This is a genomic window from Psychrobacter sp. Marseille-P5312 (assembly GCF_900291405.1).
Classification (GTDB): Bacteria; Pseudomonadota; Gammaproteobacteria; order Pseudomonadales; family Moraxellaceae; genus Psychrobacter; species Psychrobacter celer.
The window spans coordinates 1,153,430-1,211,100 of the sequence record NZ_OLML01000001.1; the positions used below are offsets into that span (position 1 = coordinate 1,153,430).

Here is a 57,671-nt window from a genome sequence, read left to right on the forward strand (position 1 = left end):
GCCATGTTGATGCGAGATGGTGGCTTTACCATGGGCAAGGCTCATACTGGCCGCGTGTTTGATTTTTTGCCAGCGCTTTAGTGTTGCTGTATGGTCTTTGGCGGCTCGGAAAAAGTAAGTGGTATATAGACTCGCGCCTTGCTTATAGACGTGTGAGATATGGGTAAAGGCCATCACTTCCTCGCCTTCATCAGCGAGCGAGGTTTTTACCGCGTCTTGCATCTGTGCCATTTGCTCATCGATACGATTCCAATTGGTCGCAGTCTCAAAGGTATCGACCATGATGCCGCGCTCCCACAGCGTACCGCGCAAATATGGGAATTTAAAACGCCCGTGCGCCCAAACACTACCCATAATATTGGTGATTTTACCCGTGACACTACCGTGCTGTTTTAATAACTTATTAAATTGCATCAGCGCCAGTTTATTTTGCGCTTTATCGCCTGAGACGCCGTAGGTGAGCATGACTTTGTCTGAATTAAGCCCGCGCGCTTTTAGATAAGTGCTAATCGCTAAAAACTGGCTTGGCGATGTGCCTAGATGCAGATGCGCATCAGTCTCGACGGCATTGCTGAGACGCAGCATAGACAGGCGAATATTGCTTTGTACCGCTTGTTTGAGTACCGCTTTGCCTGCTGCCCAGTTGGGCAAGAAAGCCACTTTAAATAGCTCTTCTTCAGGTTGTGATTGTACGCGCATCTTGACTTCGGTAAAGATACCTACGCGGCCTTCAGTACCCATCATCATCTCGCGCAGATCTGGCCCTGCTGAGGATGCAGGAATGTCAGCAATCTCTAGCACGCCTTGCGGGGTCACTAAAGTGCCGCCAGCAAACATATGCTCGATGCGCCCGTAGCCCAAGGACTGCTGACCACTAGAGCGCGCGGCAATCCAGCCGCCAAGCGTCGATAGCTCCCACGACTGCGGGTAATGACCTAGACGGTAACCGTGCTCGCCCAATTGCGCCTCGACCGCTGGCCCTTGCGTACCGGCACCAAAAGTAGCAATCTGGCTCTCGGTATCTAAGTCAATCAGTTGATCCATTTTACTCATGGCGACGGTCAAAACAGGCCGCGCGCCCTGTTGCGGATTGATATGTCCGACTACGGAAGTACCACCGCCAAAAGGAATAACAATCAGATCGTGCTCTTGGGCAAGTTTTAATAACTGCTCGACATCACTAGTCGATTCGGGGAAAGCCACGCCATCAGGGAAGGTCTCAAAGTCGCCGCTATGCATCGCAATCCAATCAGGGAAGCTCTGCCCACGAGCGTGTCTGAGTCTGATCTCTCGGTCAGTAGAGATGATATCAAGGTCAATAATAGCTGCTGGCAGGCGCGATTTGGGTACGGTTTTTAGCACTTTTTGTAGACTAACCGAAGGAAGTTTTTTGGTTTTGCCGATATGCGATTTGATCAGCTTTGCGCCGTGCGGAGAGACTTTTTTATTGATATTGACATTGCCCCAGCCATTCCAGCGTGTTTGCTCGATGGGGGTGTTAAGAGAGGTATTGGTTTTTGCAGTTATGTCTAGATTGGCGTTATCGTTGTTGTCGCTATCAGAGATTTGCAGAGTAGAGGAGGGTTTAGCGTGTTTACGGGTAGGGAGTTTGAGTTTGCGCATAGAGACATACCTGTCGATTGTAATCACTGTACTTGTGGTTAGAGTGTAGCGGCTAGTTGGGTTAAATAGCTCAGCATAAATAGCGTTTATTAATCACCATACTAATGTTTTTGAATGATAGCAACAAAAAAACTATTGTTTATAAGTTATAACTAGACGAGCCCTTTTTGTGTTTGGATAACCCTTTAAACTTTACCCAAATCTTCTAAATCGACAAATTCCTTTTCTCCATGGATCTTGTACATTCTACGTTTGATGTCTGGATAGTTGGTGATATCAATCGGCGGTCTGCTTCCGCCCATAAGGTAGGTGGCGTCGCTATCGCTATCATTACGCATCGAATGCGCTGCACCGTACGCTGGAAAACCAACAAAATCGCCAGCACTTAAAGGATAAGTCTTATCGCCATAGCGCAGTGATAGCTCGCCTGATAATACGTAAATAAACTCATCTGACTCTTCATGATAGTGGTGCTGGGTGGTTTCATCGCCCGGCTCAACGCGTACTAGGTGTAAGCCAAAGGCGTTTAGTCCAACAATATCGCTTAGAGATACCGTATGACGAATGGCGTTGTCGTTAAACTGATGCACGTGCTTGGTTTCAGGAATCGCGGCGATATCGGACTTAGTTAGGATATAGTCTTTTGGATCGTCGAATTTGGGCTTGGGTAGGCTAGTCATGGTTTATCTCCGTTATTTTTTCAGACTTAAGCTTATATAGTCAATATGAAATAAAATCGATACGTTAATAATACCGTGCTACTGGTACAAATTTTCCTTACTTGTGGTGCGCTTCGCACTTTTCGATGCTACGCAACTGTTATTCAAAACAAGTATTCCATTAGCACGGTATCGGTTTTAAAGTGAATTAACTATAGTAGCGAATATTTTTTGACTTTATGTAGCGAATTAGGTAGGTACGCTTATGATTTATTTGTAGATGAAACGCTTTTGTTTATTTACCTAATCCACGTTATCTAGTCGCCCATGATTGGCTTAAACTTGTTAAAATAGGCTGATAATTTTACTTATTGATGGACATCGATTTATGACCACTGCCGCTGCTATCCCTACTATCAAAGAAGATCGTATTCTTATTCTTGATTTTGGCTCGCAATATAGCCAGCTCATCGCTCGCCGTGTGCGCGATTCTGGCGTTTTTTGTGAGATGTTCCCTTATGATATCGACACTCAGCGTATCCATGACTTTGGTGCCAAAGGTATCATCCTATCGGGCGGCCCTGAGAGTGTGCATGCGGAAAACAGCCCACGTATCAATGACGCTGTGTTTGAGCTTGGTGTACCAGTACTTGGCATTTGCTATGGTATGCAGGCGATGGCAGATCGCTTCGGCGGTAAGGTACATGCCAGTGATATCCATGAATTTGGCGCGGCGACCATCAATGTCAATGGCCACTCAAAGCTTACTGATGGCATCGAAGATAGCGTCAATGAAGACAACGCGACCACGCTAAACGTTTGGATGAGTCATGGTGATAAAGTGATCGAAGCGCCGCAAGGCTTTGATATTATCGCCAGTACGCCGAGCTGTCCGATTGCCATTATGGCCAATGACGACAAGCAGTACTATGGTCTACAGTTCCACCCTGAAGTGACGCATACTTTACAAGGTCAAGCGTTATTGGGTCGTTTTGTCCATCAGATTTGCGACTGCGCCGGCGATTGGACGCCTGACAATATTATCGATATGCGCGTGGCGCAGCTCAAAGAGCAAATCGGTGACAAACAAGTATTGCTCGGTTTATCCGGCGGTGTCGATAGCTCAGTGGTTGCCGCGCTATTGCATAAAGCCATTGGCGATCAGCTCACCTGTGTGTTTGTCGATAATGGCCTCTTGCGTCTGCACGAAGGCGATCAGGTGATGCAAGTGTTCGCTGAAAACATGGGTGTCAAAGTCATCCGTGTCGATGCCGAAGATTTATTCTTAAACGCCTTAGCAGGCGAGTCTGATCCCGAAGCCAAACGTAAAATCATCGGCAAAACCTTTATCGATGTGTTCGCCAATAGCGCCCGTGAAATCAGCGCGCAAAGCGATGGCAAAACCATTGAGTTCTTAGCACAAGGGACGATTTACCCTGACGTGATTGAGTCCGCCAAATCGCACCAAGGTAAGGCGCACGTGATTAAGAGCCACCATAACGTTGGTGGTCTACCTGATGACTTGGCGTTTGAACTCGTTGAGCCATTACGCGATCTATTTAAAGATGAAGTGCGTAAACTTGGTATCACGCTTGGCCTACCAGAGAAAATGATCTACCGTCATCCGTTCCCAGGTCCAGGTTTGGGCGTGCGTATCCTTGGCGAAGTCAAAAAGGAATACGCCGATATCTTACGCCTTGCCGATGCGATCTTTATGCAAGAGCTGGAGCGTTCAGGGTGGTATGATAAGACCGCGCAAGCGTTTGCGGTATTTCAACCGATTAAATCGGTCGGCGTGGTCGGTGATGGCCGCCGCTATGCGTGGGTGATTGCGCTACGTGCCGTTGAAACCGTCGACTTTATGACTGCGCGCTTTGCCCATCTGCCATATGATTTGATTGAGACGGTATCAAACCGTATTATGAATGAAATCAAAGATGTCTCACGCGTCACTTATGATGTGTCAAGCAAACCACCGGCGACGATTGAGTGGGAATAGCTCTACTTAGTCTTTAGCTGAAATAAAAAAACACTCAACTTGGATGGGTGTTTTTTATTTTAGTATCTTTAAGTCTATATCAACGAAGGTATCTCAATAATCTATTTGAAAAAACTTTTTTGAATTTTAGTAGATTATTTATGTGCCATTCATTTATTGACGGTAATTCATTTTCCATGAATATAGAACCAGGTCTATATACAGCGATTCGAGCCGCTCTTTTTCCGTCAATAGGCTCCCAAGATAGTGCATCTCCGTATTCTTCTTCAATCTGTTGTCTACTTTCTAATAAATAGCTTAAACATGCTTCATTTTCTTCGGCATCGCCAAAATCAATGTAGAGTTCGGTACGAACTTTATCACCTTGACAAAAATTAGCTCCGTAATTTATTCCAGTTATTCCAGATGCAAATGCATACCAGTTTTGAGGCTGTCCTGCACGTGCAGAAGTGAATCGATGGTTTTCTCTCAACTTATCGATTAGATTTTGGAAATAAGACCTATATCTTTCGCCTTTTGCACTTACTTGCTGTGATACTTTGCTTTTAGATTTACTTTTATACCATTCATTTGGAAAAACTACAGGTTTTAGGTTAAATGCTGGTTTAGAATCATCAATTCGAATTACTTCAACTACTACGGCAAAAAACTGAGTTTCGGTATCTGTTCTATTATTTAGCCACTCTAGAGCTTGACGATGTTCCTCTCTTATACTTTCAGCAACCCATATTACAGATGAAGCTTCGAATCCAGCAGCGTAGGTCAGCAACTTCCCTAAATGATCGTGATCTGTTTGAGAAAATTGATTTTCTATAATCACATGTTCAGCAGAACCCAAATCTTTAGCTAATATATCTAGTGAAAAGTCACCAACACTTGCTTCTTCTTGGGTTAATTCTAACTCTAAACCTATAGTATCTCCTAAGACGTTAATATTTCTGGCTAACCAAGGCGTGAAGTCTAATGCTTCGTGTGGCCAAATATCTCTTAGAGGCACTTTTTTTATTTGTCCGAACATTATTCTCTCTAGTTATTTAGAATCTATTTGATAACGCTGAATCACTATTTTTACTAAGTTAATATTATTAATGTTTATGTACTAATGAAAACTATTTTATAAGTATCACAGATGTGCTCAATAGTATAGATTAATGTCTATTACCTCAACTCCTATTCTAGTGGTTATATTTTTATTTATAACGATAATTGTAATGCTTATAACATATCAAAAAAAGCAGCACCCCGAAAGAGCACTGCCATCACCTAAAAAACTATTTTTCAATTCAAAACCCTAACCCCGCACATTCACCACATAACGTCCCACAGCCTTACCATCAATAAAGCGATCTAAATACTCAGGCGTTTGTTCAAGGGTGATTTCTTCCGCGTATTGCTCCAGATTGGGTAGTTTCATGTCCGTTGCCACGCGCTGCCAAATCGCTTTTTTGTCCTCAAGTGGGATAAATACCGAATCGATACCGAGCAGCGACACCGCGCGGGTGATAAACGGTAATACCGTCATCGTAAACTCAGCGCCGCCCGCCAAGCCGCAAGAGGTGACCGCGCCGCCCGCTTTAGTTTGTTTTAGTAAGTTGGCCAAATAATCGCCGCCGATGGTGTCAATGGCGTTGGCCCATAGTTCGCGACCGACAGGTTTATCACCGATGTCATTAATACTATCGCGATGACGGACTTCGCTTGCGCCAAGCGCTTTTAAATAGTCGCTTTGCTCAGGCTTACCTGAGAAGGCGATGACCTCATAGCCAAGCTGACTTAATATGGCGATACTGATACTACCGACCCCGCCGGTTGCACCCGTGACCGCGACTGGACCGTCTTCAGGTTTTGCGCCCATTTTCTCAAGCTTTTGCACACTTAACGCTGCGGTTAAACCGCCCGTACCATAGATCATCGCTTCTTTTAGTGTGAGCGATGACGGGCATTCGACTGCCCAATCGGCAGGGATAGATATCATCTGAGCGAGACCACCATCGGTATCCATGCCCAAATCATAGCCAAAGACCACGACTTCTTGGCCTTCGGAAAATGTGCCAGACTTATCGCTTACCACCACGCCTGCGGCATCAATACCGGGTGTGTGCGGGTATTGTTTGGTAATTCTTTTATTGCCGGATGCTGACATCGCGTCTTTGAAATTTAATGATGAATAATGGACTTCGATTAATAAATCATTGTCAGGCAAGTCGCTGGCACTGCGCTGCTCAATACTTTTTTTAAATTCACCGTTGCTGGTTTCGTGAACCACTAAGGCTTTAAAGGTCGCATTATTAGAGACAAGAGAGTTATTAGCCATAACAGTGTTCCTTGTTAAAATGGTATTGCCTGCTTATGGTTTAATATGGGCAGGCAGGAATTTATAAAAAACGTCTTATGGCTTTAACAATATTTTGCCTTTTTTGCTCGATTGCACCTTGCCCGAGACCGCTTCTTTAATATTATCTAAGCCATAAATGCCGCCTGTCGGTAGCTTTAATTTACCGCTAGCCGCGCGCTCAACAAGCTCTTGCATCAAACGGTTTTTATTGGCGGCGTCCATCTTTTGCATCAGCGCGCCGCCCCAAAACCCTTTGATAGCTGCTTGCTTAAAGATCAGATGCGTTGGATTGAGCGCGAGCGGTTGACCCGACATCCCGCCTACGGCTGCCATCGTACCGCCATGGCCAAGTAATGATAATAAATCACCGCCAGATTGACCGCCAACAGAGTCGACGGCGCCGCTTATTTTGCCATCGCCGACGATACGGCGAACTTGTTCTTTCCAGTCGTCATCATCGCTCACCACGTTGTTTTCGGTGATACCAATCTCGGACAGCTCGTCGGCAGAGTCTTTACTACGCACGACGTTGATGGTATGGATACCGCGCTCGGCGGCTAGCATTGCCAGTGACTCGCCAACCGCGCCATTGGCGGCGTTATGAATGAGCCATTGACCAGCATCAAGCTCTAAAAACTCAATGAGCATCAAGGCGCTCATCGGCATGGCGATAAGCTGCGATGCCATTTCATCATCAATAGCATCAGGTATCGGGAGGACACTGCTGGCAGGCGCGGTAAAGTACTCAGCCCACGTGCCTTCGACGCCAGTTGCCACCACGCGCTGACCGACTTCTAAATTATCGACCTCTTCGCCAATGGCATCGATCGTACCAACCGCTTCGCTACCAGCGAGCGCAGGCAGTTTGGGTTTGGTGCCATATTGGCCTTGGATGGTAATGAGGTCGTGATTATGGATAGAAGATAGAATGGTTTTGATACGGACTTCGCCTGCCTTTGTCTCTGGGGTAGGGCGGTCCTCGATACGAAGTACGTCAGAGGGTTTGCCAAATTCGTTATAAGTTACGCTACGCATGATGAAATCCTTTCTTGTTTTTAGTGAAATGTTTTTAGTTAACGTCGTCTAAGCTTAGTGCTAGATAACTTAAGGTTTTAGCAATACCTTACCATTTTTACCTGACTGCAAGTTGCCATCGACCGCTTTTTTGATATCCGCCAAATCAAACACCGCCTCCACAGGCAGATGGAGCTTGCCACTGGTCGCCCGTTCAATCAGCTCGTCTATCAAACGCTGTTTGTTTTCGACACTCATTTCCTGACTGGTTTTACTGCCCCAAAAGCCTTTTACGGTGGCTTGTTTAAAAATCAAGTGCGTCGGATTTAGCATCATAGGTTTGCCCGACATCGCGCCAAACGCGGCAAATGTGCCACCATGACCGAGCAGTGATAATAACTCACCGCTATTTTTACCTCCGACAGAATCGACCGCCGCGCTGATTTTATCGTCGCCAATGATGGATTTTACTTGCGCTTTCCAGTCGTCATCTTCGGTATTGACATTGTTTTTGATATCAAGCGCTTCAAGCTCTTTGATGGCCTCGCTACTGCGAACGACGTTGATGGTTTTTACGCCGCGTGCCGCCGCTAGCATAGCAAGCGATTTGCCGACCGCACCGTTGGCGGCATTATGGATAACCCATTGATCGCTTTCTACTTCTAAGAACTCTAATAGCATCAACGCACTCAGCGGCATGGCAATCAGCTGCGCGGCCATCTCATCATCCAAACTCTCAGGGATGGCAAACACCATATCCTCATCAGCGACGAAGTACTCCGCCCATGTCGCTTGCACGCTAGCGGCAGCAACGCGCTGACCGACTTTGAGATTTTTAACCTCGCTACCCACAGCATCGACTACGCCGACCGCCTCGGAACCTGCGATAGCAGGCATCTCTGGCTTAAAGCCATACTGACCGCGAATGGTTAACAGATCATGGTTGTGGATAGAGGCGAGCACGGTTTTTACACGCACCTCGGTGGGCTTAGGTTCTGGGATAGGGCTATCGCCGAGGCTCAATACTTCGGTGGGTTTGCCAAATTCGTTATAAGTTGCGCTGCGCATAAGCATTCCTTTATTGTCGTTTTAACGGTTTTTAAACGAGCGAATATCTGTGCAGGCATCAACACTAACAACTCTAGCAGCGTTTTATCAGTACTTTTTTGGTTAAGGAGTGTTGTCGTCGCCTCATTGTGCTCATGGTTTTAGAGCATGTCCTCATTTTAAAAATGGTGATAAAAATGAGATAAATCGCAGTCAAATAAGGATAATATCGAGATATTAGTCAGCTATTTGACACCGTTTGGCCAGATTTAGCCATTTTTAGCCCATTTAGATGGCTATCGATTGAATTGAGGACACGCCCTAATAAAACTCAATGCGGCTTAGGACATGCTCTTGGATAAGGTAAGCGCAGATATACGCACTTGGCCATGCAAAAACAAAGGCCAACCCCCAAGAGTGTAGCAGCTCGCCAAAAAAGCCATCGACCAAGCCGACTTTTACCAGTAATAGGGCAGTTGAGATAATAAGCGACATCATCATTGCCATTAGTCCAGTAAATATCAGACGGTAGTATTTGCGCCGTGTGCGTATTCTGATGATAGGAAAGTTTGCCATAGTGTTGGGTGTCCTACGCGATGTCGATAACAGTCAAAAACGCGATGACGCTACGACACTGAGTTTTTAGCAGATTATATCGCGTGCTCAAATGTGGGTAAAATCGTTGTTACTATTGACCAAGCTCGTTATATCGTAATGAGTGTGCGCCATAAAAAACATCATTTGTAATAAGTCCGTTCGAAATAAAATCGATGTGCTCATATGAGTGGGCAACTGGTATAAATTTTCCTCGCTTGCTGTGTCTACGCTGACAGATGTGGCGCAAAATTCATACCAGCTGCACTGTATCGGCTTTAAAGTGAATTAACTATCAGTGCGATTCACGACAAAGCCCAGCGGCACTGATGACACTTATCCTACTGCTATGAGGCGCTCTAATAATGCAATTGTGTTTTCTTGTCTGACCTGCGCCACTCCTTGACCTGCCCATAAAGACTGGTGCTCGGCATCGTCGTTTTTCTTTGCATGCGCGCGCAGCGCTTTGGTCATGGCGTTTAATTGTGGATAAGGCGGTAGCGTATCAGCGCTTTCAAACGGCGCAAAGTCGCGCAGATAGTCATTTAATAAACCGCGTGCCTGCTTGCCTGAAAACAGACGGGTTAAGCGGGTTTCGCTACTGCGCTTGCCCGTACTGGCATCCAGTAAGGCTTGCTTATAAATATCATTGATACCGCATTTATCTGTCGTCAAAAATGCCGTGCCAATTTGCGCCATCTCAGCACCTGCCGTCTGTACTGCCTTGATATCCTGTCCCGTCATAATGCCACCTGCGGCAATCAACGGAATATCTGTACAGGCGCGCGTTTGACTAATCAGCGTCAATAATCCCAATGGATCGGTTTCGCTTTGTGGCAGCCAGCCACCGCGATGGCCGCCCGCTTCGACGCCTTGTACGCAGACGGCGTCCGCGCCAATATCCGCCCATGCTTTTGCCTCGTGAGGATGATTGGCCGTACCGACGACACGTGTGCCTAGACTCTGTAAGTGCTGCACTTGCTCGGCACTGATAATACCAAAGGTAAAGCTAGCGACAGGCACGGGGTTGTCATAGAGCACTTGTAACTGGTCTGCAAACCTCAGCGCTGGTCGCTCAGGCAATGAGATGTCTATCTGGTTTTTTTGATAATATTCGTCTAACCAAGCAGGAATGTCGCTAGTAAAGGTATTAGACTCATGCTCAGACAACACCATTAAATTAATCATAAAAGGACGGTCGGTGCGCGATTTGATGGTATTGATTTGCTCGTTTAACACCTCAGGCGATGTGGTGCCAGCACCCAATGAGCCAAGCCCACCAAAATCACTCACTGTCAGCGCCAGCTCAGGCGTAGTCGCTCCTGCCATTGGTGCTTGGATGATTGGATGGGTCAACTGCAGAGTATCTAGTAAGGACATGACGGGTCTCCTGTTGATTTTATACTAAACCAAAAAAGCACGATAAATGGCGGCAAATCGTCCAGCTACCTAGCCAGCCACCTAATAAAGTAACTGCGCTCGTTTGCTCGGCCATTTCGGCTTTTTTGGTGGTGTGGTTATGAGATAGCATGACTTACTGTAGCAAAGCTGGGTGCTCGGTGGGTGAGATAGTGCTTATTTAGTTGCTAAATAAGGATAGCAGAGGCACCGTAAATCGTCGTCAAACAAGCTCAAGAAAAAACGATATAAAACATAAAGCTTAATGCAAAAAAAGGTCAGATTTTAAACCTCGGTTGGACTCTGCGTTATCAAATAACGTGCCCACGTAGTCCGTGCGATAGTCCGTATTATTTGCCATGTTATTCTTCTTATGGACGATGTTGAGTAGTAACCTATGATTAGATATCACTATAGCACTTACTATACTTATTTATATAATGTTGTGTTGGCAAATAGTAGTCATAAGGTTACTCTATGGTGGCTTACGCTACCGCTTAGATATAGTTAAGAAGGTGTTGAATATTCACAAACAGTTATCGCGCGATTGGTGTTTCTTTGTCTTGCGTGCTGTGCTGACGCCGACAGATGCTACGCAACATAAACACCAGTAGCAGGTGGCACCACGTAACACCATGTCATACAGAGTATCTTGCATGCCCATTTTATTTTATTGAGGATTGTCTATCTGGGCGCTATGCTTGCGGTGGCCATGGACGATCGGCATCACTGATGATCCACTCTGCCACGTAGCCTGTCGGCGGTAGCTGCCAGTCTGATTGCCCCATCACCTCTAGGATGCGCACGGTTTTTATTACTTTGCCGCCTTCGGTGACGCCAGTACGCAGTAGGGCGGAGGAGCAGGGTTTGCCCTTGACCCACATTGACTGCTCGATATAGATCCAGCGCTCATCAAACCCCACCACTCTGGTCTTGAGCGTGACTTTATCAAAGGCGCGAATACGCTTGCGGTATTGGATGGTACTGCCAGCGACCACCAAGCCCCAACGCTGCTTGAGCAGCTGACGACCCAGCCCGCTTCGTACTGCAAAGTCCGTACGACCCAAGTCATACAGAGTGAGGACGCGGCCATTATTCATCTCAAGGAAGTTGTCGATATCTGACAGACGACAGCGAAAATGGATTTCGCTGGTATCTTTAAACGTTAAGGTATGGCCTCTTTTTGCTTGTAGCGCAGCATGCGCGATGGTGCTGGCATAACGAATGAATGGATACATAGGACAGTCTCAAAGGGTCAGTAGTCTTAAAAGACCAGTAGTCTCAAAAGACAGGGAGTCAGGTAAAAGGTAACGCTGGCGGGATACGATAAAATGCCGCCCGCTCGATTATCACGCCGCAGAGGGCACGCCAATGTGTTTAAAGTACGCACAGACGGTTTCGGGTAACCAATTGATATCAAATCGGGACTGTGTATACAGAGGCGTCGATTTGTCTTTGCTCGTGTGATAACGAATAAAACCCACGTGCCCGCCGTGCTCGGTGTCCAAGATAGTGACAGTGTCTGATACGTCATTTTCTGTGGCGGTAAAGCCCAAGAAAGGATCGTCTTTGGCGCTGATGAGCAATAGTGGGCGGGTGACATTGATAAGGTGCGGCAGAGCAGAGGCACTATAGTAATAGTGATTGTTTGAGCGGTAGCCGTGGCGCGGTGCGGTGAAGATATCATCAAAATCGCTGATACGATTGACCGCTTTGATCGATGCCATCTCCTCTGGGCTGATGTCGTTGGCGAGGGCTTTTTTGATAATGGGGTTGAGTAGATATGGCGTATAAATGCGATGGCTCAAAAAACTGTGCATACTAAGCGCCGCTGACGACATATCGACTGGTGCTGAGATCACAGCAGCGCCTTTACATAGCGCTTGATCGCCATATTCTCCTAGGTATTTTGCCAAGGCATTACCGCCAAGTGAGACGCCGACGGCATAGATATTGGCATACTGCTCGCGCAGCGTTTGTAGCATATGATGCACCTCGTCTGTATCACCAGCGTTATAAAACACGCGGCCTTTTGCTGGAATGCCGCCGCAGCTACGAAAATGGGCGACGACGAAATGCCAGCCCTGCGCGTGTACCTGATACGCCAGCGCACGCGCATAGTGACTGTCACTACTGCCCTCCATGCCATGAAACAGGACAATCAGTGGGGTCTGGTGAGACGTCTGATCCGCTGACTCTGTGAGCGCATGCGCATCGTAAAAGTCATAAGCGATGTCTGTCTCGCCTAGAGAGTCTGGTTTGATGACGCGGCGATAAGTAGGGGGCTTGGGCGCAAAAAACTTCGGCAAAATGCTTTGTAAGTGTGGGTTGCTTAGCCAAAATGGCGGCTTAAACGGGGCAGGGGAAAACGCGGTATCAGGGCTAGATGTGGGCATAAAGGCTTCTTATTTAATAGTTATTAAAATTATCGTTAAAATCATCTTTAACAATCAATGCCTTATCATACCGACGGCCGTGGCCAAAACCAATACTTTTCAGTGAACGCTCAGTGAACGTATGATTACTCAAAATTTATGATGACTCTAAGACGCGCCCATCCATCGCTAGCCGCTCTTTTAAGTCGGCAATATCTGCTTGGGGGAGCGTCGCGGTCAGCATGACTTGCTGACTATAAGCGACATCTTCAACCTGCCCGCCCAAATCCTCAATCACGTAGCGGCACTGGGCTTCGGTAGCAAACGTCGCGACTATCTGCACCTTTGCCATCGGTATATAAGGGCTTAGTGTCATTTGGTCGACGGCCGCTTGTGCTGAGCCAGCATAGGCGCGAGTCAGGCCGCCTGCTCCGAGCTTGATACCCCCAAAATAACGCACCACCACGATGATGACGTTGCCGATAGATTTGTGCTGCAGTACGCCTAATATCGGACGGCCCGCCGTGCCATTTGGCTCGCCATCGTCATCAAAGCCTGCGCTGGTGGTGTTGTCAGGGTCGCCGATGATATAGGCCCAGCACCAATGACGCGCATCAGGATACTGCTCGCGCAGCTGTTCCACGTGAAACATCGCTTGCTCACGCGAGCTGACAGGATAGGCATGAGCGATAAACTCAGATTTTTTGATCTCAAGCCGCGCGGTCACGGGGTTTTTTAAGGTTTGATAGCTCATATTGCATCGATGGTACACTTAGGGTTAGATGGGATATGTTAAACTGACACCACTATAACAAAACCCTATATGACTAAAGGTAGTAAAAAGTATGCGTCTCGATAAATTTATCAGTAAAGCCACTGAGCTGTCACGCAAAGAGTCCAAAAAAATCCTCCACGCCTCTGAGATCACCGTCAATGATGAGGTGGTCAAAGACCCTGGCCTACATGTCGATATTATCAATGATGAAGTGCTGTGGGCAGGCGAGCCGCTCTCGGTAGCGACGGGTAATCGTTATATCTTGCTGCATAAGCCTGAAGGCTTTGAGTGTACGCTAAAAGCCAAAGAGCATCCGATTGTCACCGAGCTGATCGCTGTGCCTGAGCTTGCCAGCTTGCGTATTGCAGGCCGCCTCGATGTCGATACCACAGGCGCACTCCTACTGAGTGATGATGGCAGCTGGCTACACCGCGTGACCAGTCCCAAGCACGAGCACGCCAAAGTCTATGAGCTAACGCTTGCTGATCCTATGAATGAGGAGGAGCAAGCCCACGCAATCAAAAAGGTGGGCGAAGGTATCTTGTTAGAGGGCGATTACGAGCCGACCAAACCTGCTACGCTAGCGTTCATTGATGAAACTCATGCGCGTCTGACGCTTGAGCAAGGCAAATATCATCAGGTCAAACGTATGATGGGGTATTTTGGCAATAAAGTCGTTGAGCTACACCGTGCCAGTATCGGCCATATCACGCTTGATGGGTTAGAAAAAGGCGACAGCCGCTTTTTGAGCGCAGAAGAAGTGGCCAAATTCTAACATTGAGTTTGAGTGCCGACTGGTCAAAGCGATAACACGTCACTAAAGACACCTCATCAGCAGCCACGCTATGTGTGCTGCTTTTTTTATGAAAAAATCATCTATGGCAGCTTGTGCGTTGCCTATCTCTTAAAGCTGGGTAGCAATTTTGCAAACTTGCGCCCTGAGCGCTTTGCAAATACCCTTCTTGTGCTAAAGTCTTGTTATTCTTTTTACTTCGTTTTTTTACATAATATCGTTGTCTTTATTGATAGCGCCTGTGGCAGCACACGTAAGTAATACGTGCCTATGCCTTATTAGCAGCGATTTGATAGTAATGCCTATCGCCGTTTGTTTGATAAACACTTGCTATCAATCCACCAAATAGGATGGTCTTTGTGAAACTCCCTGTATTAAAATTTACCAGCTTGATGGCGGCCATGTTACTTACTGCTACCGCCTGTGCGCAGCCGAGCGCCACCGACGTCAGCAAAAAAACGCTCAATCAAATACAATCAGCAGGCAGTGTGAGCCAAACGCTCGATAGTCAGTTGCGTGAGCGCTTGACCCAAGCGGGTATCAAAGCTCAGATTACGGCGATTGTGCCATCGCAGCTGCCCAATATGTATCAGGTCAGTCTCGCCGGCCAGCCGCCACTACATATCACCGAAGATGGCAAGTACGTCATCCAAGGCGAGCTACAAAAAAACCCCAGTAAGCAGGTGGTGACCAAAACCCCTGCCCGCAGCCGTAGTGAGCAAGCAGGGCAGCCGGTGAGTGCCGAGACCAAGTCGGCCATCCTCGCCAATATGAGTGCGCTCAAACACATGAGTGCCAAGACCCCGTTTTTTTATACCGCGGTGCCAGGGGTGATCTGGGGCGCGACGCTAGAGGGTATGCCGTTTTTGTTGTCTGATGATGCGCAGTACATCACCGATGGCGAGATATCTGTCATCGAAAACGGTCGATTTATGGGGTTAGATGAAACTTTTGAGCAGCGCAAAAACCAGTCAGTCTTTCAGGGGTTAGACCGTCAGCAGCTCATCACCTATCCTGCCACTACCACCGAAAAAGCGGTGATTTATGTGGCGGACGATGTCAACTGTCCTTATTGCCGCCGCTTTCATCAACAGCTACCGATGCTCAATGACAAAGGCGTCACGGTGCATATTATTGGTTATCCGATATATGAAGCATCGCCTGAGCAGATGCGTGCTATCTGGTGTCAAGGCAGTGAAGATAGCCGCCGTCAAGCGTTTGACAAAGCCATGCTGCAAGGAGAGATGACGCCTGCCCCAGCAAGCTGCCAGGCCGACCATCTGACCCCCAATCGCGAAAAAGCAGCAGGGCTGGCCGTGATGGCGACGCCAGCTATCTACCGCGAAGACGGCGTGCTGTATCAAGCAAGTTTTGATAGTCCGGAGTTTTTAGAGTTTTTGGGCGTGGAGTAAGATGAGCGGTCGCACGCCATAAATGCTGCGCGGTGTTTATTGTATATGCTGGATTTGGCGCAAACGTGTCGTAGCGCTAGTGCTCTAAACCAATAATGACACGGCGCTTATCGCAACATACTGATAAACAGAGACTTATGGCAACACAATATCGACGATTTTCCATTCAATCAGACCTTGTCGCTGCATCTCGATGGTCAGCGGATATCCTTTGATCTGTCCGCTGATAGTAAAGCAGTTGATGCCACAATAGCTCAGCGCTGGCTTGTCACTATCATTGCCTTGCATGGCTTGTTTTTCTAGCTCAGCCGCTTGTTTTTGCATGACCTGTTGCATTTGATCTTTGACCACCGCATCGATATCACCGCGATGAATGATGAGGTTTTGAATCAAGTTTTTTAGATTGACCTGATTGCTGGCGATGGCCCACGCCGCCGCCAGCTCTTTGGTCGCGGTATTGGCTTGACCTTGGGTGTTGATGACGGTTTCGATGTTTTGTGCGGTGATGGCACCATTGACGGCCTTTATGATAAAGGTGTTGGCCGCTTGTATTAATGGCTCGCCGCCGAGCTCGGCCACCAACGGATAGCTGCGTATGGTGGTCGCAAATTGATTGGTGAGCTGGGTTTGTACGCTTGGCCTGACTTGCTCGTAGTCGATGGCGGCCGCAATCGCCGCACCGTCGTTGGCATCATAGGCGTTTTTGAGCTGATAGGCACTGTAGTAAGGCGAGCCTGCATAAACTGTCACCGCAATGACGATCAATAAAACCAACAGCTTTTTCATAAAAAATACTACCTTATCGCCAATCTAAAAGCTAAATTTAAATGCGTACGAATATGGCGATAAATACTAGCATGAAGCCCTGCCAAAAAGGTATAAAAACCTTTGTGCTATTCTTAACGAACTCTGTTTTGGGCGCCCATCATCTTCTGTCCGACAATTTCGCCTCTAATGCGCTTGATAAATCACCTTGCCATCTCCATAAATAGCGCAAACTTTTAATAATTGATTTGGCTAAGCAGCACCCCGCCGCATTCGCTTGTACGATTCAGATGATTCTCTTCTTTGCTTTTTATTGTCTCGCCATGTTTCATGTGAAACAGCATTGCGAGTCTGAATAGCAACAGACGATAATTGCTATGGGTTGATGAATCGATCGATCGGCGGCCCTGCGAAGACGATAGGAGAGCCCATGAGTAAGCGCGATTTTTATGAAGTATTAGGTGTCAGTAAAACCGCTGACAGCAAAGAAATTAAGCGAGCCTACCGCAAGCTGGCCATGAAATACCATCCAGATCGCAACTCTGATGACCCTGATGCCGAAGACAAATTCAAAGAAGCATCGATGGCGTATGAGGTGTTGAGCGATGAAGAAAAGCGCTCAGCCTATGATCGTATGGGTCATGCGGCGTTTGAAAACGGCATGGGCGGCGGCGGTTTTGGTGGCGGCGGCAACTTCCAAGACATCTTCGGTGATATCTTTGGCAATTTTGGCGATATCTTTGGTCAGTCGCGCGGCGGCGGTGGTCGCTCACGTCGCGGCTCGGACTTGCGTTATGTGATCGAGCTCACCCTCGAAGAAGCGGTACGCGGTACTAAAAAAGAAATCAGCTTTACCGCGCCTGCGCCTTGCGACACTTGTGACGGTAAAGGCGCAAAAGACGCCTCTGACGTGGTGACGTGCCAGATGTGTCATGGTCAAGGCCAAGTACGTATGCAGCAAGGCTTTTTTGCTGTACAGCAGTCCTGCCCGCAGTGTGGCGGCTCAGGTAAGCAAATCAAAAACCCATGCCCTGACTGTCATGGTAACGGCGTCAAGGACAAGTCACGCACGCTTGAAGTCTCTATCCCAGCCGGCGTCGATGATGGCGACCGAGTTCGTCTCGCAGGCGAAGGCGAAGCGGGTGGCGCTGGCGTACAAAATGGCGACCTGTATGTCGAGGTACGCGTCAAACCTCATGACGTCTTTACTCGCCAAGGCGCGGATCTGTATATGGATGTGCCCGTCAGCATCACTGATGCCGCTTTGGGTAAAGAAGTGGAAATCCCAACCTTGGATGGTAAAGTCAAAATCAAGGTCGCTGAAGGTACGCAAAGTGGCAAGCTGTTACGCGTGCGCGGTAAAGGTGTAACGCCAGTACGCACCACCATGAAAGGTGATCTGATCTGCCGTGTGGTCATCGAGACGCCCGTGAACCTAACGCGTGAGCAAAAAGACCTATTGCGTCAATTCCAAGACACACTAGATGGTGATAGCAAGCATCAGCAGTCGCCGCATAAAAAATCTTTCTTTAAAAAGATCGGCGATCTATTTGATTGATCAAGGGTTTTCATCGCGTTGATCACGCATATGGCTTAATGAATCAATAACAGACCTCTAGTGTTTCACGTGAAATGCTAGGGGTTTTTAATGGGTGTATAAAAAACCACCCACGCAGGGATATTTGCTAAACTTAGGATAAATGATCTATAAGCACCACCGTGCTAAAAACATAAATATCTAGGACAAAACATGACTCAACAAACCAAAAAACAAACACAAGAACAAACCATCAAAGTCGGCGTCATCGGTGCTGGTGGCCGTATGGGACGCATGCTCATCGAAGCGGTACAAGACAACCCACAAACGACACTGAGCGCCGCGATTGAACGTCAAGGCTCAAGCCTTGTCGGTGCAGATGCGGGCGAGGTCGCGGCGATTGGGCATTTAGAGGTGCAAATCGTCGATGATTTAAAGGCAGTGATTCATGACATTGATGTGCTGATTGATTTTAGCTTGCCCGATGCCACTGAGCAAAATATGCAAGTCTGTGCGGCAAATGACGTTGCGATGGTGATCGGCACCACAGGTTTTAATGAGCAGCAAGAGCAAGTGCTAAAAACTGCCAGCGAGCAAATCGCTATCGTCTACGCAGGCAACTATTCAACGGGCGTTAATTTATCGCTAAAGCTGCTCGGTATGGCAGCCAAAGCCTTTGGTGATGACGCCGATGTGGAGGTCATCGAAGCCCATCATAAGCACAAAATCGATGCACCATCGGGCACCGCCTACATGATGGCAGAAGCAGTGGCCGACGCGCGCGGACAGAGATTAAAAGACGTCGCTGTCTATGGCCGTGAAGGGCAGACCGGCGAGCGCGAAGCGGGTAGCATTGGCATTCATGCGATACGCGGCGGTGAGATCATCGGTGATCATACGGTGATGTTTATCGCTGATGGTGAAGTGGTCGAGATTACCCACCGCGCCCGTGCACGTATGACCTTTGCTGCTGGTGCAGTACGCGCCGCAACTTGGGTAATTGAGCAGGGCGCTGGGCAATATAATATGCAAGATGTACTGGGTTTAAATGAGTAGCTCTGCCCGTGCTTATCTTAAAGCGCTCAGTTATGTGGTAGCGACTGTGATGGCAGTCAAACACAGTCGCCGTGTCCTTTATAGCCATGCTATTTATAAAAGCCTACTAGCCACGGCTGTTGGTATGACGGTGCCGCTGGTGGCTGTCCAAGCGGCGACTTATGAGACTTATGTCATTGATACCTATGGTGGTCAGGCACTCATACCAGCGGTACGCGAGCAGTTAGAGAGTAGCCGTGACGGTGGTACGGTGACCAGTTATCAAGACAAGCTGGTCATCCGCACCACGCCTGCCAATTACCCAAAGCTGCAGCAGCTACTGTCTTTGATTGATCGTCAACCACAAGCGCTCACGGTCGCGGTGCGTGTTGGCAATAGCAGCAGTGTTCAGGATAATATTCGTCAGGGTCAGGTTATTATTACCAATCGCGGTATCCAAGGTGCAGGCGTAATCAATCAATATAACCGCCAGCAACAAGGTAGTAGCTTGTATCAAGTACAAACGCTGTCTGGTAGTGCCGCTAGTATCAGTACAGGTACGCTCTATTCATTGACGCAGAACTATCGTGCCACTATTCAACCGAATTATCATTATCCAGCTGACCGTCAGCCAAACGCGCAGATTGTCATTCAGCAGCAGGTACTACTGCCAACGACGCAAGGCATTGCTGTCACACCGCGTCTACTACCGAATGGTCAAGTCGAAGTGAGGTTGTCACAAGTTGAAGAGCGACTGGCGCGATCCAACTCATCCTACAATAGGTACGGCACGAGCAGTAATAGCATTCAAAGTCAAAGTCTGAACAGTACGATCATTGTGCCGCGCGGACAATGGGTGACGATCGGTGAGATTTCACAACGCTCAGTCAATAGCAGCAGTCGAACGGTCAAGAGCACTAACACGGTACCGATTGAGTTGTTGGTTCAATAGCTCATTACGCAAATGGCTAAATACAAAAAAGCGCGGCACTGCTTATCACAGTGCCGCGCTTTATGATGGATATCAATGGTCTAAAAGTTGAAAAGTTAATCAATATAAACCACGTCTAACGGCGGAAAGCCATTAAACTCGACCGAAGAATACGAGTTGGTATAAGCGCCCGTGGTCAGCCAATAGATTTTATCGCCAATCTCCAGCTCTTCTGGTAGCTGATAGCCCGCTTCTTCGTACATGATGTCGGTTGAGTCGCACGTCGGGCCTGCCAGTACCACGGTGCCTTCGCTTGTTGATGTTTCCATTTTTGGCGTATACACAGGATACTTAATGGCCTCGCCCAATGTCTCAATCAGACCTTGGAACAAGCCCACGTCGGTATATACCCAGCGAGTGAGATCCGTATGCGACTTACGCGAGATCAGTACCACATCACTGACCAACACGCCTGAGCCGCCGACCAACGAGCGGCCTGGCTCAAGGATAATCTCAGGCATCTCGTCTTCGTTGTAGTCATCAGTGAGATAACGAGTGATTTCTTCGGCATATACCCGAATCGGGTTGACCTCGCTGATATAATTGGTCGGAAACCCGCCGCCTAGGTTGATCATTTGCAGTTTGATATTTTCTTCGTTTTTCATCCAGTCAAACATATATTTGACTTTAGCCAGCGCATCATCCCAAGCGGCCACGTCTTTTTGCTGGCTGCCGACATGGAACGAGATGCCATAAGGCACCAAACCCAGCTCACGTGCTTGAATAAGCAAATCAATGGCCATATTTGGGTGACAGCCAAACTTACGAGATAATGGCCATTCAGCGGTTTCTGACCCTTGTACTAAGATGCGTACAAACACTTTAGCACCGGGTGCATGCTTGGCGATGTTTTTTAGATCCGCTTCTGAGTCAGTAGCATATAGCTCGATGCCTTTATCAAAAGCGTATTTGACGTGCTCGGCTTTTTTGATGGTGTTGCCATACGAGATGCGTGATGGCTCAACGCCGCAATCAAGCACGCGGTCCAGCTCATAGATGGAAGCACAGTCAAAGTTTGAACCCAGCTCTGCCAATAGCTCGATGACTTCAACCGCTGGGCTGGCCTTCATGGCATAGTGGATTTTTGCTTTTGGAAACAGACTGACCATCTCATGATACTTGGCTTTGATACGACTAAGATCCACCACCAAAAATGGGGTTTCGCGACCTTCAGCGGCTTTAGTAAATTTCTGCCAAGCGGCAGAGTCAAAATATTGGTCAATTTTGATCATCGTCATATAAAAAACCTTTGGTAAAAGCGAATAGCAAATATGCTTGGCTTATGCGTTAGTGGTTTGCGGCTGTTGTTCAGCAGCATGTGCGCCTTGTTTTTCGCGGATTTTGATTACTTTACGTACTTTATCGCGTGCTCGTGTTTGCTTGAGACGAGACAAGTAATCGACAAAAATGACCCCATTTAAGTGGTCCATTTCGTGCTGGATACATACTGCGAGCAGGCCTTCGACCTCTTCGTCTATCTTGTCGCCGTTTTCGTCTAGGGCTTCGATGCGAACCTTGGTCGGACGCTCGACTTTGTCATAGACATCTGGCACTGATAGACAGCCTTCTTCGTACGGTTGTTTTTCTTCGACCAGTGGCGTCACTTTTGGGTTGATAAACACGCGCGGCTGGCTTTTATCTTCAGATAAATCCATGACGATTAGCTGAATATGGCGATCCACTTGACTGGCAGCCAAACCGATACCTTGGGCATCATACATGGTCTCAATCATATCGGCGATCAAGGTTTTGATTTCAGCAGTCACTTCCTTGACAGGCTCAGCGATCGTACGCAAGCGCGGATCTGGATAGTTTAAAATAGGGAGTAATGCCATAATGCTTACCTCAATGTTAAGGATAAAATAGGGTATATATTATAAGGTAAATGGGGACAAAAGTAATGCTTATCAATACTTTCCCTTTATGTTCGCGGGCGTTAGAATTTATGCCGGTACATACAAAAGCCCTGCTAATCGCAAGGCTTTTGGGTAAGATACATATTTTTGCTCGATGAGTTTTGCTTGATTGATTTTGTTCAAAACTATCTTTTTTATCAATGCAGTTTTATCAAGTTATCTGTACCAAGTTAGCTAAGATGCGTTTCTTATACGCGGCGCTTACTGACGATCATCTCATACAAGAACAGTAAGATGATGGCACCAATGACAGAGAAGATAAGACCTGTAAAGCCGCCGTCGGCATCGATACCGATAAGCCCTGCAATAAAGCCACCGAGCATCGCCCCGACGATACCTAATACAATCGTCATAATCCAGCCCATGGGATCGCTACCTGGCTTGATAGCACGTGCCAATAACCCTGCGACTAAACCGACGATAATCATCCAAATAAAGCTCATATTATTCTCCTAATTTTTTATCATTTATAATTGCGTGATGTGCTTTGATGAATTTATTGTAGTCATTCTAAGGATTGAAGAGTAAGCACAAAATGTTATCTGTGTATGGGCTATGTGAGGAAAAACCGCTGTTTGCTATCAAGCAGATGAAATAGGTAAACGGAAGGTTACAAAGGTAGTAAAGTCGCTAACGGGTGGCAAAAATATGTGCTGAAGTAAAAAATGATAGACATCAGACAAAAAAAGCGCCGTTTATCATCCATAAACGGCGCTTTGGATATGGGATAGGCGGCTTATAACAGTGTTAAATACAATAAATCAGATATAGCCAATTGACAATAAAACGGTGATATACGTTTAAACGCGCTACTGGTATCAATTTGACTTGTGTGCTGCGCCTATCGCTTGCGCAGGGCGGTGAGTAGTCGCTGATGAATTCCTTCAAAGCCGCCATTAGACATAATGACGATGGCATCACCTGACTGCGCATACGCACAGAGATGCTCAATAATACCCTCAATACTACAAAGTACTTGCTGATGACCGATGGTACTATCCTCGGCCATCGCGGTATCAATAACTTCTTTAAGCCCCCACTCCAGCCCAGACGGCTCATACCAGAGCGTATCGTCGGCTAGCGCCGCTGACTGTGCAAGGCTGTCTTGATGAATGCCCATCTTCATGGTGTTGCTACGCGGCTCGATGATGGCCCAAATGCGTCGGTCCGCCAGCTTCTTTTTGGCACCGTCTAAGGTAGTGGTGATCGCAGTTGGATGATGGGCAAAGTCATCGAAAACCAAGATATCATCGACATTACCAATCAGTTCCATACGGCGCTTGATACCTGCAAAGTCTGATAGAGCAGCACACGCGGTCTCTACACTCACGCCCACATCGTAGGCGGCGGCGACTGCGACGAGGGCATTGTTGACATTATGCATACCGCTCATCGACCACTCTACAATCGCTGCTGCGTTATCGGCAGGATAGCTGAGCTGAAAACGACTACCGTCAGCGGTTAATAGCTTAGCATGCCAGTCACTACCATCCGTGGCGCTGTCTGAGGCAGTGATATTTGTATCATCAATCGCGGTGCGCCAGACGGGCGTCCAGACGCCTTTTGCCAAGGTGTCCTCTAGGCTGGCTGTGGCGGTAGGCATGATGATTTTACCCGTACTAGGAATCATGCGCACCATATGATGGAACTGCGTTTGAATCGCATTGAGATCGGCAAAGATATCGGCATGATCAAACTCAAGGTTGTTTAAGATAGCCGTACGCGGACGATAATGGACGAACTTAGAGCGCTTATCAAAGAATGCAGAGTCATACTCATCGGCTTCGATGACAAAATAGCCGCCGTTTTTATCCTCACTGTCTTTATTCGCTGCAAGTTTGTCTGCACCAAGATAGCTGCTGTGGGCAAACACTTGCTGCAAGTGCGTATCAGGCGTATCGACCAGTGGCACCCCGCCGATCAAAAACCCTGCATCGATACCAGCATAGTGCAGTATCCAAGCGAGCATCGTCGTGGTCGTGGTCTTGCCGTGCGTACCAGCTACCGCGATGACGTGACGCGACTGCAATACTTGCTCAGACAAAAACTGCGGACCTGAGGTGTAGCGCAGTCCTTCGTTTAGCAGGTACTCGATGACATCCATACCGCGTTTCATGGCATTGCCTACCACCACTAAGTCTGGCGCGGGCTGTAAATGCTCGATCAGGTATCCTTCTTCGATGACGACGCCGGCATTTTGCAGCTGGGTCGACATCGGCGGATAGACATTGGCATCTGAGCCGGTAACCTTGTGCCCAAGCGCCCGCGCCAGCAATGCCAGCGACCCCATAAAAGTACCACAAATGCCAAGGATATGAATATGCATAGACGTTCCGTACGTGCTGAAGTAAAAAGGTGGACTCTCAAGCTGGTAGACCCAAAGACATAAGATCTATCGGGGCAAACTGACTGGCTGAACCTTGCTGGCTAGACTTGCTGATTAGAGTTCGTCTGCAAGGTTGGATGTGCAAACGTTTGGTGCCCAAGAGTGGGATTCATTGTAAAGTAAACGTCGTTCGATGACCAATAAAAAACACCTAATGGGTAGGCGCAGTATTGAGGCTTTATCATAACAGGCATGAGTCAGCAACAAATGGATACGCTATTTACGCGATAAAACATAATCGTCATCGAGCTGTTTGTCATTGTCCATCAATATCAGATGCTTGTCTTGAATACGGTAGGTCTCTATGTTTTCTTGCTCATAAACGATGGTAATGAGGTCATTATCTTGACGATAAATGCCAGACTCAATCGTCGGGACTTTGGGCTGGGAAGGGTTATTATACAGACTGGTTTTTAGGACGGAGCCATCGGCAAATAGGTTTAGGGTGATATCGATACTGTCACAAAAAGAGCAGGGCACCATACCGCCGTAGTCGCCTATTAGCGTGGCTTGTAGCGAGCCATAATCGGCGGTGCCCCCATCTCTATCTACATTGTCAATGCTGCTATCGGCAGTTGATTGCGCTGCCATGATCAGTGAGCGACCTTCTACGGCGTCGAGCTCGTCGGCATCAGCCTTAGATTTAGATAGGCTGTCTGCCAGATCGACGGTAGATGAGCTGCTGTCTGCAGCGTTATTGACCGGCGCAACCTTAGTACTCACTTCTTTGTTGGTATTAGAAGAGGCGCTATCGCAACCAACCACTAACATGCAAAGCGGTATACCTAAGAGCAGACGATGAAAGCGTCTGATCATCGATACAATAAAAGAGCAACTAGGCGCACGGTATATCATGGTCACACCAAAAACAGTTTTTTAAACAACATCTGAAAAGACTGCCTATCATATCGGCAAGTTCAGGGTATTGTCAAAATCGAGAAGTAATGAAAAAACCAAACAAACCATCAAAAACTATGATTTTTATGAGGCGATTATCATGTGACTCATCGTTGGTTTTGAGGTAGATAAACAGCGTTCAATCGCTTGGCAATTCTATAAAGCGGCGTATGTCACGCAGGTCTGCTTATCAGCAAATAGAATAAGCTGTGACAAGATATCAAAGGTTTAGAATACCTTTGTAGCGTTTTTGTTATTGGTTATTTTATAAAATCATGCCATACCGATAGGCGTATCGGTATGGCATGGGGATAATATGGGGATAAAGAGGACTATTTAGAGGCGATAGGACGTACGATACGCCACAACACCAAACCGTGGACGACCAGCAATAGACTAAACAAAATCAAAGACTGCTCAGGGATACTCAGTCCCATAAACGTCCAGTCGATAGCGGCGCACTCACCAGAGCCTGCAAAAACTTCTTTAAACACCTGCAAAATAGGTAAGGTGTCTAGCCAGTAGTCTAGCCCCGGACCACAAGAAGGCACTTGATCGGCAGGTAGGTGCTGTAGCCAGACGTGACGGCCTGCAACCACAGTCGACCAGCCGATACCCACCAAACTACCTAGCCATAATACCAGACGCACCGCCATAGATTTGGGGCGAAATAAAGCCGCCATCAGGGCAAACACGCCCATCACAATCAGCCCGATACGCTGAAAAATACAAAGCGGGCAAGGGGTAAACCCCATATAGCGCTGCAAAAAGAACAGCGCAAAGCTCATACCTATCACGGCCATAACGACCAAAAATACTTGTAGATTGTGGTAAGTGGTCAGCGGTAGCATGGGACAGTCACTCTTATTAGGTCGTTGTCTAAGGTGTCAAACCAGTGGTTAAGTTGGTTGCTGGCGGTATTGTTGTAAAAAGTCCATAAAGTCTTCTGTTTCGGCAGACTCAATCTCTGCTTGTTGCAAAATAGACTTTTCTGCCAATACCTCATATTTGGCTTGGGTGTTGGGGCTCAAGGTCTGCTGCAACAACGCGTCACGATGCTGCTCTGCCAAGGTAAATCCAAGTTGCCATAAGCTACCCAAGCGTTTGCTATCGGCATTGACTTGCGCCGAAATCGTCGATTCTGGATGACTGGCTTTGCCTTGCATCAAGGCCACGGCTGCTCGGTAGTCATTACCACCATAGTGCGCGTCAAATAGCTCGGCAAGTGGCTGCATACGATCTAAATGCATAAGCATCCAGCTCTCAAGCGATTGCTCTTCGCCGTTATTGATGATGTGCAAGCCCTCGCGGCGACCTTCGTTTACCACGCGCTCAAGGTTGATTGCCAGCGCTTCTTCTTCCTCAGGGAGCAAGTCAGGCGAGTCATTTAGCAGACAGTACAGCGCCATGACTTCTAGAAAACAAGCGCTAGAGAGACGGATACCGACATCGCTATACGGGTCGAGATCGATGGCGCGAAACTCGACATAGGCGATACCACGGCGCTCTAGTGCCTCGGTTGGCGTCTCACCGCTCATGGCGATTTGTTTGGGGCGGATAGGACTATAGTACTCGTTTTCTATTTGCAAAATATGATTGTTAATCTGAATAGGATTGCCGTCCGCATCATCCAAACCCAGTTTTTTAAAGCTCTCATGCGGCGTCTGAATCGCGCGGCGCAGTCCTTTGATATACTCAGGCAAGTTGTTGTAGCGGATGTCGAGCTGCTCTTGTACGCTGTTGGTATAGCCAAGTTTGCCCATCCGTAGGCTAGTGGCGGTAGGTCTGTAGTAGGTCGAGTCATTGAGGCGCTCTAGGTCATGCTCGCGCCCCGCTAAAAAACACGGACAAACGCTGGGGCTGGCTCCCAATAGATACAGCACCAAGCTGGTTAGGCGCTTAAAATTACGGATCAGTCCAAGATACTTATCGTTTTTAAACTCCGTCAGCGTCAGATTTTGCGCCGCTGGCGTCTTTTCTTGCCAAGCCGCAAACAAATCATCACCAAACGACAAATTATAATGCAAGCCTGCGATGGTCTGCATACGGCGACCATAGCGGATACCAAGCCCGCTGCGATACAGTGTTTTTAACTTGCCCGTATTAGAGCTGCCATAGTCGGCCAGCGGAATATCTTCATCGTTTGATGACAGCATACACGGCATGGATAACGGCCACATCAGCTCACCCTCAGGCATACCTTGATAGACCAGCAAATGCAGCTGGCGCAGCATGTTTAAGGTTTCTTTGGGAGAGGTTTTTGGGTCAGTGATCAGCTCAAGCAGACTTTCTGAGTAATCTGTGGTAATAAACGGATGAGTAAGTTTGGAACCCAGTTTGGCTGGATGCGGGGTTTGTGCCAAAAAACCATCAGGTTTAACACGCAAGCCTTCTTTTTCGATACCGCGGAGCATCTCGGTCAGATGCTGATGGTCAAACCAATTGGGGATTTCAAAGTTCACAAAGCTACTCACAAAATTACTCATAATAGGCATCTATTGTTATTGATTATGGCAGACCAAAACACGACGGGCGTTTGACCATAAAAGAGGTAAATATAAGGATGAAGAATTTGGTCAGTTTAGCTTAAAGCAGTCCTGAAAACCACGGACAATTACAAATACGATAAGCTTTATCCAAGGCGGTTTTGACTGGTTTTACTAAAAAAATTGACACACAAATCACAGAAAAAAGCAGTCTGGTTTACTGCCCATTTAGCGAATGGGCAGGCACGAGACGAAAAAGCACCTATAGATAAGATAGAAGCCTTATCCATAGGCGCTTGAACCGTCGTTTTCAAACCGCAAAAAAGCGTCATTTAGATAGAGAATGACGAGCCGCAGCCACACGTCGTGGTGGCGTTGGGGTTGGTCACGATAAAACGCGCCCCCTCTAAGCCCTCGGTGTAGTCAACGGTAGAGCCTTGCAGGTATTGATAGCTCATCGAGTCGACGACTAAGGTCACATCGCCATTATCAAAATTGGCGTCGTCTTCATTTAGGTCATTGGCAAAATTAAAGCCATAAGAAAATCCTGAGCAGCCGCCACCGGTGACATAGACGCGCAGCATCAAGGTGTCATCGCCTTCTTCTTCGCGCAGGCGGCGCACTTTTTGAGCGGCGCTGTCCGTTAGGTTTAAAACCGTTGGGTCTACAGGCTGGGCGGCGCTTGGGTTAAATTGATTGGCTGATTCGTTCATATCTACCTCAGTTACTAGGATCAAAGGCTGTCGTCCTGTTTGGGTTTGCAAGCACAGTCATGCAAAAAAAGATACGCACGGCGTTTGATTCAATGGAATGCTGTCATTATGGCAAAGCGATGCGCGCGTTATCAATCCTCGTTATCAATATAATACAAGTGTCATCACTCACGCGCTAAATACATGCTCGGCCACGGGCACTTATGGTATCGCAGTATATCATAATGGGGGTGTTGATTCGTTTGTCAAGAGTGACGCTTAGTTATGCGTTATTAATAAACAAAACTGCCTTCGCGATGCTGCCGTACGGCCTCACCGAGGCGACTATGTTTACCGACCACGTTTAGCGATGATAGCCATCATAGCAATCAAGATTTGCTTTTAAAATAGTGATTTAATCGTTTGCCTATCGGTGAGGCGTTTGAAATAATAGCCGCCAGTAAACATGCCAGACGTGTGTTTTTTATTGCCTTGAGTTTTATATTATTGTTGAGATGAAGAGATTATATGATCGAATTTAAAGACGTAAGCGTACGCCGTGATGGTCGAGAGTTGTTTGCAGGGGCAAGCTTTCAGCTCCATCCGGGTCATAAAGTCGGCCTAACGGGCAATAATGGCACCGGCAAATCTACCTTGTTTGCGCTACTGCTTACGCAGATGGGTACGGGGGACGCCGAGGTCACGCTGGACAAAGGCGAGGTGAGTATCCCTGATAGTTGGCAGGTGGCGCACATGGCGCAGGAGGTCGGAGCCAGTGATCAGACGGCGATTGATTACGTGTTGAGCGGTGATGAGCAGTGGTACGAGATTAATGCCGCGCTCAGTGATTTAAGCGCTGTCAGTGATGAGCAAATTGGGGCGTTGCATCAGCAGTTCGATGAAATCGATGGCTACCGTACACCGACCAAAGCGGCACAAATCATGGCAGGCCTTGGGTTTAACACCAGTCAGCACGAGCTGCCTGTCTCAGGGTTTTCGGGTGGCTGGCGCATGCGCTTAAACCTCGCCAAAACCTTGATGAGCCGTGCTGATTTGATGCTGCTCGATGAGCCGACCAACCATTTAGACTTAGACGCCATTCTCTGGCTTGAGACTTGGATCAATGCTTATACCGGACTGGTCATCGTCATCTCGCATGACCAAGCGTTTTTGGATGCTACCGTCGGTCATATCTTGCACGTCGAACAACAAAAAATCACCCTTTATACCGGTAATTATCAGCAGTTTATCCGTACCCGTCACGAGCGTATGGCGCAGCAACAGCAAGCGTTTGAAAAACAGCAAGCGACCCGCGCCCACTTGGATGACTTTATTCGTCGTTTCCGTGCCAAAGCCAGTAAAGCGAAACAGGCACAAAGCCGTATCAAGCAGCTTGAGCGTATGGCAGAGCTGTCGCCGATGATGGCGGACAACCCATTCTCTTTTCGCTTTTATGAGCCAGCCAATATGAGCTCGCCGCTGATTGAGATGACGCACGCCGATATTGGCTATAGCGATACGCCTTTGCTTCGTAACGCCAATGTGCAGGTCACGCCTGATACGCGTCTTGGGCTACTGGGTATGAATGGCGCCGGTAAGTCGACCTTGATTAAAGCCTTGGTCGGCGAGCTGAAAATTTTGTCAGGCACTTACCGCGTGTCCGATACCTTAAAACTTGGCTACTTTAACCAGCATCAAATGGATATCTTGGATGCCAAAGCCACGCCGATAGAAATGCTTCGCCGCCTAGCTGGTAAGACATCAGACGCCGATTTGCGTTCGTTTCTCGGTAGCTTTGATTTTCGTGGTGATCGTATCGATACGCCAAGTGAGCTGTTCTCTGGTGGCGAGCGCGCTCGTCTGACGCTGGCTTTGATTGTCTGGCAGCGTCCAAACGTGTTGGTCCTCGATGAGCCGACCAACCATTTGGACTTGCAAATGCGTCAGGCGCTGACCCTGGCCTTACAAGGCTTTAAGGGAGCGGTGGTGCTGGTCTCGCATGATCGTGAGTTGATTGCCAATGTCTGTGATGAGCTATATTTGGTGCATGACGGGAAAATCGATGCGTTCGATGGTGACATCAGTGACTACGGCAAATGGCTGGCAGAAAAGCGTAAGCAAGAAAATTCACAAGACAAAAGTACCAGCAAGAAGAAAAGTAAAAAAGAGAGCAAAAAATTCGTTTCACGTGAAACAGGCAATAGCCAAGTGACCAATCAAGTGAGCAATACAGCACCTGATAATTCATCAAAAAGTAACACTGCGACCCCAGCGCTTAGTAAAGAAGAACAACGCAAATTAGCCGCTGAACAGCGTAAGCGCACTGCACCGGTTCGCCGCGAGATAGAAGAGACAGAAAAAGCACTTGCCAAGATTGAAGGGCAGCTTGCAACGCTTGAGGAAAAGCTGGCTGATACCGAGTTGTACGAAGAAAGCCGTAAGGCGGACTTACTGGTCTTACTGAATGAGCAAACCGCGCTACAGCAGCAGCACAGCGATAACGAAGAAAAATTGCTGCTATCGATGACGACGCTAGAAGAAATGGAAGCGGAATTTTAGTAGCAAGTTATATGAGATTTGGCTGTTAAGCGATTTTCGTCGTAAGTAATCAAACATAAAAAAGGGAGGGTATCAGCCCTCCCTTTTTTTACATCGTTTTTTGCAACATTATTCCTTACGGTATTTACCATCACCATAAGACAATACTTTCATTGTGGTCGTACAGAGCTGGCAATCGATTTGACTAGCAGCAGCTTTCGACAAATCTAAAATACGGCCTCGTATAAAAGGCCCTCTATCCGTGATTTTGACGATCACGCTTTGCTTTGTCTTTTGATTGGTCACTTGTACCTTAGTACCGAAGGGCAGCGTACGATGCGCAGCGGTCAAGGCATTCATATTAAAAATACTGCCACTGGCAGTACGCTTTCCGTGAAACTTGCTACCATAATAACTGGTGTTACCTGCAAAAACGCTGGTACTTAGTAGCAGTGACAAGGTGATAACCAAAGACTTGATTAAATACGACATTCAATACCTTTATAAAGTTTATAAAATAGACAGATAACCTTGCCTATATCATCGATACTCCCTGTGAGTATCAAAGTTATATTCATTTTATAGCACATAAATTGTCGTATCCTTACGGATCTGTTAAAAAACGCCCCAGTTCAAATATCCGCATTCATAAAAAATCACTGCTTTTTTTTAACAAAATCAGTTAGATAATGTTCTTTATTAAATACCTTGAAAGCATTGCTAGATATCACGTCTGCGCTGAGCGGGGTTTGTTCAGGTAAGTAAATAAGTAGATAGTTAGACGTTTGGCTGGTAATGATATAGGTAGTGGTTTTTTTTGGGTTATATAAGAGGGTAGCGATCATAATAAAGAGATATCAGCCGGAGCGTTAAAAAATAAGGGCTAAGCCAGCGGGTCGCCGCAGGATAGTGGCAACCAAGCAGTATCGATAGTACTGTAAAAATTATTGCTGAAATATTAATATTTTGTAATAAAAAGTATATTCTGCTCGTTTTGTTTATTAACAGAGATGAGCTATTCTCCATTAAATGACTCATTGCCCGAATAACTAAACTAATAAAGGTAATAAACAAGCCAAATAAGAGAGCAAGCAAAATTACGCCCAGTCGCCCTGTACTTATTTTATAGCGGATCGATGATATGAATTGGTATAGATAAAGTGGACAAGTGTAAATTTTGCCCAGCCATGATGTGGCTATGCTATGGTAAGAAATGAAATATTGCCGCATCATCCCTATATTATGTATTAAGTAAATCGTTAATAATAAATGCGATAAGGAAAAATAATATGGCAGAAAAAAACTACTACGACATTTTGGGGGTCAAAAAAGACGCCTCAGACGCTGATATCAAAAAAAAATACCGTAAACTGGTTCGTCAGTATCACCCCGATGTGAGCGACGACCCAAACGCGGATAATAAAATTGCTGAAATCAACAACGCTTATGAAACGCTTAGAGATAAAGACAAGCGTGCGCAATATGATGCTATGCTAGACAACCCCTTTGCCGGTCAAGGCGGCGCTGGTGGCTTTGGCGGGTTTGGTGGTCAGTCGGCAGGCGGACAAGGTGGTTTTCGCTGGGAGGATATCAAAGATCAGTTTGGTGATGGACAAGCCTTTGGCGATGGCGGCTTTCGCTTTGATGATATATTTTCGGCATTTGGTCGCGGCGCGCGTGGCTCAGCTGGTGGACAGGCAGGAGGCCGCACGCAAGGTAGCGGCTTCGAGCAGTTTGGGGGTGGCTTTGGCGCGCAGGATAATAAAGGCCAAGATCAGCACGCCGAGATTGCGGTGGACTTGGCCTCAGTCTATAGCGGTGACGACTATAGTATCAAACTAAACGTGCCGGTACGCCAGCCCGATGGCAGCGTGGATTATGAAAATAAAACCCTTAAGATTAAAATCCCAAAAGGCATCACTGATGGCAAGCAAATCCGCCTAGCAGGTCAAGGCTCAGCTGGCATAGGTGGCGGCAAAAACGGTGATTTGTTTTTAAAGGTGAAAATCCGCCACGACCCCAATATCCGTATCGAGGGCGCTGATGTCTATCAGACAGTAAATATCGCGCCATGGGAAGCGGCATTGGGTGGCAAAATCAACGTCAGTACGCCCGCTGGCACCCTTGGCGTGACCATCCCCAAAAACAGTAAATCTGGCAGCAATTTACGTCTAAAAGGTAAGGGCATCCCTGCCAAACAAGCGGGCGACTTATACTTAACTCTCAATATCGTCAACCCTGATATCACTGATAGCAATAGAGAGGCTGTGACAAAAGCCTATGAGCAGCTAAAGCAAGCCTTTGCTGATACCAGTATTAATCGCTGATAGCTGCCGCGCTGCTATCGACAGAGACCAGCGAAAAGCGATAACGGGGAGAGATGAAAACGATCACGATGACATAAAGCACAAATAAGGATAGCAACCAAAAGAGGATAATAATAATGAAACACTCGCCTGAATTTACCGATATTATCATGAGCTTGGATGAGCTGGTATCTGCCTGTGGTCAAGAGCGTCAATGGGTCATCGAGCTGATGGAAGAAAACATCATCGAGTACGACGTGCCAGAGCGTGAGCAGTTTACCGGCTATCAGCTCACCACGGTGCGCCGCGCCTCTCGTCTGAGCCGTGACTTTGATGCCAGTGTGCCAGCGATCGGCCTGATACTGGAGCTATTAGAAGAAGTCGAGCAGCTGCGTCAGCTCAAACGTCAGCTAGAAGGACAGACGCCAATCATTGAAGTGGATACCGAGTATCTAAAGTAACAAAACCATTGATAAAGCACCGCTCATAAAAAAGGCCTCATTGCGATCATTGAGGCCTTTCATTTTACAGTGTGTGATGTACAGATACGGATTGCGCCGGCTTAACGCGCGTATTTAGGATCGGCTGCCGCAGTAAACAAGACGTCAGTTGACGAGTTGAGCGCGGTCTCGGCCGAGTCTTGAATCACACCGATGATAAAGCCGATGGCAACCACTTGCATGGCAATGTCATTGGGGATACTAAAGAGGCTTGCAGCCAGAGGAATCAGCAATAACGACCCACCAGCGACCCCAGAGGCGCCGCAAGCACTAATGGTCGCGACCAAACTCAATAAGAGCGCAGAGGCAAAGCTCACCTCGATACCGAGCGTATGCGCTGCCGCCAGCGTCAAGACGTTGATGGTAATCGCCGCCCCTGCCATATTGATAGTTGCACCAAGTGGAATGGTGACAGAGTAAGTGTCTTCGTGTAGGCCCAGTTTGCGTGCAAGGTTCATGTTTACAGGGATGTTGGCCGCCGAACTACGCGTAAAGAATGCTGTAATCCCTGACTCACGCAGGCAAGTAAATACCAGAGGGTAAGGGTTTTTGCCGGTTTTGAGTAAGACGATAATAGGGTTGGCGACTAAAGCGATAAATAGCATACAACCGACCAATACCATCAAAATACGAGCATAACCTGCCAATGATGCAAAGCCTGTCTCAGCGACTGTATTGGCAACCAAACCTAAAATACCAAAAGGCGCGAGAGCGATGACCCATTTCACCACTTGTGAGATGGCATTGGCAAAGTCGCCGACGACAGTACGCGCGGTATCGCTGGCTTGACGCAGTGCAAAACCGATGATAATCGCCCAAGCCAAGATACCAATATAGTTGGCCTCAGCGATGGCATTGACAGGGTTTGCCACCAGATTCATCAGCAAGTTGGTCAATACTTCTTTGAGGTTGGCCGGTGGTACTTGCTCGACAGTTGCGTTGACGAGTACCAGCTCAGTTGGGAATAAAAAACTGGCGCCGACAGCGGTCAATGCTGCCAAAAATGTGCCAAACATATACATGATGAGCACTGGTTTGACATACACTTCGTTACCACTACGATGCTGACTAATCGCCGCCATCACCAGCACAAAGACCAATATCGGCGCGACTGCTTTTAGCGCACCGACAAATAGCGTCCCCAACAATCCTAAGGCGATACCAACGCTTGGTGCTAGCCAGCCTATTAGCACCCCTAATATTAAACCGATAATAATGAGCGGTACCAGCCCTATACGCTGGTACATCGCAATCAATGAACGCATTTGTACACCCTCGAGTTAGTCAGTCAGAAGTAAATGAATCATAAAAATAGAAAAACAATCGGGGGATGGTAGCATTTTTTCAGATATTCGCATACCAGTCATACCAGTCATACTGGACGCGGCAAATCAGACGGCAACCAACCACGCTGTAAAAACCATAAAAAGGGTAGGTAAAATAAAGGAAAGGCAGGCGCGCGGGGGAAAATGAGCGAGGCGACTGATAAAATAAAGCTAATGAAACAAAGTTAAGATGACAAAGTTAAGATAGCAAAGCTGGAAAACAAACCAGCAGACAGCCCGCAAGTAACATGTATAGCAGTAGCGTTGTGTCGTCTGTAGAACAAATCCACTGTATAAGCTACACCGTATAGTGCGTCAGCTCGTAGCCGAGCTGTTTATAATGCTTATATTTATGACGGCCCTCTTGCATACTTTTGGCATCAGGTTTTATCAGCTCAAGTATTCGAGTGGGTTTGGCAGGACTGGTCGCGGCTATAAAATCGCTGACAGGCTGCAATGTAGTATTGAGAACGATACCCGAGAAGTCCGCTGGCATATAACTGCCAAGCATGACGGGCGCTGATACTGCCTCATCGATATCGGAGGTATCAGGCTTTGCGGCATCAGACTCCATCGTATCAGGTTCTATGGAGTGAGGATCGCGGCCCAAAAGGCGCTGGTGCGGGATAAAGCTGGTCGCGTCGTGCGTCCATAGCGCTTCATCAAGCGAGCTGAGGAATGCCTCATCTTGAGACAAAATCAGTAGCGATTGGCTGCTTTTATTGAGCGCCGTTTGGGTCAGCTGACAAATAAAGCCCAAGATTTCTTGGGCTTTACGCTCGCTTAATACATAAAAACTTACGTTCATAAATTGGTCGTCATCACTGCATTAAGCGTTGTTTGCGCTGTTTTTTAAGTACTGCATAAATAAAGGCACAGGGCGACCGGTTGCCGCTTTATCTTTGCCTGAGTTCCATGCGGTGCCTGCGATGTCTAGGTGCGCCCATGGCTGACCTTCTTCGACGAAGCGTGATAAGAAGCAAGCTGCAGTCACAGCACCTGCGCCTTTACCACCGATGTTTTGCATATCGGCGATGGGTGAGTCAAGCTGCGCCTGATAGTCGTCATCTAATGGCATGTGCCAGATGAGGTCACCTGATGAGTAGCTGGCGTTTTCTAATTCAAACAACACATCTTCATCATTACTAAAGACCGCTGAGCGTACATGCCCTAAGGCCACCACGCAAGCGCCCGTCAACGTCGCCACATCGATGATGGCTTTTGGCTGGTAGCGCTGGACGTAGCATAAGGTATCGGCCAACACCAAACGACCTTCAGCATCGGTGTTTAAGATTTCAACCGATTTGCCGTTCATGGCTTTGACGATATCACCAGGACGCGTGGCCTCACCTGATGGCATGTTTTCTGCACAAGCGAGTGCCCCTACGACATTAATTGGTAGACGCGCTTCGCACAGCGCTTTGATGGTACCCAATACAGACGCTGAGCCGCCCATATCGAACTTCATCTCATCCATGGCCGCGCCTGGCTTGATAGAGATACCACCTGAGTCAAAGGTCACGCCTTTACCGACCAACACGATAGGCGCATCGTCATGGCTGCTATCAGTGTTTTTGTCTGATTTTTTGCTAGGCAGTTTGGTGGGTAGCTTATCAGCCAACGCTTTTAGACCACCGGTGACTTTTGCACTGCTATTGCCGGCTGTGTAAGTATCAGTCGCGCCTGCTTTGGCACTAAAGTTAGACTTGCCGCGATACTCGAGTAGTACCAATTTGCCTTCTTTGCTAGAGCCTCTAGCCACCGCTAAAAAGCAGTTCATGCCAAGCGCCGACATCTCATCTTCGCCCAGCACCGTCACTTTTAGGAGGTCAGGATAGGTCTTTGCAAGCGCTTGGGCTTGTTCTGCCATATACGCTGGAAAGCAGATATTGCCTGGCTCATTGGCGACGTCACGAGTCAAGCTTTGACCGGCGAACACCGCTTGCGCGAAGTCTAGCGCTGGCTGCAATGCTGCATCGGCCAACAAATACACATCTGTAAGTACCGGTGTGGTTTGCTCAGACTTGTATTTATCAAAACGATAGCTGGCCGCTAGTAGATTTAGCGCAAATTGGCCAAAGTGGTTTTCTTCTAGATCATCGCCGAGCGCGACCGTGATAGAGGCGACGCGTTTTTGCGTATTGTTATAGATGGTTTTGGCGATTTTTTGTAGGGCATTGTGGTTGAGCTTGTCGATATTACCAACACCGACCAACAATAACTGAACTGGGTTTTGCTTGGTGGTTTTTTTGTCACCGGCCAATGCCAAATCAGCAACGGTTTCGCAGGTTTTACCACTAAAGTGTGACACTTCCATCAATTGCTCAATACGAGCGCTATAGTCAGCTAGCGCAGACTCAGCGAAGAGATTTTTTTTGTCATCCACCAACACCACCAAACAAGCCGCGTCTTTACTCTTCGCTTCTTTTTTGAGGATTTTTTGGGTATGGGTTTTGGGGAGCTGCTGAGTTAATTTGATATTCATATAGTTATCCTTATTTGAATGGTCAATAGATGCCGCCTTTTAATCGGGGTACGAAACAATCAGATTGTTAAACAATTTGATTATTAAACAACTAGGTTGCTAAATAGCTAAGCTGCTAAATCAGTTAAATCAATTATCACCGAGCCAAGCGGCCGTTTATCACCAGCTTAATTTTTCGTAAGCTTAATGTTGCACAGACTCAGTGCAATAGCCGCATGACAAATGACTGCCAGACGCTGCCTGAGATTATGTGTATGGTTCGAGGTGATAAGGTGATAAAAACATAGAGTCATCTTGCCCAGCCGATATCATCGCTATGCTCAAACCAACGATAAAATCCAAGATTAAGCCATTGGTTCAGTCAAAGCGTTGGAAGGTTGGGCGCTTGTTGTAGTGTAGCATATCAGGTAATCAGCGTGCTGTCGGCATCGGTTAAGTAATGTTTTCGTATATGTTTGCTGCGCGATCTTAAGAGCAAATGCTGCATAAACCGCCGCTTCAATATTAGCAAGGGTTAGGTAATGTTTTAGCACATTTTTCACAGCCATTTTTTGCCAAAACATGCTAGCATTAACGGTTATATTCAAGGCTTATATTTGTGTAGTATCGCTAACGATACTACTGTTAGTTGTTATTATCCGTTAACTATCGGCGAGCGGTACAAACCTGCCGCCCAAAAAAAGCCATTATAATAGCCAAATAAGCGCCACGCCTGAGCCAGCGCTCTATCATACAGCACGCGCATACCAACTGTTTAAGAGTCCCTATTGTGATATTACGCCGCTACATGACCCAACAAGTTGCCTCGACCACCGCTTTGGTGTTGGGGTTTTTAGTGGTAATGATGCTCGGTGGGCGCTTGATTCGTTACTTTGGGATAGCTGCTGAAGGTCGTTTAGACATCAGTTTGTTATTTACCATTATCGGCTACAATCTACCGTACTTTTTAGAGCTTATCTTGCCATTGGCGTTTTTTATTGCGCTGATGCTGGTATTCGGCCGTCTATATGTCGATCAAGAAATGGCAGTCATCAATGCCAGCGGTGTGTCGCGTGGTAAGCTGGCACGCTTGATGACGCCATTTATCCTCGCGCTGTTTGTCGGCGAGGCGGCGTTGTCTATCGTTGGTAAGCCGTGGGGGGTGCGCTCATCTGAGGCGGTGTGGCAACAGCAAGCCTTGACCAGTGCCTTTGATTTGATTCGCCCAAAAGAGTTTATCAGTAGTGGTAATTATCATCTGTATGTCGGCAGTCTGAGCGAGGACAAAAAGCAGCTGCAAGATGTGATACTGATCCAATCAGAAAAACCAGAAAAAGGCAGTCAGCCCAGAAACGCGGCGGCCAATACAGCAAAAAATGAGCGTGATCAAAGCGCCGCGGTCTCTGTCGATAATCGCATCGACCCCAAAACCGCTGAACAGTTGGATATTCCAGAGCTGCCAGAGACACTCGTCAATCATGATATCAGCAAAGACACCATTACCTTAGCCAAACGTGCCGAGCAGGTCGATACAGGGAGCCGCGGCGTGACGCAATTGGATTTGTTTCAAGGACGACGATACGAAGTCGGCGCAGGGAGTCTAAAGTACAATCAAGTAGGCTTTGATCGCTACCGTATCAGCTTGACTGAGTCTGCCAAAGACGTCGTCACCGAAGACAATATCGAAACCCAAGCCATCGGGCCGTTGTGGCAAGCGGCAACCGGTAGCGGCAGTACACAAGTGAGCACGGTCGAGGCCAAGCGCGCTGCGCAAGGTGAGCTCGGTTATCGTTTTGCGCTGCCTTGGCTGATGATTATCGCGCCGATGCTGGCGGTACCGCTGGCACAAGTGCGTCCCCGTCAAGGTCGCTGGTTGCGTTTGTTTCCCGCGATTTTATTGTTTGTCAGCTGTGCACTGGGTATCATTTCGCTCAAAAATGCGGTGAGTAAAGGCAGCGTCAGCGTGTGGGCGTATGCGTGGCTAATCTTAGGGTTTATGGCGTTGGCGCTGTATATGAACTGGGGCAGCCGCGTGCAGCATCGCCTGCGCTTTCGCCAACCTCAGCAGCCGCAAACAGTGGCCGACAGTCGCGCCAATCCAAATGACAGCACGTCAGGAGGGCAATCGTAATGCGCTCCTTATTTGCCAAAACCCCAAGCGCCGAGCCACTGGCCCAAAAACCCGGTCAACTAAAAGTGCTCGGCCGCTATGTCAGACGCAATGCGTTGCTTGCTATCATCGGGGCCGTTGTCGGTCTATGGGCCTTGCAGCTTATTTTTTCTTACTTATCCGAGCTTGATTCGCTCGATGATAGCTATACGATGAGTGAGGCGATTAAGTATATCTTTTATCGCTCCCCTTACTTTTTAGAGCAATTTATTCCGACAGGGGCGCTACTTGGGGCGGTCGTAGGTTTGGGGCTGCTGGCCAACAAAAGCGAGCTGGTCGTCATGCGTGCCGCTGGCGTCAGTATCTATCGCATCGTCGGTTGGGTGCTACAACCCGCTCTGATTTTTGTGCTGCTTGCCTTAGCGATCAATCAGTTTGTCTTGCCACATTCCAATCAGTTGGCAAAGGAAATCAATGATGAAGACAGCCGCTCGCTTGTGACCTCGGTACGCGGCTACTGGACGGTGCAGCCACGCTTTGAAAATGCACAAGATGGCAGTACAAAGCCTGCTGGCAGCGATATTTTATATATCGATTATGCCGACGTACAAGGCAACATCGGTGAGGTGAAGCGCTGGCATTTGGACAATGATGGCAACTTGCAAACCGCTATTCATGCCAAAGATGGGCAATATGTCGGCCGGCAAGCTCTAGATAGCAGCAGCGGCACGCCGAGCGGACAGTATCGTTACGAGTGGCAACTCAATGACATGACCACGCTTAGTATCAACCAAGGCTTTGAGAGTAGTCAAGCCGTCTTCGCCTCCGATACGCTCAGTTTGCCATTTGCCCCAGAGTCGGTGTATCTACTGACGCGTAAGGCAGAGGATTTGTCTCTGACGCAACTATATGAGCATCGTCAGTTTATGCGAGGGCAGGGCAATCGCTCTTTAGAGCATGAGCTGGCATTTTGGCAAAAGCTGCTGTCGCCGCTATCGATTTTATCGCTGGTGATCGTTGCTTGCTCATTTGTTTTTGGCTCGCTGCGTACGCACAGCTTGGGTCTGCGTATCGTCGTCGCGCTACTGTTTGGTTTGCTATTTAGCTATATTCAGGACTTGGTCGGATTTATATCGCTTGCTACAGGATTTTCGCCCATGCTGATGGTGTTATTACCGATTATCGGTAGTGCGCTATTGGGTGGTTATTTGATAAAACGCCAGATGTAAGACAATGTGGTAGGTGGTATGCCATCTTTAATGCCCTAAGCAAGAGAATAAAAAACAAAAATCCCGCTAACATGCTGATGTGTTGGCGGGATTTTTGTTTGTGCAGCTTTTAAGTTACTGAAGCTTATTCTTTGGTCGCCATAGTAATGGTATAGGTTTTGCCCTGTTTGACCTTTTCGCTATTACCAAATACTTCGGTAAACGAGCGCTTCATAAACTGGCGCAAACCATTGATGGTCACCACATAAAACCGCCCACCTTGACGCATACGCGCATAGGCATCGAGGAAGTATAGATAGTGCTGCTCTTTGCCGACTTTCGCTGGCAAGTTTGACATCACAAGGCTAAAGTCTTTGTCCGCTGCCACATGATTGAAGCCGTTTGATAAATGTACATCGACATTTTTTAGACCGTTTTGCACGCAGTTACGGCGCGCATATTCTACCGCCATAAAGTCTTTATCAATAAGTGTATGCTGACCGTTCGGGCACTCACGCGCTGCCGTCATGCCGAGCACGCCATAGCCGCAGCCTAAATCGATCGAATCATCATCCGCCCGAAAATCCACATAATCGAGTAGCATTAGGCTACCGTCATCGAGCTTTTGTGGTGAAAAAATACCCCACGTGGTCGCAAAATCAAACGGCTTACCCAGCACATCTTGCTGAAAATGAATGTCTTCGCGCCAGTGTTCGGCGTTTTTTAGCAGGTCGGCAGGGGGACGATGGTTTGTAGGGTGGCTCATGGGATTCTCAAATAATAGATAGGTAAAAGGTTAATAAGCTATGGTAGGTATTGTAGCGAGAAAAGGGTCAGTTTGCAGCTAGGGATTGATAGAGCAGATTCTATACTTTGCCGCCTCTATCTCAGATTGTGCTCTGCATATCAAATCTACAATCTCGCTTTCACCACATAAGTATAGGTTTGAGTCATAAAGTTTTTTAATTTTACTTTCGCAAACGCTTTTTTAAAAAGTAATCAAACACAAACGGGCCAAATGGTAAAAATGAGCCGAGCACGCCAGCAGGCATGGCCCATAGCGGCAGCCTTATTTTGCTGGCTGTGAGCAGCAGCATCAGGATATAAGTGATAAATAGTGCGCCATGTGCCATACCGACATATGTCACCGCCTCAGAAATGCCGAGCATATATTTTAGTGGCATAGCGATACCAAGCAATAATAAAAAAGACGTGCCTTCTAAATAACCCGTTATGGTCAAGTTTTTGAGGGCAGCATGCTGCCCTTTGGTGAGCGTAGGCTGCAAAGATGGCTGAGCTTGCGACACGTTATATTCCTCTTACAATCTTCAATAAATAGTCAGTTTTTATGTTGACCGTTCAATATTAGCCTCGTGGATGATGTTCGGCATGCAATTTTTGCAGTCTCGCTGTCGCCACATGCGTATAAATCTGCGTGGTGGACAAATCACTATGCCCAAGCAATAACTGCACGCTGCGAAGATCGGCACCATGATTGAGCAAATGGGTCGCAAAAGCGTGACGCAGGGTATGCGGTGACAATTCTTTGTCGATGCAGGCGACTTTGGCATGTTTTTTGAGCAAATACCAAAAGTTCTGCCGCGTCATATAGCCGCCTTGCGCCGTCAAAAACACTGCTTGGCAATTGCCTGACTTGAGATGTGCAATCAGCTCGCCACGTCCGTAAGAAAGATAGTCCTCTAGCGCATCGCTTGCATATTCACCAAGGGGCACCAGTCGGGTCTTATTGCCTTTACCTGTGATTTGCAACCAGCCTGAGTTTAGATTGACTTGCTCAAGCGATAAATTAATCAGCTCACTGACGCGCAGGCCGCAGGCATAGAGCACCTCTAACATGGCCTTGTCCCGTAGGCCAAGCGCGGTGCTGGTGTCAGGGGCGGCCAGTAGATTGTCGACATCAGCTTCGCTCAAATCCTTTGGCAATGGGCGACCAAGCTTTGGGCTTTTGATACGCTCGCAGGGATTGTCTTCGCGCAGATTGCTCGCGATCATCCATAAATAGAACTGACGCAGACTTGAGAGCATACGCGCTTGGGTGCGTGGGGTTTTACCATCTTGGGCAAGCAGCGAAAGGCAGTGCAGCACATCATCAGGCTGCCAGCGGGTCAGGGCGAGTGGGTTGGTCAACTCACAAGAACGCAAGTCGCGCACATAAGCATTACGGGTACGCGTCGCCAAACCACGTGCTAGCATGGCTTGACGAAACTCAGTCATATAAGACGGTTCATCATCGACAGCCAATGCTTTGGGTTGGCGCTGTTGTACGGCACGGTCACGGCTCATAGGATGCTCGGATATAGGTCAGATATAAGTTAACCACTTTTTTTCTTCACCACATAACGATACAGCGTCGCGCTTTTGGGGTCATCATCATCGCCATCAATAGTGATTTCATCGGGATCAGCGTCTAGGTTGATGTTTTCTGCCAGTGTTTCTTGAGTCATCAGCTCATGACCCAGATGACGACAGAAATTTGGAATGTCGCGGATGGTAGCAGGGTCAGTGGCCAGTATCTCAATCACCTCACCGCTATCTGCTTTTCGGATGACTCGGTGCAGCATCATCACAGGCTCAGGACAGATCAGCCCTTGCGTATCTAGGTGATGGTCAATGTCAGTATTTGGTATTGAAGTGGTCATAGTCATTATCGTAAAGCTAAGTAGGTAGGTTAAAGAATGGATCGTCTGTTTAATCGCTTACTGAGGTGTACTGTCTAGATCGTCTACGGCTGCTGTCTCTTTGTCAGTATTTGCCACGTCTAAGAAGTTAAAAAAGCGCTTGAAACTGACTTTAAACAAAAATGCCACTCCCACCCAGCAGGATAATCCTAGCCAAGCCGTATCAGCAAATAACAAACCGCCGAGTAGAACGATGCTTGAGACGCCGATGGTCATGATTACCATTGATGCTTGGTTTAGGCGATAACGATAAATAATAAAGGCATCATAAAGGCTGACAGGAATGGTCAGCGCCACCAAAGCATAAGGCAGGTTATAAAATAACTGATAAAGCAGCTGACTGTCATGAAAGGCCTTGATACTAGCGATGGTACCAAAGACCACAAAAGCAAAAATGGCCGCATAAATCAGATAAATCGCCAGCTGGTTGGCTCGCTGTGCGCCCTTGATACGAGCGATAGCAAGCGGCGCAAAACCATGTCGCGACTTATTAGATACAGGTTGGTTTAAAGCGGTGGTCATAATCATCAGTCGTATATATTGGTTTATAGGATGGACGTGGCAATACCTAAGCGTTAAATACTAGCCGTCCGTTTGTGCGCGACTACCTGCGCGTCACTGCTTGAGGACACGCCCTAGTCAGGCTTGATTGCATCGATAGCCAAGCTGCTATTTGGATCGGTAAAATACGTCGACATCAAAATACACGCAGAGATATCATCAATCGGGTCGCGCTCGTTTTGGATCCAGCCATTCTCCCACGCGATTTCGCGCGCTGCTACCGATGTCAGACGCTCATCACACAGCGTCACAGTCACTGGTAGGCGCTGCTCCATGACTCTATGCGCCAGCCGCCGCGCAAATTTGTGCGCCCGTTTAGAGAGCATGGAGCTGCTACCGTCCATATTGAGTGGTAAGCCGACCACCACCTTTGCCACGCCCCAGACTTTGATAATACCGATGAGGTTGTCCCAGTCTGGCTGACCATTATTCATCGCCAAGATGTCAAAAGCGCGTGCGGTTTGGGTCAAGCTATTACCGAGCGCCATGCCCATTTTTTTGACACCATAATCTAGCGCCAAAATAAGATGCGGCTTTATTTCTGGCTCAGAGTCGCTAAGACCGTTGATGTTAGACTCATTACTGTTAATGCTATTTATATCAAAATCATGATCTGCAGCTTGTTTGCTATGCATCATAAAAGTACTATCCACCATAGTGACGGCTATCATTTATTTTTTTATCTGTATTCATAGAGCACAATTCATAGAGCATATGCTATTAAGCATGGCCGATATCGCTGCTTAAGTAGTCGAAATTTACGCCAATTTTATCAGCAGCGATCTGCCAGCGCTCCGCAAACGGGGTATCAAACAACAAGTTAAGATCCGCTGGACACACCAGCCAGTCACCACTTGCAAGCTCACGCTCTAACTGGTCTTTGCCCCAGCTGGCATGCCCCAAGCACAGATGATAGTGACCAACGCCTTGGCCTGCGGCGATACGCTTGAGGATATCTTGGCTGGTGGTGATACAGACATTCTCTGAAATAGCAAACGACGATGCCCACTCCGGCTGGCCAGTATGCAGCACAAAACCGACCTCAGGATACATCGGCCCGCCTTCTAAGGCCACGTCTTCCATCACTTGTGGGTCGGTCACTTCGATGCTCAGATCCTCTAATAGCTTGCCCACGCGCGACTGCTCTAAGGGACGATTGACCATCAGACCAAGCGCGCCATGCGCATCGTGACGACAGATATAAATCAGCGCCTGCTCAAACCGTGGGTCTGACAGCTCTGGTGCCGCGATTAAGAAATGATGGGTCAAATTGGCTTTAGACATAGAAGCAACTGCAACCTAATAATAAAATCAACAATAAAAAGATAAAGACATTACTACATTAAAAACACAACCACACCGGCAAGAGAAGGTTATATGGCGATGATGACCAAAAAAATCAACCAAAGCAAATATTTAGCAGCGGTTTGTTTTTAGTAATCTCGCTCTCAATGGTTTTTTAGCCATGCGCTCGCTGTTTTAAAATAGACTAACGATATCCCCCCCTATGCAGAGCAGAGAGGGCACTGTGCAGGATAGCAAACGCCTTATTTGACATCCGTTAGTAAGCTACGAGCATGATCACGAGTGACCTCCGTGATGGTCACGCCGCCCGACATGCGTGCCAGCTCATCGACTTGCGCGCTATCTGTCAAGATGACCAGCTCACTTTCGGTTTGCTCGTCATGATGTTTTTGTACCAAGATATGTTGGTGCGCTTGCGCGGCGACCTGTGCTTGGTGCGTGATGGCCAGTATCTGCTGAGTCTGCCCCAGTTTACGCAGGAGCTCACCGACCACCTGCGCGGTGCCGCCACTGATACCGACATCGACCTCGTCAAAGACCAACATAGGCTTGGCGGCATCATTGTCCGCATTGGTGGCTTGTAGCACTTGCATCACCAGTGCCATCCGCGACAGCTCCCCACCTGAAGCGATTTTATGCAGCGGCTGCATGGGCATACCGACATTGGCGCTAAACAACAAATCGATATCATGACAACCTTGCGCATTATATTGGCTTGGGTCGGGTTTTTTGGTAAAGACAAACTCACAGCGCGCATTGGGTAGCGCTAGTGGCTGCAGCTGCTGGACCAGTTGTTTGCTGATATGTGGTGCGGCTTTTTCGCGTGCTTTTTGGAGTTTGGTGGCCAGCAGCAGATATTGCTGCCACGCTTGCTCGATTTGCGCGGCCATGGCATCACTACTTGGTTCGTTTTCTAATTGTTCTAATTGCGCTTGCCAGTGGTTGGCTTCCTCAATCAAATCAATAGCGGGTAAGGCGTGCTTGCGCGAGAGGCGATGACCGAGGCTGATGAGACTATCTAAGGTTTGCAAGCGCTCAGGGTCGGGCAGTTGTTGTTCGGCATAGTCTGATAGTAATCCTATGACTTCGGTGATTTGCTGCTGAGCCAGATGTAGCTGCTCTGAGGCTTGCTCAAACGTCTGACTGACGCCCAGTTGATTATCACACAGCTTGATCGCTTGTCCAAGCAGGGTCATGACGTCTGGCTCATCGGTATCGTTGTCGAGCAGATGCAGGCCATGACTGGCTTCCATCATCAAAGCTTCAATATTAGACAGCTCTTCGTGCTCAGCTTCGATGTCGGTATAATCAACAGCGAGGAGCGGCTCGATGTCTGCCAGCTGGCTTTGTAACAGCTGGATACGGTCATGGCGCAGCGCTTCGCGGCTGGCAATCTCATCAGCGCGGCGTTTTAGCTGCTGATAGTGTTGATAGCTGCTCGCGGTTTGCGCAGCCAGTGTGGTGGTTTGTGCCATGGCATCCAACCACTGCACCACAAACTGCGGCTTTAGTAGTGCTTGCTGGGCGTGCTGGCTATGAATATTGACCAACAGTGTACCGAGGCTCTTTAGCTCAGCTAAGCTGACAGGCGTACCATTTAACCAAGCCTTTGAGCGCCCTGTTTGGCTAAGCTGGCGACGAATCAACACATCTGGCTCATCTAAGGCGCGATCATGCTCAGCAAACCACTCTGCGACAAGTGCATTGTTTGCCACATCAAACTGAGCATAGATATCGGCATGTGCCGCCCCATGTCTGATCATGGCGCTGTCGGCTCGCTCACCTGCACACAACGACAGCGCATCAAGCAGCAGCGACTTACCGGCACCTGTCTCGCCGGTGATGACGTTAAAGCCTTCCGCCATACTCAGCTCATGCTGAGCGATCAATGCAAACTGATGTAAAGTGAGTGATACTAGCATCAACGCCTCTCATGACAGACAATGAGTTTCACCGATTCTTTAGATGAAGTCATCGCTAAAATAGAATAAATACAACGATAAAATGGCTCGTTTATGGTACTCAATAGACTATAGTGATTGGCAAATATTATGGTGGCAAACGCCGCTAAATACAAATCATAAAGCCGCGCAATAACATAAATCTCTGCAGCCCGCTTTGGATAAAGTCAGCGGCCCACCGGTGGCACCTCTTGCGCCTGCCGCAATATTTTCCTTACCCCTGTAACAAACTTTATAGATATAATGTGGTAGCATAATCTCACATAATGACAAACGCTTGCTAGCTTGTTTTATGCTTGTCGTCTGATAATGATAAGTCATCTTATCGTAATATCTCATCGATACCATAGTCGGCATACGCGGGTAGGCATCTTAAGTTGTCAACCAGATATTAAGGCTGATGTCAGTATGTGTGCGAGTCTGTGTCCGCGATTGGGCAAAGACTGTCACGCGATCGAATACAGCACATTTATATAGTAGGCTAGGCCGCTTGCAATGCTGATTCATAAAGTCATTTCATCTGTACTTATTTTTTAGTTTTACCATAATTATTTGATAAGGAAGCCACTATGACAGCGGCGCAATTTACCAATGTAACAGTCAATGCTCATGCGACGGTCTCTTATGATGGTCGTTGCTCAAGCCATACCATTATGTTTGAGGATGGACGTCATAAGACGCTAGGCATCATCTTACCTTGTGATAATTTGGTGGAGCATTATCATTTTAGTACCAATACTTCTGAGCGTATCGAGATCACCAGCGGGGAGTGCGAGGTCAAAATAAATGGTGAGGAAGCGTTTAGCTACTACCGTGCAGGCCAGTCATTTGTGGTCGAAGGCAACAGCGGCTTTAACCTCAGAACCGAAGAGATCGTACAGTATATCTGTCATTTAGAAGGCTAAAGACGCATACACTAAGCCATTGGCGCAAGTCCGCGCCTACCTGCATTTTGCTAGATAATCTACATATAGTCTTCTTAGCAAAATCAACCAAATTAGGTACTCATCAAGCGTCACCCCAAATAAAAACCTCAATCGATCGCGGATAAACCATATCAGTCGGTATGGTTTATTTGTTTTTGATGAGGCTGCACTGTTTTTTTATTGTTGTTTTTTATCGTTACTTCTTATCGCTTTAGCGATATCCATTTGATACTTAAGTAGGCCTATTATGGCAAAACCCATTTATTTTTATGGCATTCATGCAATTGATGCCTTACTCAAACATCGTCCGCTCGATGGTCTTAGCTTGTTTGTCCAACAAGGCCGTGACAGCGACCCTCACGTGCAAGCAATCATGGCCGAAGCCGAGGCCAATGGCATCAGTATTCAGCCCACACAAAAAGACAAGCTGACCCAGATGTGTGGCAGCCCGCAGCACCAAGGCGTGGTGCTTAATGCCCGCCCTCTAGGTTTCGCTGACGAAGCGCTGCTAGACACCATCGCGGGGCGCGAGCAGTGTTTGTTGCTGATACTCGATCAAATCACTGATGCGCATAACTTCGGTGCGTGTTTGCGTACGGCTGTTGCGATGGGCGTGGATGCGGTGATTTGTCCAAAACATCACGCCGCCAGCCTCACCCCAACAGTGGCAAAAGTCTCTGTAGGCGCCGCTGAGCTGATGCCGATTGTCAGTGTGACCAATTTGGCGCGTACGCTTGACCACATCAAAAACGCTGGTGTATTTGTGTTTGGTACGGCACTTAGTGATGCGGCCAAGCCCATACATGCAGCGGACTTGACTGGCAAAACGGCCATTATCATGGGTTCAGAAGGAGAGGGCATGCGCCGGTTGACCACAGAGCGCTGTGATGAGCTGGTCTATATCCCGATGTCGGGCAATGAGCATGGCAACTTACAAAGCCTAAACGTCAGCGTGGCTACCGGTATGGCGCTGTATGAGGTCAATCGGCAGCGTACTTTAGCTGCTCGGCAAGCGTAAGATAGTTTTGGTGTAGCGGCTCCAGCTGTGCATACAGAGCCGCTAGGTCGCGATCGTTTAAGATGACATCATCAGCGTGACGGTTGCGCGCTTCGCGGCTTAATTGATTGACCATGATGGCTTTGATCTTTTGGACACTTTGCTCATCACGCTGGCTGGCGCGCTCAAGTTGGGTGTCTTCGCTGGCATCAATCACCAGTACTCGTTGGCACAAGTTTGCCAGCCCCGCTTCTGCCGCCTCTATGAGTAGCGGCGCGGACAGCACCACATAAGGCGAAGTGCTAGCGGCTAGCTGTGCTTTTGCCGCTTCTCTTATCGCTGGGTGAGTAATGGCTTCAAGCTCGATGAGCGCCTCAGGATGAGTAAAAACGTGCGTACGCACCGCCGCTCTGTCCATCGAGCCGTCGCCATTTAGCACCCAATCGCCAAATTTGCTTTGAATTTTGCGCAATGTCGCGCTGCCTTTTGCCACCACCTCATGGGCGATCACATCAGCATCTATAATATCGATGCCTTGCTGCGCAAACCAGTCACTAGCAGCAGATTTGCCACTACCGATACCGCCTGTCAATCCGACCACCAGTGTCTTGCTTTGCTTTTGGTGGGTTTGCGGCTTGTGAGAATAAGGTGAAGCGTTAGCGTTTGACATAATAATGACTTATCTGACCGATATGATAGAGATGAAAACGTGCGCAGCTGTTTTGCCCCATCTGTGCTGATGATTTGAGGCTAGCACAAAGATGAGAGATGTAAGCGCCATTGCCACTTACCCTGCTACTTTTACAGTATGTTTTTTAAAACGTATGGTAAAACTCACGCCTGTTTTAGTAAGTATACATGCCTAAGTACCAATTGACGATATCTGTGCCATATAATAAGGCGACAATACCGGCAATAGCAATGTAAGGGCCGAAGGCAAAGGGTCTGCTCTCGCCTTGTTTTTTCATTAAGATCAGCCCGACGATAGAGCCTAGCAGGGAGGAGAGTAAGATGATAAGCGGTAGCATCATAGGCCCCAGCCAAGCGCCCAATACGGCCAACAACTTAAAGTCGCCCTGACCCATGCCGTGTTTTTTGGTGATCAAATAAAACAGCTTTACCACCACCCATAATGACAAAAACCCCAACAGCAACCCCCAAATAGACTGGCTGGGTGAGACAAACCAACCTTGGCTGTTGACTGCTAGACCTAGCCCCGCCAAAGGGAAGGTTAAGCGATCAGGGAGGAGCTGAGTATCAAAATCGATACCGGTTAAGGCGATTAGCGTCCATACTAAGACCAATGCCGACAAGCCTGTTGCACTCACCCCAAATTGATAAATGATCAGCACAGAGAGTAGGGCGGTGATCAGCTCCACCAGCGGATAGCGGATACCGATGGCGGCGTTACAAGCAGTGCAGCGCCCGCGCAGCATCAGCCAACTGATCAAAGGGATGTTTTGATACCAGGTGATTTTATGAGCGCAGTGCGGGCAGCGCGACGCCGGCCGACTCAAAGTAATGGCGTTGTCGCCTGCGACGATACGGGTCAGTGGCTGCGTATGCTCGCGCGGCATGTCTGCTTGCTCAGCCAGAAACTGACTACATTCTTGCCGCCAGCTTGCAAACATCATCAGCGGGAGCCGATGGATGACCACATTTAAAAAACTACCGACACAAAGCCCTAATAACCCAAATACGACCAAAGCCACGGTCGTATTGTCTTGTAATAACTGTATAAATTGCATGAAATCGCAGTCCTTGAGTGAGGTATTAGCCGACCACTGAGCCCATTTGGAAGATCGGCAGATACATCGCAATCACGAGGCCACCGACCAATACCCCAAGCACCGCCATAATCATAGGCTCCATCAAACTGGTCAGGCCATCAACCGCGTTATCGACTTCGCTTTCATAATAGACCGCCACCTTGTCTAGCATCTCCTCTAAGCTACCAGACTCCTCACCGATACCGACCATCTGTATGGCCATACTAGGAAATAAATTGGTAGAACGTATCGAAAACTGCAACTGCTGACCGGTAGAGACGTCGTTTTTGATCTGCTGAGTGGCATTATAAAACACCACGTTGTTGGTCGCGCCTGCTGTGGAGTCCAGCGCATCGATGAGCGGCACCCCAGCAGCAAAAGTCGTTGAGAGGGTGCGGGCAAAGCGGGCGATAATCGCTTGATAAGCGATATTACCAAACACAGGTATTTTCAAAACAGCGCGGTCCAAAAAGTCACGGAATTTTTTGGAGCGTTTTTTCGCTTCTGAAAACCCGATAATGGCGCCGCCGATGAGCACAATCAAAACAAACCACCATGACTGCATCCACTCAGACATGCCCACCACCATTTGGGTAAAGGCGGGCAGTTCAGCACCAAAAGACTCAAAAAGATCAGAGAACACGGGTACCACTTTGATGAGCAAAATCATGGTCACGATGACGGCGACGATAATAACGGCAATCGGGTATTTGACCGCTTTTTTGATTTTGGCTTTGAGCATCTCACTTTTTTCTTTATAAGTGGCCACCCGCTCGAGCATGGTCTCAAGTGAGCCTGATTGCTCACCAGAATCCACCAACGAGCAAAATAGGTCATCAAAGTAGCGTGGATGCTTGCGTAGGGCAGAGGCAAAGGTACCACCAGATTCGATATCAGATTTTATTTGCAATACCAAATCTTTCATACTGGGATTGTCTAATGAGTCAGCGACAATCTCAAAAGACTGCGTCAAAGGCACCCCAGCTTTCATCATGGTGGCCAATTGACGAGAAAAAATCGCGATATCGATGGGTTTAATGGCTTTTTTAAACGTATAAAGCGGCTTAGGTTTTTTCTTGATGCCCTTAACCGTAATACCCTGTTTGCGCAAAGTGGCTTTGGCCAGCTCTAAGCTGCGACTGGTGGTCTCGCCTTTTACCTTTTGTCCGCGCCGGTTTACGCCATCGTAGACAAAGTCTGACAGCATGTCGGTCTTTGCTTTTGCCATGTTTCTACCCTCAAAAATTGTCTTATTAGATATTGCAAATATATAAACGATGGTTCGCCAATAACATTGACTTTAGCCACTTTTATAACAGTGGTTTTATGGCCCTGCTCTTGTAAATACAGCTGGGCACAGCGTAGTAGCGATAGCACAACCTTTTGCATTTCCTACTTTATTTTAGCCTAAAAAACCAGTGCTCATCTGTTTTATTTTGAAATATATCTGGTAGATATTATTGCTAGTTTATAAAAGAAAAGCCATACCTACTTATGACTGGCAAATGATGACCAAGATTACTGCTGGTGTCTTTGATAAAAACACCATTTAGCAATGACGCAGTATGCTCCTCTTTGACGCGATGAGAGTTGGTGCTATTCAGAGGTTACTCGCATCATCTCTTGAATACTGGTCACCCCTTGTAATACCTTTAAAATGCCAGAGCGGCGCAGATCGCGAAAGCCGTTTTTGAGCGCAGCGTCTTTGATATCCATGGCATTGCCATCTTCCATAATGATGCGAGAGATGTCTGGGCTGACCTTCATGACTTCATAAACACCCACTCGGCCTTTATAGCCTTCACGGCATTCATTACAGCCGACAGGCTCATAGATGACGTTATCTGGATCGTCTAGATCGGCATCCGTAAAGCCAAGCTCAAGCAAGCTTTGCCGCGGTACATTGATGGCTTTTTTGCAGTTTTTACACAAGCGCCGTGCCAAACGCTGAGCAATGACCAAGTTGACAGAGGTGGCAATGTTAAAAGAAGCCACCCCCATATTGCGTAGACGCGTCAACGTCTCAGGGGCAGAGTTCGTGTGCAGGGTTGAGAGTACCATGTGGCCTGTTTGCGCCGCTTTTATTGCAATCTCCGCAGTCTCTAAATCTCGAATCTCACCGACCATGACGATATCAGGATCCTGACGCAAAAACGACTTCAAAGCATTGGCAAAGGTTAGGCCAACTTTTGGGTTGACGTTGACCTGATTGATGCCTTCAAGGTTGATCTCCACTGGATCCTCGGCAGTGGAGATATTGGTTGCTCCCGTGTTGAGGATGTTGATACCAGTATATAGCGATACGGTTTTACCAGACCCTGTCGGACCTGTGATCAACAGCATGCCCTGTGGCTTATGAAGAGCCTCTAAAAACATCTCTTGCTGATCTGGCTCATAACCTAAGGCATCAATCCCGAGCATGGCCGATGAGGGGTCCAAGATACGTAGTACGATTTTTTCGCCAAACAGCGTCGGCAAGGAGTTTACCCGAAAATCGATGGCTTTGTTTTTTGACAGTTTTAGTTTGATACGGCCATCTTGCGGGATACGGCGCTCAGAGATGTCCATTTGTGACATGACCTTTAGGCGCGCTGCGATCTTACCGGCAAGCTGGACAGGCGGGCTGGCCATTTTTTGCATGACCCCATCGACACGAAAGCGTACGCGGTAGGTCTTTTCATAGGGTTCAAAATGCAGATCTGAAGCTCCCATACGAATGGCATCCACCAGCATCTTATTGACAAACTTAACGACAGGGGCCTCATCGACGCTATCACTGAGCTTGGTCTCGCCCTCATCAGCCGCGTCATCCCCTTCTTCAAAACCGACATTTAAATCGCTATCAGAAAAGCTATCAAAGCTTTGCATACTGTCTGCATAGACCGCTTCGATGCGTTTTTTGAGCTTATCTTCTTCGACCACCACCGTTTCGATAGACAGCCGCGAGTTAAACGCAATGGCATCAATGGCATCGATACGTGTTGGATCACTTAAGGCGACAAACAAACGCTGACCGCGCTTAAACAAAGGCAAGGCATTAAATTTACGGACGATTTTTTCATCGACCAAGTCTTTAGGAATGACATCGAGGCTCAGGGCGTCTAAATCAAACAAAGGATCGCCAAAAGCTTGTGAGAGCATTTGTGCCAAGTGATAGGCATCGGCCAGCTTATTGTCTACCAAGTATGACACCAGTCCTATTTGCTGCTGCTGTGACTCGGTTTGTGCGGTTTTCATATTTGCTTCGCTAACGATACCTTCGCTAATCAGCTGCTGCGCTAAACCACCATATTTGCTGGTTGTGATAGACATGACGACCTCTCCTCAATAACAAACGTTTTGTATCGTTATCTGCTGTTGCACGAATAAATAGGTAGTAAACGAATGCTACTATGCAGTTTTTTTGGGTATTAGGGTAATAATATAGAATATTACTTTAGTTTAAAGAACTTATGGCAACTATTAAACTGTTTATTGACGACACCAAAAAGATAATAAGGGGTCGATAAATAGCGGCATATGGCTTAGTGCGGTCAGCCGCTGCAGCCGTATCAAGCCATGACAGCCGATGCAGCACCATACTATAGCAGTTGTGAATTATTTGTTATACTGGCGCGCACATTAGCCGAATTGGCATAAATACTTAAGACAGGGTAACTACAGATGCAAGCTTGGGTAATTGGTAATTGGAAACAAAATCCTGCAACGAGCGATGATGTCCAGACATTATTAAGCGATTTATTGGCGACTGCTGATAAAGATGACGGTGCCAATAGCGCTGGTTGCCAGTTAATGGTGGCCCCTAGCTGTATCCACTTGGCCGGTGTCAGCACCCATCTACAAGACAGCCCAGTACTGTGTGCTGCGCAAGATATCAGCGCGCATAGTGGCACTACAGGTGCCTATACGGGGGATTGCTCCGCGCAGCAGGTGGCAGATGCTGGCGCAACTTGGACATTACTTGGCCACTCTGAGCGCCGCCAATATCATCAAGAGACGCATGCTTGTTTACTCAGTAAAATGACCCATGCGTTTGACCAAGGCCTAGGCGTGGTGTTTTGTATTGGGGAGACACAAGCACAGTATGACGCTGGACAAACACTTGCGGTTATCGATGAGCAGCTCACCGTCATAAAAGACATACTAACGCAGCAGCCTGCGCTTGCTGACACCTTATCCGATCGCCTTATCATCGCTTATGAGCCAGTATGGGCCATCGGCACAGGTAAAGTGCCTACCGTGGCCGAAGTCAGCGCGACGCATCAGCATATCAAGCAGACGGTCGCAGACTATGGGGAAGCATTGGACAATATCACAGTCTTATATGGAGGTAGCGTCAATGCTGATAATGCCGATAGTTTTGCGGCAGATGCTATGATTAATGGCGCACTGGTCGGCGGCGCTTCATTGAAGGCTGCCAGCTTTTTGGCAATTGTGCAAGCTTTTGGCAATGGGCAAGCCTAAGGCGTCTGACATTACGCCGAACATCGCAGCTGGGTCACTGTTATGTATAGTGCTGCTGGTACTGGCGCGGGCACTATAAGCATACGGTTATGGTAAGGTCATCATTTGTATACAAAATGTCTTTATCAGTTGATAAAAGTGGGTTTAACAGTGCCCTTGTAATCGTGTACAATGCGCCTTATTTATATACTCTCATATATAAGCGGGTCGGGCAGTGACTTTTGCGTGGAGTCACTTCTGTGCTTTCATAGTAGGTAAAGTAGAGTTAGTAGGTAACGTAAAAGGTTGGCACTAAAAAGTTAACATTGTTATTTGCTAATATTCCAGGCTTTTAAGTCGCCTTGTTAGATTGTCGCTTTGTTAGACTCAAGTCAGCTTATATATTGATTCTTAGATTTATTTTCCGTTATCAGTCGTCATTACGCGGCAAAAGAGGCCAGCATGTTTACGTTTATATTAGCCCTGCATATTATTGTGGCGATTGCCATGATTGGCTTGATTTTGATACAGCATGGTAAAGGGGCAGACGCTGGGGCTTCTTTTGGTGCAGGCTCGTCTGGTACCGTCTTTGGGGCGGCAGGCTCCGCAAACTTTTTGACGCGCGCGACCGCTGTTTTGACAGTGATATTTTTTATTACCAGTATGACACTCGCGGTCCATGCGCGTAAACAAGCAGAAGATCAGTTTCGCTTAGATGCACCTGTGTCAGCGCCGCAAACGCCGCGCCCCTTGAACCAAGACCCTCAATAACGGCTGGCTCACTATCGGCCTATAGGGGCAGCCTTGTAGGCGATAGCGTAGTAAGTGGTTGGTTTTTTATGGATTGGGGTTTGAATGACAGTCTTTTTTTCAGCAGTACTTGCTATTTTTAGACGTTAGATTTACAATGCCTTTTCTGTTTTTCGCAGTCCAGCTTTAGAGTAACTTATATAGACGCTCAACAAGCTCATTGGCAAGTAAAAGCAGTAAAAAACGCGATTGTGGTGGAATTGGTAGACACGCCATCTTGAGGGGGTGGTAGCGCAAGCTGTGGGGGTTCAAGTCCCCCCAATCGCACCAAGTTTTATGACGCAGCATGACGTCAGGGCAGATTGATTGATGATAAATGGCTTGTTTAAATTTTATTTAAAATAAGCATTGACAATCATACAAACCTTCCCTATAATATGCGTTCTAGATTGATGCGGGGTGGAGCAGTCTGGTAGCTCGTCGGGCTCATAACCCGAAGGTCGTTGGTTCAAATCCAGCCCCCGCTACCACTTTTTATACTGATGTTTTGTATACTAAATTTGTCAGTAACGATTAACCCACCATAATGTTTGTGGGTTTTTTTGTATCTGAAGGTCAGTGTTATCGCGGTATCTATCCTACTTATGCTAAGCTCTATGTCTATAGAGCACGATACGGGTCGTCACTTGCCGCCATTGGCACGATTGTTTCGTAAGCACACTATCTTTTATTCCTCACTCCTTTATCGATAGTACTGCTTTATGAATAATAAAAGCAATGTTTGGCTGAGCTTGATGTTTTTTTGCTCAGCCTTATATAAACGCGCATACATACAACGATCTGTCTTGGTTTACAATATATGAGTATGACTCATCACGGTGAGTGATTATCATCGGTACACGATCAGCATAACTTTAATAGAGTTTGTGAGTACGATAGATAAGTGAACAGGAAAATATAAATAAATTATGAAGCTTTCGACCAAAGTTGCAGAACTGACCAATATCATCGCGCCTGCAGTTGCTGCTTGTGATGTGGCGCTATGGGGCATAGAGTTTGCGCCGCAAGGCCGTCGCTCGT

52 protein-coding genes and 2 tRNA genes (2 of these 54 running past the window's edge) are annotated in these 57,671 nt (G+C 47.6%); 18 read left to right on the forward strand and 36 right to left on the reverse strand.

Annotated features, from left to right (window positions below):
• Both C6W44_RS04985 and C6W44_RS04990 read right to left on the reverse strand, forming a co-directional pair.
• Positions 1-1,623, reverse strand: partial view of an FAD-binding oxidoreductase gene (locus C6W44_RS04985; RefSeq protein ID WP_105244464.1) — the 5' portion only. It extends 129 nt beyond the left edge of the window; only the first 1,623 of its 1,752 coding nucleotides appear in the window; it begins with the start codon at positions 1,621-1,623; its stop codon lies off the left edge, out of view.
• A gap of 185 nt (positions 1,624-1,808) precedes the next feature.
• Positions 1,809-2,303, reverse strand: a complete 495-nt coding sequence (locus C6W44_RS04990) for a cupin domain-containing protein (protein ID WP_105244465.1) — start codon at positions 2,301-2,303, stop codon at positions 1,809-1,811.
• 367 nt (positions 2,304-2,670) lie between these two features.
• Here C6W44_RS04990 and guaA point away from each other — a divergent pair, with 367 nt between their 5' ends.
• A complete protein-coding gene (gene guaA / locus C6W44_RS04995) occupies positions 2,671-4,281 on the forward strand; it encodes a glutamine-hydrolyzing GMP synthase (protein WP_105244466.1) in 1,611 nt (536 codons plus the stop codon).
• A gap of 79 nt (positions 4,282-4,360) precedes the next feature.
• Here the strand turns inward: guaA and C6W44_RS05000 are convergent, their stop codons facing one another.
• The 9 genes from C6W44_RS05000 to C6W44_RS05040 all read right to left on the reverse strand — a co-directional run bounded on the left by C6W44_RS05000 (position 4,361) and on the right by C6W44_RS05040 (position 13,798).
• On the reverse strand, positions 4,361-5,299 hold the full coding sequence (locus C6W44_RS05000; RefSeq protein ID WP_105244467.1) for a DUF4268 domain-containing protein: 939 nt from the start codon (positions 5,297-5,299) through the stop codon (positions 4,361-4,363).
• A 273-nt stretch (positions 5,300-5,572) separates the two neighbouring features.
• Positions 5,573-6,595 carry a YhdH/YhfP family quinone oxidoreductase gene (locus tag C6W44_RS05005; protein ID WP_105244468.1) on the reverse strand — a complete coding sequence of 341 codons (1,023 nt, stop codon included), beginning with the start codon at positions 6,593-6,595 and terminating at the stop codon, positions 5,573-5,575.
• 75 nt (positions 6,596-6,670) lie between these two features.
• Complete coding sequence (locus C6W44_RS05010; RefSeq protein WP_105244469.1) at positions 6,671-7,651, reverse strand: zinc-binding dehydrogenase; 981 nt, start codon at positions 7,649-7,651, stop codon at positions 6,671-6,673.
• A 69-nt stretch (positions 7,652-7,720) separates the two neighbouring features.
• Entirely contained in the window at positions 7,721-8,698 is a 978-nt protein-coding gene (locus C6W44_RS05015) for a zinc-binding dehydrogenase (protein ID WP_105244470.1), read from the reverse strand.
• A 300-nt stretch (positions 8,699-8,998) separates the two neighbouring features.
• The gene (locus tag C6W44_RS05020) at positions 8,999-9,253 is read right to left on the reverse strand and encodes a DUF2798 domain-containing protein (RefSeq protein WP_075101317.1); all 255 of its coding nucleotides are present in this window, start codon (positions 9,251-9,253) and stop codon (positions 8,999-9,001) included.
• Positions 9,254-9,607: 354 nt separating this feature from the next.
• Positions 9,608-10,651 carry an NAD(P)H-dependent flavin oxidoreductase gene (locus C6W44_RS05025; RefSeq protein ID WP_105244471.1) on the reverse strand — a complete coding sequence of 348 codons (1,044 nt, stop codon included), beginning with the start codon at positions 10,649-10,651 and terminating at the stop codon, positions 9,608-9,610.
• Positions 10,652-11,364: 713 nt separating this feature from the next.
• Complete coding sequence (locus tag C6W44_RS05030; RefSeq protein WP_105244472.1) at positions 11,365-11,907, reverse strand: acyl-CoA thioesterase; 543 nt, start codon at positions 11,905-11,907, stop codon at positions 11,365-11,367.
• A gap of 111 nt (positions 11,908-12,018) precedes the next feature.
• Entirely contained in the window at positions 12,019-13,065 is a 1,047-nt protein-coding gene (locus C6W44_RS05035; RefSeq protein WP_105244473.1) for a YheT family hydrolase, read from the reverse strand.
• 136 nt (positions 13,066-13,201) lie between these two features.
• Positions 13,202-13,798 (reverse strand): YigZ family protein, encoded by a 597-nt coding sequence (locus tag C6W44_RS05040; RefSeq protein ID WP_105244474.1) that lies wholly within the window; start codon positions 13,796-13,798, stop codon positions 13,202-13,204.
• A gap of 91 nt (positions 13,799-13,889) precedes the next feature.
• Between C6W44_RS05040 and C6W44_RS05045 the strand changes: the two genes are divergently transcribed.
• Together C6W44_RS05045 and C6W44_RS05055 are read left to right on the forward strand one after the other, a co-directional pair.
• On the forward strand, positions 13,890-14,594 hold the full coding sequence (locus tag C6W44_RS05045) for a pseudouridine synthase (RefSeq protein ID WP_105244475.1): 705 nt from the start codon (positions 13,890-13,892) through the stop codon (positions 14,592-14,594).
• 368 nt (positions 14,595-14,962) lie between these two features.
• Positions 14,963-16,024 carry a disulfide isomerase DsbC N-terminal domain-containing protein gene (locus tag C6W44_RS05055; protein ID WP_227526361.1) on the forward strand — a complete coding sequence of 354 codons (1,062 nt, stop codon included), beginning with the start codon at positions 14,963-14,965 and terminating at the stop codon, positions 16,022-16,024.
• 135 nt (positions 16,025-16,159) lie between these two features.
• Here C6W44_RS05055 and C6W44_RS05060 read toward each other — a convergent pair whose 3' ends face one another.
• Positions 16,160-16,810, reverse strand: coding sequence for a DUF2939 domain-containing protein (locus tag C6W44_RS05060; protein ID WP_105244478.1), 651 nt, complete (start codon positions 16,808-16,810; stop codon positions 16,160-16,162).
• 409 nt (positions 16,811-17,219) lie between these two features.
• Here C6W44_RS05060 and dnaJ point away from each other — a divergent pair, with 409 nt between their 5' ends.
• The 3 genes from dnaJ to C6W44_RS05075 all read left to right on the forward strand — a co-directional run bounded on the left by dnaJ (position 17,220) and on the right by C6W44_RS05075 (position 20,313).
• Entirely contained in the window at positions 17,220-18,347 is a 1,128-nt protein-coding gene (gene dnaJ, locus C6W44_RS05065; protein ID WP_105244479.1) for a molecular chaperone DnaJ, read from the forward strand.
• Positions 18,348-18,539: 192 nt separating this feature from the next.
• Positions 18,540-19,382: a 4-hydroxy-tetrahydrodipicolinate reductase gene (dapB, locus tag C6W44_RS05070; protein WP_105244480.1), complete on the forward strand. Its 843-nt coding sequence runs from the start codon at positions 18,540-18,542 to the stop codon at positions 19,380-19,382.
• Positions 19,375-20,313, forward strand: a complete 939-nt coding sequence (locus C6W44_RS05075) for a type II and III secretion system protein (protein ID WP_227526362.1) — start codon at positions 19,375-19,377, stop codon at positions 20,311-20,313. The genes dapB and C6W44_RS05075 overlap by 8 nt, the downstream gene beginning before the upstream one ends.
• A gap of 95 nt (positions 20,314-20,408) precedes the next feature.
• Here the strand turns inward: C6W44_RS05075 and C6W44_RS05080 are convergent, their stop codons facing one another.
• The 8 genes from C6W44_RS05080 to erpA form a co-directional block, all read right to left on the reverse strand.
• Positions 20,409-21,584 (reverse strand): type III PLP-dependent enzyme, encoded by a 1,176-nt coding sequence (locus tag C6W44_RS05080; protein ID WP_100748950.1) that lies wholly within the window; start codon positions 21,582-21,584, stop codon positions 20,409-20,411.
• A gap of 48 nt (positions 21,585-21,632) precedes the next feature.
• Entirely contained in the window at positions 21,633-22,187 is a 555-nt protein-coding gene (def, locus tag C6W44_RS05085) for a peptide deformylase (RefSeq protein WP_105244481.1), read from the reverse strand.
• A 269-nt stretch (positions 22,188-22,456) separates the two neighbouring features.
• Positions 22,457-22,711 (reverse strand): GlsB/YeaQ/YmgE family stress response membrane protein, encoded by a 255-nt coding sequence (locus C6W44_RS05090; protein ID WP_105244482.1) that lies wholly within the window; start codon positions 22,709-22,711, stop codon positions 22,457-22,459.
• Positions 22,712-23,109: 398 nt separating this feature from the next.
• Complete coding sequence (mpl, locus tag C6W44_RS05095) at positions 23,110-24,594, reverse strand: UDP-N-acetylmuramate:L-alanyl-gamma-D-glutamyl-meso-diaminopimelate ligase (protein WP_105244483.1); 1,485 nt, start codon at positions 24,592-24,594, stop codon at positions 23,110-23,112.
• Positions 24,595-24,870: 276 nt separating this feature from the next.
• On the reverse strand, positions 24,871-25,425 hold the full coding sequence (locus C6W44_RS05100) for a copper resistance protein NlpE N-terminal domain-containing protein (protein WP_227526363.1): 555 nt from the start codon (positions 25,423-25,425) through the stop codon (positions 24,871-24,873).
• 458 nt (positions 25,426-25,883) lie between these two features.
• The gene (locus tag C6W44_RS05105; protein WP_105244485.1) at positions 25,884-26,402 is read right to left on the reverse strand and encodes a disulfide bond formation protein B; all 519 of its coding nucleotides are present in this window, start codon (positions 26,400-26,402) and stop codon (positions 25,884-25,886) included.
• A 48-nt stretch (positions 26,403-26,450) separates the two neighbouring features.
• Positions 26,451-28,037 (reverse strand): glutamate--cysteine ligase, encoded by a 1,587-nt coding sequence (gene gshA, locus C6W44_RS05110; RefSeq protein WP_105244486.1) that lies wholly within the window; start codon positions 28,035-28,037, stop codon positions 26,451-26,453.
• A 332-nt stretch (positions 28,038-28,369) separates the two neighbouring features.
• Positions 28,370-28,750, reverse strand: a complete 381-nt coding sequence (erpA, locus tag C6W44_RS05115) for an iron-sulfur cluster insertion protein ErpA (RefSeq protein WP_105244487.1) — start codon at positions 28,748-28,750, stop codon at positions 28,370-28,372.
• Positions 28,751-29,257: 507 nt separating this feature from the next.
• On the opposite strand from erpA, the gene C6W44_RS05120 reads away from it, so the two are divergent.
• Positions 29,258-31,288 carry an ATP-binding cassette domain-containing protein gene (locus C6W44_RS05120; protein ID WP_105244488.1) on the forward strand — a complete coding sequence of 677 codons (2,031 nt, stop codon included), beginning with the start codon at positions 29,258-29,260 and terminating at the stop codon, positions 31,286-31,288.
• A gap of 108 nt (positions 31,289-31,396) precedes the next feature.
• Here C6W44_RS05120 and C6W44_RS05125 read toward each other — a convergent pair whose 3' ends face one another.
• The gene (locus C6W44_RS05125) at positions 31,397-31,759 is read right to left on the reverse strand and encodes a septal ring lytic transglycosylase RlpA family protein (RefSeq protein ID WP_105244489.1); all 363 of its coding nucleotides are present in this window, start codon (positions 31,757-31,759) and stop codon (positions 31,397-31,399) included.
• Between the two features lie 797 nt (positions 31,760-32,556).
• Here C6W44_RS05125 and C6W44_RS05135 point away from each other — a divergent pair.
• Entirely contained in the window at positions 32,557-33,594 is a 1,038-nt protein-coding gene (locus tag C6W44_RS05135) for a DnaJ C-terminal domain-containing protein (RefSeq protein ID WP_105244491.1), read from the forward strand.
• Between the two features lie 116 nt (positions 33,595-33,710).
• A complete protein-coding gene (locus C6W44_RS05140) occupies positions 33,711-34,034 on the forward strand; it encodes a chaperone modulator CbpM (RefSeq protein WP_105244492.1) in 324 nt (107 codons plus the stop codon).
• Positions 34,035-34,135: 101 nt separating this feature from the next.
• On the opposite strand, the gene sstT is transcribed toward C6W44_RS05140, so the two are convergent.
• From sstT to C6W44_RS05155, 3 genes are all read right to left on the reverse strand, one after another.
• Positions 34,136-35,338 carry a serine/threonine transporter SstT gene (sstT, locus tag C6W44_RS05145; protein ID WP_105244493.1) on the reverse strand — a complete coding sequence of 401 codons (1,203 nt, stop codon included), beginning with the start codon at positions 35,336-35,338 and terminating at the stop codon, positions 34,136-34,138.
• A 358-nt stretch (positions 35,339-35,696) separates the two neighbouring features.
• Complete coding sequence (locus C6W44_RS05150) at positions 35,697-36,206, reverse strand: DNA polymerase III subunit chi (protein WP_105244494.1); 510 nt, start codon at positions 36,204-36,206, stop codon at positions 35,697-35,699.
• 21 nt (positions 36,207-36,227) lie between these two features.
• Positions 36,228-37,883, reverse strand: a complete 1,656-nt coding sequence (locus C6W44_RS05155) for a leucyl aminopeptidase (RefSeq protein ID WP_105244495.1) — start codon at positions 37,881-37,883, stop codon at positions 36,228-36,230.
• 787 nt (positions 37,884-38,670) lie between these two features.
• Between C6W44_RS05155 and C6W44_RS05165 the strand changes: the two genes are divergently transcribed.
• Together C6W44_RS05165 and lptG are read left to right on the forward strand one after the other, a co-directional pair.
• Entirely contained in the window at positions 38,671-39,993 is a 1,323-nt protein-coding gene (locus tag C6W44_RS05165; RefSeq protein WP_105244497.1) for an LPS export ABC transporter permease LptF, read from the forward strand.
• Positions 39,993-41,201: an LPS export ABC transporter permease LptG gene (gene lptG, locus C6W44_RS05170; protein WP_105244498.1), complete on the forward strand. Its 1,209-nt coding sequence runs from the start codon at positions 39,993-39,995 to the stop codon at positions 41,199-41,201. The genes C6W44_RS05165 and lptG overlap by 1 nt, the downstream gene beginning before the upstream one ends.
• 124 nt (positions 41,202-41,325) lie before the next feature.
• Here the strand turns inward: lptG and C6W44_RS05175 are convergent, their stop codons facing one another.
• The 8 genes from C6W44_RS05175 to recN all read right to left on the reverse strand — a co-directional run bounded on the left by C6W44_RS05175 (position 41,326) and on the right by recN (position 47,667).
• Positions 41,326-41,946, reverse strand: coding sequence for a class I SAM-dependent methyltransferase (locus C6W44_RS05175; RefSeq protein WP_105244499.1), 621 nt, complete (start codon positions 41,944-41,946; stop codon positions 41,326-41,328).
• Between the two features lie 202 nt (positions 41,947-42,148).
• Entirely contained in the window at positions 42,149-42,487 is a 339-nt protein-coding gene (locus tag C6W44_RS05180; RefSeq protein WP_105244500.1) for a DUF3817 domain-containing protein, read from the reverse strand.
• Positions 42,488-42,545: 58 nt separating this feature from the next.
• Positions 42,546-43,484 carry a site-specific tyrosine recombinase XerD gene (gene xerD / locus C6W44_RS05185; protein ID WP_105244501.1) on the reverse strand — a complete coding sequence of 313 codons (939 nt, stop codon included), beginning with the start codon at positions 43,482-43,484 and terminating at the stop codon, positions 42,546-42,548.
• Between the two features lie 29 nt (positions 43,485-43,513).
• The gene (gene tusA, locus C6W44_RS05190; protein ID WP_105244502.1) at positions 43,514-43,840 is read right to left on the reverse strand and encodes a sulfurtransferase TusA; all 327 of its coding nucleotides are present in this window, start codon (positions 43,838-43,840) and stop codon (positions 43,514-43,516) included.
• 57 nt (positions 43,841-43,897) lie between these two features.
• Positions 43,898-44,401: a hypothetical protein gene (locus tag C6W44_RS05195; protein ID WP_105244503.1), complete on the reverse strand. Its 504-nt coding sequence runs from the start codon at positions 44,399-44,401 to the stop codon at positions 43,898-43,900.
• Between the two features lie 113 nt (positions 44,402-44,514).
• Positions 44,515-45,078 carry a Holliday junction resolvase RuvX gene (gene ruvX, locus C6W44_RS05200; protein WP_227526364.1) on the reverse strand — a complete coding sequence of 188 codons (564 nt, stop codon included), beginning with the start codon at positions 45,076-45,078 and terminating at the stop codon, positions 44,515-44,517.
• Positions 45,079-45,160: 82 nt separating this feature from the next.
• Complete coding sequence (locus C6W44_RS05205) at positions 45,161-45,724, reverse strand: YqgE/AlgH family protein (RefSeq protein WP_105244504.1); 564 nt, start codon at positions 45,722-45,724, stop codon at positions 45,161-45,163.
• Positions 45,725-45,987: 263 nt separating this feature from the next.
• Positions 45,988-47,667 (reverse strand): DNA repair protein RecN, encoded by a 1,680-nt coding sequence (gene recN, locus C6W44_RS05210; RefSeq protein WP_105244505.1) that lies wholly within the window; start codon positions 47,665-47,667, stop codon positions 45,988-45,990.
• A 608-nt stretch (positions 47,668-48,275) separates the two neighbouring features.
• Here recN and C6W44_RS05215 point away from each other — a divergent pair.
• Both C6W44_RS05215 and rlmB read left to right on the forward strand, forming a co-directional pair.
• Positions 48,276-48,611: a pyrimidine/purine nucleoside phosphorylase gene (locus C6W44_RS05215; protein WP_075101358.1), complete on the forward strand. Its 336-nt coding sequence runs from the start codon at positions 48,276-48,278 to the stop codon at positions 48,609-48,611.
• 268 nt (positions 48,612-48,879) lie between these two features.
• Entirely contained in the window at positions 48,880-49,650 is a 771-nt protein-coding gene (rlmB, locus tag C6W44_RS05220) for a 23S rRNA (guanosine(2251)-2'-O)-methyltransferase RlmB (protein WP_105244506.1), read from the forward strand.
• Here the strand turns inward: rlmB and coaE are convergent.
• The 4 genes from coaE to pilB all read right to left on the reverse strand — a co-directional run bounded on the left by coaE (position 49,613) and on the right by pilB (position 54,710).
• Positions 49,613-50,299 (reverse strand): dephospho-CoA kinase, encoded by a 687-nt coding sequence (gene coaE / locus C6W44_RS05225; RefSeq protein WP_105244507.1) that lies wholly within the window; start codon positions 50,297-50,299, stop codon positions 49,613-49,615. The genes rlmB and coaE overlap by 38 nt on opposite strands.
• Before the next feature lie 175 nt (positions 50,300-50,474).
• Entirely contained in the window at positions 50,475-51,377 is a 903-nt protein-coding gene (locus tag C6W44_RS05230; protein WP_105244508.1) for a prepilin peptidase, read from the reverse strand.
• Between the two features lie 25 nt (positions 51,378-51,402).
• Positions 51,403-52,626 carry a type II secretion system F family protein gene (locus tag C6W44_RS05235; RefSeq protein ID WP_105244509.1) on the reverse strand — a complete coding sequence of 408 codons (1,224 nt, stop codon included), beginning with the start codon at positions 52,624-52,626 and terminating at the stop codon, positions 51,403-51,405.
• Between the two features lie 368 nt (positions 52,627-52,994).
• Positions 52,995-54,710, reverse strand: a complete 1,716-nt coding sequence (gene pilB / locus C6W44_RS05240) for a type IV-A pilus assembly ATPase PilB (protein ID WP_105244510.1) — start codon at positions 54,708-54,710, stop codon at positions 52,995-52,997.
• Between the two features lie 351 nt (positions 54,711-55,061).
• Here pilB and tpiA point away from each other — a divergent pair, with 351 nt between their 5' ends.
• The 5 genes from tpiA to rimP all read left to right on the forward strand — a co-directional run.
• A complete protein-coding gene (gene tpiA, locus C6W44_RS05245; protein ID WP_105244511.1) occupies positions 55,062-55,862 on the forward strand; it encodes a triose-phosphate isomerase in 801 nt (266 codons plus the stop codon).
• A 441-nt stretch (positions 55,863-56,303) separates the two neighbouring features.
• Positions 56,304-56,612 (forward strand): preprotein translocase subunit SecG, encoded by a 309-nt coding sequence (gene secG, locus C6W44_RS05250; RefSeq protein WP_105244512.1) that lies wholly within the window; start codon positions 56,304-56,306, stop codon positions 56,610-56,612.
• A gap of 224 nt (positions 56,613-56,836) precedes the next feature.
• Positions 56,837-56,921: transfer RNA gene (locus C6W44_RS05255), tRNA-Leu, on the forward strand.
• Between the two features lie 123 nt (positions 56,922-57,044).
• Positions 57,045-57,121: transfer RNA gene (locus C6W44_RS05260), tRNA-Met, on the forward strand.
• A 438-nt stretch (positions 57,122-57,559) separates the two neighbouring features.
• Positions 57,560-57,671: the start of a ribosome maturation factor RimP gene (rimP, locus tag C6W44_RS05265; protein WP_105244513.1), read on the forward strand. 389 nt of this gene lie beyond the right edge of the window; only the first 112 of its 501 coding nucleotides appear in the window; the start codon lies at positions 57,560-57,562; the stop codon falls past the right edge of the window.

Coding starts and splice junctions, on each gene's coding strand:
- C6W44_RS05230 (WP_105244508.1), bottom strand. CDS start 51,377: ATGCAATTTATACAGTTATTACAAGACAATACGACCGTGGCTTTGGTC.
- C6W44_RS05045 (WP_105244475.1), top strand. CDS start 13,890: ATGCGTCTCGATAAATTTATCAGTAAAGCCACTGAGCTGTCACGCAAA.
- C6W44_RS05015 (WP_105244470.1), bottom strand. CDS start 8,698: ATGCGCAGCGCAACTTATAACGAATTTGGCAAACCCACCGAAGTATTG.
- C6W44_RS05055 (WP_227526361.1), top strand. CDS start 14,963: ATGGTCTTTGTGAAACTCCCTGTATTAAAATTTACCAGCTTGATGGCG.
- dapB (WP_105244480.1), top strand. CDS start 18,540: ATGACTCAACAAACCAAAAAACAAACACAAGAACAAACCATCAAAGTC.
- C6W44_RS05020 (WP_075101317.1), bottom strand. CDS start 9,253: ATGGCAAACTTTCCTATCATCAGAATACGCACACGGCGCAAATACTAC.
- C6W44_RS04990 (WP_105244465.1), bottom strand. CDS start 2,303: ATGACTAGCCTACCCAAGCCCAAATTCGACGATCCAAAAGACTATATC.
- pilB (WP_105244510.1), bottom strand. CDS start 54,710: ATGTCTATCACAACCAGCAAATATGGTGGTTTAGCGCAGCAGCTGATT.
- tpiA (WP_105244511.1), top strand. CDS start 55,062: ATGCAAGCTTGGGTAATTGGTAATTGGAAACAAAATCCTGCAACGAGC.
- C6W44_RS05100 (WP_227526363.1), bottom strand. CDS start 25,425: ATGTTAGTGGTTGGTTGCGATAGCGCCTCTTCTAATACCAACAAAGAA.
- C6W44_RS05140 (WP_105244492.1), top strand. CDS start 33,711: ATGAAACACTCGCCTGAATTTACCGATATTATCATGAGCTTGGATGAG.
- gshA (WP_105244486.1), bottom strand. CDS start 28,037: ATGAGTAATTTTGTGAGTAGCTTTGTGAACTTTGAAATCCCCAATTGG.
- ruvX (WP_227526364.1), bottom strand. CDS start 45,078: ATGATGCATAGCAAACAAGCTGCAGATCATGATTTTGATATAAATAGC.
- C6W44_RS05215 (WP_075101358.1), top strand. CDS start 48,276: ATGACAGCGGCGCAATTTACCAATGTAACAGTCAATGCTCATGCGACG.
- xerD (WP_105244501.1), bottom strand. CDS start 43,484: ATGAGCCGTGACCGTGCCGTACAACAGCGCCAACCCAAAGCATTGGCT.
- mpl (WP_105244483.1), bottom strand. CDS start 24,594: ATGCATATTCATATCCTTGGCATTTGTGGTACTTTTATGGGGTCGCTG.
- C6W44_RS05005 (WP_105244468.1), bottom strand. CDS start 6,595: ATGGCTAATAACTCTCTTGTCTCTAATAATGCGACCTTTAAAGCCTTA.
- C6W44_RS05120 (WP_105244488.1), top strand. CDS start 29,258: ATGATCGAATTTAAAGACGTAAGCGTACGCCGTGATGGTCGAGAGTTG.
- C6W44_RS05195 (WP_105244503.1), bottom strand. CDS start 44,401: ATGACCACCGCTTTAAACCAACCTGTATCTAATAAGTCGCGACATGGT.
- secG (WP_105244512.1), top strand. CDS start 56,304: ATGTTTACGTTTATATTAGCCCTGCATATTATTGTGGCGATTGCCATG.
- C6W44_RS05035 (WP_105244473.1), bottom strand. CDS start 13,065: ATGCCCACATCTAGCCCTGATACCGCGTTTTCCCCTGCCCCGTTTAAG.
- C6W44_RS05235 (WP_105244509.1), bottom strand. CDS start 52,626: ATGGCAAAAGCAAAGACCGACATGCTGTCAGACTTTGTCTACGATGGC.
- lptG (WP_105244498.1), top strand. CDS start 39,993: ATGCGCTCCTTATTTGCCAAAACCCCAAGCGCCGAGCCACTGGCCCAA.
- erpA (WP_105244487.1), bottom strand. CDS start 28,750: ATGAACGAATCAGCCAATCAATTTAACCCAAGCGCCGCCCAGCCTGTA.
- C6W44_RS05030 (WP_105244472.1), bottom strand. CDS start 11,907: ATGTATCCATTCATTCGTTATGCCAGCACCATCGCGCATGCTGCGCTA.
- C6W44_RS05025 (WP_105244471.1), bottom strand. CDS start 10,651: ATGTCCTTACTAGATACTCTGCAGTTGACCCATCCAATCATCCAAGCA.
- C6W44_RS05105 (WP_105244485.1), bottom strand. CDS start 26,402: ATGCTACCGCTGACCACTTACCACAATCTACAAGTATTTTTGGTCGTT.
- coaE (WP_105244507.1), bottom strand. CDS start 50,299: ATGTCAAACGCTAACGCTTCACCTTATTCTCACAAGCCGCAAACCCAC.
- C6W44_RS05175 (WP_105244499.1), bottom strand. CDS start 41,946: ATGAGCCACCCTACAAACCATCGTCCCCCTGCCGACCTGCTAAAAAAC.
- C6W44_RS05205 (WP_105244504.1), bottom strand. CDS start 45,724: ATGTCTAAAGCCAATTTGACCCATCATTTCTTAATCGCGGCACCAGAG.
- dnaJ (WP_105244479.1), top strand. CDS start 17,220: ATGAGTAAGCGCGATTTTTATGAAGTATTAGGTGTCAGTAAAACCGCT.
- C6W44_RS05000 (WP_105244467.1), bottom strand. CDS start 5,299: ATGTTCGGACAAATAAAAAAAGTGCCTCTAAGAGATATTTGGCCACAC.
- def (WP_105244481.1), bottom strand. CDS start 22,187: ATGGCATTACTCCCTATTTTAAACTATCCAGATCCGCGCTTGCGTACG.
- C6W44_RS05150 (WP_105244494.1), bottom strand. CDS start 36,206: ATGAACGTAAGTTTTTATGTATTAAGCGAGCGTAAAGCCCAAGAAATC.
- C6W44_RS05010 (WP_105244469.1), bottom strand. CDS start 7,651: ATGCGTAGCGTAACTTATAACGAATTTGGCAAACCCTCTGACGTACTT.
- C6W44_RS05135 (WP_105244491.1), top strand. CDS start 32,557: ATGGCAGAAAAAAACTACTACGACATTTTGGGGGTCAAAAAAGACGCC.
- sstT (WP_105244493.1), bottom strand. CDS start 35,338: ATGCGTTCATTGATTGCGATGTACCAGCGTATAGGGCTGGTACCGCTC.
- C6W44_RS05090 (WP_105244482.1), bottom strand. CDS start 22,711: ATGAGCTTTATTTGGATGATTATCGTCGGTTTAGTCGCAGGGTTATTG.
- C6W44_RS05060 (WP_105244478.1), bottom strand. CDS start 16,810: ATGAAAAAGCTGTTGGTTTTATTGATCGTCATTGCGGTGACAGTTTAT.
- tusA (WP_105244502.1), bottom strand. CDS start 43,840: ATGACCACTTCAATACCAAATACTGACATTGACCATCACCTAGATACG.
- C6W44_RS05125 (WP_105244489.1), bottom strand. CDS start 31,759: ATGTCGTATTTAATCAAGTCTTTGGTTATCACCTTGTCACTGCTACTA.
- guaA (WP_105244466.1), top strand. CDS start 2,671: ATGACCACTGCCGCTGCTATCCCTACTATCAAAGAAGATCGTATTCTT.
- C6W44_RS05075 (WP_227526362.1), top strand. CDS start 19,375: ATGAGTAGCTCTGCCCGTGCTTATCTTAAAGCGCTCAGTTATGTGGTA.
- C6W44_RS05080 (WP_100748950.1), bottom strand. CDS start 21,584: ATGATCAAAATTGACCAATATTTTGACTCTGCCGCTTGGCAGAAATTT.
- C6W44_RS05155 (WP_105244495.1), bottom strand. CDS start 37,883: ATGAATATCAAATTAACTCAGCAGCTCCCCAAAACCCATACCCAAAAA.
- C6W44_RS05165 (WP_105244497.1), top strand. CDS start 38,671: ATGACCCAACAAGTTGCCTCGACCACCGCTTTGGTGTTGGGGTTTTTA.
- C6W44_RS05040 (WP_105244474.1), bottom strand. CDS start 13,798: ATGAGCTATCAAACCTTAAAAAACCCCGTGACCGCGCGGCTTGAGATC.
- rlmB (WP_105244506.1), top strand. CDS start 48,880: ATGGCAAAACCCATTTATTTTTATGGCATTCATGCAATTGATGCCTTA.
- recN (WP_105244505.1), bottom strand. CDS start 47,667: ATGCTAGTATCACTCACTTTACATCAGTTTGCATTGATCGCTCAGCAT.